General features: G+C 34.0%; 61 protein-coding genes and 1 tRNA gene (1 of these 62 running past the window's edge). 28 read left to right on the top strand and 34 right to left on the bottom strand.

Annotated elements, in window-relative coordinates; translation table 11 throughout:
• The 3 genes from AC000W_RS10280 to AC000W_RS10270 form a co-directional block, all read left to right on the top strand.
• Positions 1-596, top strand: the end of a protein-coding gene (locus tag AC000W_RS10280) for a SusD/RagB family nutrient-binding outer membrane lipoprotein (RefSeq protein WP_474748059.1). Its footprint begins 1,126 nt before the window's first position; only the last 596 of its 1,722 coding nucleotides appear in the window; its start codon lies beyond the left edge, outside the window; its stop codon occupies positions 594-596.
• A 23-nt stretch (positions 597-619) separates the two neighbouring features.
• A complete protein-coding gene (locus AC000W_RS10275; RefSeq protein WP_474748057.1) occupies positions 620-1,423 on the top strand; it encodes a hypothetical protein in 804 nt (267 codons plus the stop codon).
• Between the two features lie 233 nt (positions 1,424-1,656).
• Complete coding sequence (locus tag AC000W_RS10270; RefSeq protein ID WP_474748055.1) at positions 1,657-1,851, top strand: hypothetical protein; 195 nt, start codon at positions 1,657-1,659, stop codon at positions 1,849-1,851.
• Positions 1,852-1,854: 3 nt separating this feature from the next.
• Here AC000W_RS10270 and pyrF read toward each other — a convergent pair whose 3' ends face one another.
• Positions 1,855-2,676 (bottom strand): orotidine-5'-phosphate decarboxylase, encoded by an 822-nt coding sequence (pyrF, locus tag AC000W_RS10265; RefSeq protein WP_474748054.1) that lies wholly within the window; start codon positions 2,674-2,676, stop codon positions 1,855-1,857.
• A gap of 7 nt (positions 2,677-2,683) precedes the next feature.
• On the bottom strand, positions 2,684-3,760 hold the full coding sequence (prfA, locus tag AC000W_RS10260; protein ID WP_474748052.1) for a peptide chain release factor 1: 1,077 nt from the start codon (positions 3,758-3,760) through the stop codon (positions 2,684-2,686).
• 52 nt (positions 3,761-3,812) lie between these two features.
• Between prfA and AC000W_RS10255 the strand changes: the two genes are divergently transcribed.
• Positions 3,813-4,886 carry a glycoside hydrolase family 16 protein gene (locus AC000W_RS10255; RefSeq protein ID WP_474748051.1) on the top strand — a complete coding sequence of 358 codons (1,074 nt, stop codon included), beginning with the start codon at positions 3,813-3,815 and terminating at the stop codon, positions 4,884-4,886.
• Here the strand turns inward: AC000W_RS10255 and AC000W_RS10250 are convergent.
• The 8 genes from AC000W_RS10250 to AC000W_RS10215 all read right to left on the bottom strand — a co-directional run bounded on the left by AC000W_RS10250 (position 4,883) and on the right by AC000W_RS10215 (position 12,281).
• Positions 4,883-6,163 (bottom strand): DUF3570 domain-containing protein, encoded by a 1,281-nt coding sequence (locus AC000W_RS10250; RefSeq protein ID WP_474748049.1) that lies wholly within the window; start codon positions 6,161-6,163, stop codon positions 4,883-4,885. The two genes, AC000W_RS10255 and AC000W_RS10250, sit on opposite strands and share 4 nt — an antisense overlap.
• A 17-nt stretch (positions 6,164-6,180) precedes the next feature.
• A complete protein-coding gene (locus tag AC000W_RS10245; RefSeq protein WP_474748048.1) occupies positions 6,181-6,390 on the bottom strand; it encodes a DUF4266 domain-containing protein in 210 nt (69 codons plus the stop codon).
• A gap of 9 nt (positions 6,391-6,399) precedes the next feature.
• Positions 6,400-7,395, bottom strand: a complete 996-nt coding sequence (locus AC000W_RS10240) for an FAD:protein FMN transferase (protein WP_474748046.1) — start codon at positions 7,393-7,395, stop codon at positions 6,400-6,402.
• Positions 7,392-7,826, bottom strand: a complete 435-nt coding sequence (locus tag AC000W_RS10235; protein WP_474748044.1) for a thioredoxin family protein — start codon at positions 7,824-7,826, stop codon at positions 7,392-7,394. Before AC000W_RS10235 ends, AC000W_RS10240 begins: the two co-directional genes overlap by 4 nt.
• Before the next feature lie 25 nt (positions 7,827-7,851).
• The gene (locus AC000W_RS10230; protein WP_474748043.1) at positions 7,852-8,307 is read right to left on the bottom strand and encodes a QcrA and Rieske domain-containing protein; all 456 of its coding nucleotides are present in this window, start codon (positions 8,305-8,307) and stop codon (positions 7,852-7,854) included.
• Positions 8,308-8,359: 52 nt separating this feature from the next.
• The gene (locus AC000W_RS10225; protein ID WP_474748041.1) at positions 8,360-9,538 is read right to left on the bottom strand and encodes an AIR synthase related protein; all 1,179 of its coding nucleotides are present in this window, start codon (positions 9,536-9,538) and stop codon (positions 8,360-8,362) included.
• Between the two features lie 69 nt (positions 9,539-9,607).
• Positions 9,608-10,078 (bottom strand): GlcG/HbpS family heme-binding protein, encoded by a 471-nt coding sequence (locus AC000W_RS10220; RefSeq protein WP_474748040.1) that lies wholly within the window; start codon positions 10,076-10,078, stop codon positions 9,608-9,610.
• A gap of 16 nt (positions 10,079-10,094) precedes the next feature.
• Entirely contained in the window at positions 10,095-12,281 is a 2,187-nt protein-coding gene (locus tag AC000W_RS10215; protein WP_474748038.1) for a glutamine synthetase III family protein, read from the bottom strand.
• 225 nt (positions 12,282-12,506) lie between these two features.
• Here AC000W_RS10215 and AC000W_RS10210 point away from each other — a divergent pair, with 225 nt between their 5' ends.
• Positions 12,507-13,529 carry a glutamine synthetase beta-grasp domain-containing protein gene (locus tag AC000W_RS10210; RefSeq protein WP_474748036.1) on the top strand — a complete coding sequence of 341 codons (1,023 nt, stop codon included), beginning with the start codon at positions 12,507-12,509 and terminating at the stop codon, positions 13,527-13,529.
• Positions 13,530-13,593: 64 nt separating this feature from the next.
• Here AC000W_RS10210 and AC000W_RS10205 read toward each other — a convergent pair whose 3' ends face one another.
• Positions 13,594-14,532 (bottom strand): calcium/sodium antiporter, encoded by a 939-nt coding sequence (locus AC000W_RS10205; RefSeq protein ID WP_474748034.1) that lies wholly within the window; start codon positions 14,530-14,532, stop codon positions 13,594-13,596.
• Positions 14,533-14,683: 151 nt separating this feature from the next.
• On the opposite strand from AC000W_RS10205, the gene AC000W_RS10200 reads away from it, so the two are divergent.
• Entirely contained in the window at positions 14,684-15,043 is a 360-nt protein-coding gene (locus AC000W_RS10200; protein ID WP_474748033.1) for a BlaI/MecI/CopY family transcriptional regulator, read from the top strand.
• A gap of 12 nt (positions 15,044-15,055) precedes the next feature.
• Complete coding sequence (locus tag AC000W_RS10195; RefSeq protein WP_474748031.1) at positions 15,056-16,765, top strand: M56 family metallopeptidase; 1,710 nt, start codon at positions 15,056-15,058, stop codon at positions 16,763-16,765.
• A gap of 679 nt (positions 16,766-17,444) precedes the next feature.
• Here the strand turns inward: AC000W_RS10195 and AC000W_RS10190 are convergent.
• Complete coding sequence (locus AC000W_RS10190; RefSeq protein WP_474748027.1) at positions 17,445-17,957, bottom strand: adenine phosphoribosyltransferase; 513 nt, start codon at positions 17,955-17,957, stop codon at positions 17,445-17,447.
• Between the two features lie 73 nt (positions 17,958-18,030).
• Between AC000W_RS10190 and AC000W_RS10185 the strand changes: the two genes are divergently transcribed.
• Positions 18,031-18,104: transfer RNA gene (locus AC000W_RS10185), tRNA-Arg, on the top strand.
• A 420-nt stretch (positions 18,105-18,524) separates the two neighbouring features.
• Here AC000W_RS10185 and AC000W_RS10180 read toward each other — a convergent pair.
• Both AC000W_RS10180 and AC000W_RS10175 read right to left on the bottom strand, forming a co-directional pair.
• Positions 18,525-18,683 carry a hypothetical protein gene (locus AC000W_RS10180; protein ID WP_474748178.1) on the bottom strand — a complete coding sequence of 53 codons (159 nt, stop codon included), beginning with the start codon at positions 18,681-18,683 and terminating at the stop codon, positions 18,525-18,527.
• A gap of 68 nt (positions 18,684-18,751) precedes the next feature.
• Positions 18,752-19,861 (bottom strand): adenylate/guanylate cyclase domain-containing protein, encoded by a 1,110-nt coding sequence (locus AC000W_RS10175; RefSeq protein WP_474748026.1) that lies wholly within the window; start codon positions 19,859-19,861, stop codon positions 18,752-18,754.
• 528 nt (positions 19,862-20,389) lie between these two features.
• Between AC000W_RS10175 and AC000W_RS10170 the strand changes: the two genes are divergently transcribed.
• The 8 genes from AC000W_RS10170 to AC000W_RS10135 all read left to right on the top strand — a co-directional run bounded on the left by AC000W_RS10170 (position 20,390) and on the right by AC000W_RS10135 (position 27,409).
• Positions 20,390-21,103, top strand: coding sequence for a hypothetical protein (locus AC000W_RS10170; protein WP_474748024.1), 714 nt, complete (start codon positions 20,390-20,392; stop codon positions 21,101-21,103).
• A gap of 242 nt (positions 21,104-21,345) precedes the next feature.
• Positions 21,346-22,431, top strand: coding sequence for a helix-turn-helix domain-containing protein (locus AC000W_RS10165; RefSeq protein WP_476658677.1), 1,086 nt, complete (start codon positions 21,346-21,348; stop codon positions 22,429-22,431).
• Between the two features lie 107 nt (positions 22,432-22,538).
• Positions 22,539-23,219: an outer membrane beta-barrel protein gene (locus AC000W_RS10160; RefSeq protein ID WP_474748021.1), complete on the top strand. Its 681-nt coding sequence runs from the start codon at positions 22,539-22,541 to the stop codon at positions 23,217-23,219.
• 20 nt (positions 23,220-23,239) lie between these two features.
• The gene (locus tag AC000W_RS10155; RefSeq protein WP_474748019.1) at positions 23,240-24,190 is read left to right on the top strand and encodes a gliding motility protein GldB-related protein; all 951 of its coding nucleotides are present in this window, start codon (positions 23,240-23,242) and stop codon (positions 24,188-24,190) included.
• A gap of 90 nt (positions 24,191-24,280) precedes the next feature.
• Positions 24,281-25,531 (top strand): glycosyltransferase, encoded by a 1,251-nt coding sequence (locus AC000W_RS10150; RefSeq protein ID WP_474748018.1) that lies wholly within the window; start codon positions 24,281-24,283, stop codon positions 25,529-25,531.
• Positions 25,532-25,563: 32 nt separating this feature from the next.
• Positions 25,564-25,899, top strand: coding sequence for a DUF3291 domain-containing protein (locus AC000W_RS10145; protein WP_474748016.1), 336 nt, complete (start codon positions 25,564-25,566; stop codon positions 25,897-25,899).
• Positions 25,900-26,184: 285 nt separating this feature from the next.
• Positions 26,185-27,213 (top strand): alpha/beta hydrolase family protein, encoded by a 1,029-nt coding sequence (locus AC000W_RS10140; protein ID WP_474748015.1) that lies wholly within the window; start codon positions 26,185-26,187, stop codon positions 27,211-27,213.
• Positions 27,173-27,409 carry a hypothetical protein gene (locus AC000W_RS10135; protein ID WP_474748013.1) on the top strand — a complete coding sequence of 79 codons (237 nt, stop codon included), beginning with the start codon at positions 27,173-27,175 and terminating at the stop codon, positions 27,407-27,409. Before AC000W_RS10140 ends, AC000W_RS10135 begins: the two co-directional genes overlap by 41 nt.
• A 265-nt stretch (positions 27,410-27,674) precedes the next feature.
• On the opposite strand, the gene AC000W_RS10130 is transcribed toward AC000W_RS10135, so the two are convergent.
• The 12 genes from AC000W_RS10130 to AC000W_RS10075 form a co-directional block, all read right to left on the bottom strand.
• The gene (locus AC000W_RS10130) at positions 27,675-27,860 is read right to left on the bottom strand and encodes a YgaP family membrane protein (RefSeq protein ID WP_474748012.1); all 186 of its coding nucleotides are present in this window, start codon (positions 27,858-27,860) and stop codon (positions 27,675-27,677) included.
• 10 nt (positions 27,861-27,870) lie between these two features.
• The gene (locus AC000W_RS10125; protein ID WP_474748010.1) at positions 27,871-28,176 is read right to left on the bottom strand and encodes a hypothetical protein; all 306 of its coding nucleotides are present in this window, start codon (positions 28,174-28,176) and stop codon (positions 27,871-27,873) included.
• A 94-nt stretch (positions 28,177-28,270) separates the two neighbouring features.
• Positions 28,271-31,486, bottom strand: coding sequence for an efflux RND transporter permease subunit (locus AC000W_RS10120; protein WP_474748009.1), 3,216 nt, complete (start codon positions 31,484-31,486; stop codon positions 28,271-28,273).
• Positions 31,487-31,504: 18 nt separating this feature from the next.
• Positions 31,505-32,587 carry an efflux RND transporter periplasmic adaptor subunit gene (locus tag AC000W_RS10115; RefSeq protein WP_474748007.1) on the bottom strand — a complete coding sequence of 361 codons (1,083 nt, stop codon included), beginning with the start codon at positions 32,585-32,587 and terminating at the stop codon, positions 31,505-31,507.
• A gap of 124 nt (positions 32,588-32,711) precedes the next feature.
• On the bottom strand, positions 32,712-34,025 hold the full coding sequence (locus AC000W_RS10110) for a TolC family protein (RefSeq protein WP_474748005.1): 1,314 nt from the start codon (positions 34,023-34,025) through the stop codon (positions 32,712-32,714).
• Positions 34,026-34,206: 181 nt separating this feature from the next.
• Positions 34,207-34,932 carry a peroxiredoxin gene (locus AC000W_RS10105; RefSeq protein ID WP_474748003.1) on the bottom strand — a complete coding sequence of 242 codons (726 nt, stop codon included), beginning with the start codon at positions 34,930-34,932 and terminating at the stop codon, positions 34,207-34,209.
• Between the two features lie 123 nt (positions 34,933-35,055).
• Positions 35,056-35,193 carry a hypothetical protein gene (locus AC000W_RS10100; RefSeq protein ID WP_474748002.1) on the bottom strand — a complete coding sequence of 46 codons (138 nt, stop codon included), beginning with the start codon at positions 35,191-35,193 and terminating at the stop codon, positions 35,056-35,058.
• Between the two features lie 21 nt (positions 35,194-35,214).
• Entirely contained in the window at positions 35,215-36,675 is a 1,461-nt protein-coding gene (locus tag AC000W_RS10095; protein ID WP_474748000.1) for an NAD(P)/FAD-dependent oxidoreductase, read from the bottom strand.
• A gap of 167 nt (positions 36,676-36,842) precedes the next feature.
• Complete coding sequence (gene cydB / locus AC000W_RS10090) at positions 36,843-37,919, bottom strand: cytochrome d ubiquinol oxidase subunit II (RefSeq protein WP_474747999.1); 1,077 nt, start codon at positions 37,917-37,919, stop codon at positions 36,843-36,845.
• Positions 37,920-37,921: 2 nt separating this feature from the next.
• Positions 37,922-39,253 (bottom strand): cytochrome ubiquinol oxidase subunit I, encoded by a 1,332-nt coding sequence (locus tag AC000W_RS10085; protein WP_474747997.1) that lies wholly within the window; start codon positions 39,251-39,253, stop codon positions 37,922-37,924.
• A gap of 333 nt (positions 39,254-39,586) precedes the next feature.
• Entirely contained in the window at positions 39,587-40,570 is a 984-nt protein-coding gene (locus AC000W_RS10080; RefSeq protein WP_474747996.1) for a c-type heme family protein, read from the bottom strand.
• A 32-nt stretch (positions 40,571-40,602) separates the two neighbouring features.
• Positions 40,603-40,947 carry a rhodanese-like domain-containing protein gene (locus AC000W_RS10075; RefSeq protein ID WP_474747994.1) on the bottom strand — a complete coding sequence of 115 codons (345 nt, stop codon included), beginning with the start codon at positions 40,945-40,947 and terminating at the stop codon, positions 40,603-40,605.
• 206 nt (positions 40,948-41,153) lie between these two features.
• On the opposite strand from AC000W_RS10075, the gene AC000W_RS10070 reads away from it, so the two are divergent.
• The 4 genes from AC000W_RS10070 (at position 41,154) to AC000W_RS10055 (ending at position 43,214) form a co-directional block, all read left to right on the top strand.
• Positions 41,154-41,627, top strand: a complete 474-nt coding sequence (locus tag AC000W_RS10070) for a hypothetical protein (RefSeq protein ID WP_474747993.1) — start codon at positions 41,154-41,156, stop codon at positions 41,625-41,627.
• A 151-nt stretch (positions 41,628-41,778) separates the two neighbouring features.
• Positions 41,779-42,168, top strand: coding sequence for a hypothetical protein (locus AC000W_RS10065; RefSeq protein WP_474747992.1), 390 nt, complete (start codon positions 41,779-41,781; stop codon positions 42,166-42,168).
• A 72-nt stretch (positions 42,169-42,240) separates the two neighbouring features.
• Positions 42,241-42,804 (top strand): YeeE/YedE family protein, encoded by a 564-nt coding sequence (locus AC000W_RS10060; protein ID WP_474747990.1) that lies wholly within the window; start codon positions 42,241-42,243, stop codon positions 42,802-42,804.
• Complete coding sequence (locus AC000W_RS10055; RefSeq protein ID WP_474747989.1) at positions 42,801-43,214, top strand: DUF6691 family protein; 414 nt, start codon at positions 42,801-42,803, stop codon at positions 43,212-43,214. Before AC000W_RS10060 ends, AC000W_RS10055 begins: the two co-directional genes overlap by 4 nt.
• Before the next feature lie 40 nt (positions 43,215-43,254).
• Here AC000W_RS10055 and AC000W_RS10050 read toward each other — a convergent pair whose 3' ends face one another.
• From AC000W_RS10050 to AC000W_RS10030, 5 genes are read right to left on the bottom strand one after another with little or no spacing between them, the layout of a single operon-like run.
• Complete coding sequence (locus tag AC000W_RS10050) at positions 43,255-43,530, bottom strand: ATP-dependent Clp protease adaptor ClpS (RefSeq protein ID WP_474747987.1); 276 nt, start codon at positions 43,528-43,530, stop codon at positions 43,255-43,257.
• A gap of 21 nt (positions 43,531-43,551) precedes the next feature.
• Entirely contained in the window at positions 43,552-44,385 is an 834-nt protein-coding gene (gene prmA, locus AC000W_RS10045; protein ID WP_474747986.1) for a 50S ribosomal protein L11 methyltransferase, read from the bottom strand.
• An 8-nt stretch (positions 44,386-44,393) separates the two neighbouring features.
• Positions 44,394-45,143 (bottom strand): triose-phosphate isomerase, encoded by a 750-nt coding sequence (gene tpiA, locus AC000W_RS10040; RefSeq protein WP_474747984.1) that lies wholly within the window; start codon positions 45,141-45,143, stop codon positions 44,394-44,396.
• 8 nt (positions 45,144-45,151) lie between these two features.
• A complete protein-coding gene (locus AC000W_RS10035; RefSeq protein ID WP_474747983.1) occupies positions 45,152-46,816 on the bottom strand; it encodes a BT_3928 family protein in 1,665 nt (554 codons plus the stop codon).
• A gap of 15 nt (positions 46,817-46,831) precedes the next feature.
• Positions 46,832-47,377: a DUF1599 domain-containing protein gene (locus AC000W_RS10030; protein WP_474747982.1), complete on the bottom strand. Its 546-nt coding sequence runs from the start codon at positions 47,375-47,377 to the stop codon at positions 46,832-46,834.
• A 103-nt stretch (positions 47,378-47,480) separates the two neighbouring features.
• Between AC000W_RS10030 and folP the strand changes: the two genes are divergently transcribed.
• The 3 genes from folP to AC000W_RS10015 are packed head-to-tail and all read left to right on the top strand — an operon-like array spanning position 47,481 to position 49,938.
• Positions 47,481-48,311: a dihydropteroate synthase gene (gene folP / locus AC000W_RS10025; protein ID WP_474747981.1), complete on the top strand. Its 831-nt coding sequence runs from the start codon at positions 47,481-47,483 to the stop codon at positions 48,309-48,311.
• A gap of 50 nt (positions 48,312-48,361) precedes the next feature.
• Positions 48,362-49,147 carry a diadenylate cyclase gene (locus tag AC000W_RS10020; RefSeq protein ID WP_474747979.1) on the top strand — a complete coding sequence of 262 codons (786 nt, stop codon included), beginning with the start codon at positions 48,362-48,364 and terminating at the stop codon, positions 49,145-49,147.
• Between the two features lie 11 nt (positions 49,148-49,158).
• A complete protein-coding gene (locus tag AC000W_RS10015; protein ID WP_474747978.1) occupies positions 49,159-49,938 on the top strand; it encodes a DUF3667 domain-containing protein in 780 nt (259 codons plus the stop codon).
• Here the strand turns inward: AC000W_RS10015 and AC000W_RS10010 are convergent, their stop codons facing one another.
• Both AC000W_RS10010 and truA read right to left on the bottom strand, forming a co-directional pair.
• Entirely contained in the window at positions 49,939-51,705 is a 1,767-nt protein-coding gene (locus AC000W_RS10010; protein WP_474747977.1) for an ABC transporter ATP-binding protein, read from the bottom strand. It abuts the gene before it with no gap.
• Positions 51,698-52,450, bottom strand: coding sequence for a tRNA pseudouridine(38-40) synthase TruA (gene truA / locus AC000W_RS10005; RefSeq protein WP_474747975.1), 753 nt, complete (start codon positions 52,448-52,450; stop codon positions 51,698-51,700). Before truA ends, AC000W_RS10010 begins: the two co-directional genes overlap by 8 nt.
• Positions 52,451-52,541: 91 nt before the next feature.
• Between truA and AC000W_RS10000 the strand changes: the two genes are divergently transcribed.
• The 4 genes from AC000W_RS10000 to AC000W_RS09985 are packed head-to-tail and all read left to right on the top strand — an operon-like array spanning position 52,542 to position 55,343.
• Positions 52,542-53,036 (top strand): metallophosphoesterase family protein, encoded by a 495-nt coding sequence (locus AC000W_RS10000; protein WP_474747974.1) that lies wholly within the window; start codon positions 52,542-52,544, stop codon positions 53,034-53,036.
• Positions 53,036-53,809, top strand: a complete 774-nt coding sequence (gene modA, locus AC000W_RS09995; protein ID WP_474747973.1) for a molybdate ABC transporter substrate-binding protein — start codon at positions 53,036-53,038, stop codon at positions 53,807-53,809. The genes AC000W_RS10000 and modA overlap by 1 nt, the downstream gene beginning before the upstream one ends.
• The gene (gene modB / locus AC000W_RS09990) at positions 53,806-54,480 is read left to right on the top strand and encodes a molybdate ABC transporter permease subunit (protein ID WP_474747971.1); all 675 of its coding nucleotides are present in this window, start codon (positions 53,806-53,808) and stop codon (positions 54,478-54,480) included. The genes modA and modB overlap by 4 nt, the downstream gene beginning before the upstream one ends.
• Entirely contained in the window at positions 54,477-55,343 is an 867-nt protein-coding gene (locus AC000W_RS09985; protein ID WP_474747970.1) for an ABC transporter ATP-binding protein, read from the top strand. The genes modB and AC000W_RS09985 overlap by 4 nt, the downstream gene beginning before the upstream one ends.
• 60 nt (positions 55,344-55,403) lie before the next feature.
• On the opposite strand, the gene AC000W_RS09980 is transcribed toward AC000W_RS09985, so the two are convergent.
• Positions 55,404-55,814 carry a DUF4293 domain-containing protein gene (locus AC000W_RS09980; RefSeq protein WP_474747969.1) on the bottom strand — a complete coding sequence of 137 codons (411 nt, stop codon included), beginning with the start codon at positions 55,812-55,814 and terminating at the stop codon, positions 55,404-55,406.
• A 192-nt stretch (positions 55,815-56,006) separates the two neighbouring features.
• Between AC000W_RS09980 and rho the strand changes: the two genes are divergently transcribed.
• A complete protein-coding gene (rho, locus tag AC000W_RS09975; RefSeq protein ID WP_474747967.1) occupies positions 56,007-57,632 on the top strand; it encodes a transcription termination factor Rho in 1,626 nt (541 codons plus the stop codon).
• Positions 57,633-57,671 lie beyond the last annotated feature (39 nt).

Raw genomic sequence — 57,671 nt, 5'->3', positions numbered from 1 at the left:
GAACTGTTTTTGGTGTATATCCTGTAGGTGGACCTTTTGATGATGATTCTTTTAGAAATGTTGCTGGTTCAGCAGCTGTAAATGAAGGATTGGCTGGCGCAGGAATATCTCCAATAATGCTTTCTTCATATACTAATTTTATGCTTGCAGAAGCTACACTAACTTTAGGTACAACAGGGAACTCTAGGACCTATCTAGAGAATGGTATTAGGGAATCTGTTAATAAGGTTATTGGATTTGGTTCTTCCCTTGCTGCAGGCACAGGTTTTGTACCAGCTTCTACACAAATTGACAATCATATAGCCAATATATTAAGCGCTTATGATGCGGGGTCCGATACTGATAAACTACGTATAATTGTTGAACAGTACTTTATAGCATCATGGGGCAACGGTATAGAAGCCTATAATACATACAGAAGAACTGGACAGCCAGATAATCTTACTCCTGGTTTCTTTTTAGAAGATTCTGGAAGTTTCCTAAGGTCCAATTGGTATCCCCAAACGGCTGCAGACAACAATACTAATATTACCCAAAAATCTGCACCAAACACACCTGTATTTTGGGATACAAACCCAGAAGGCTTTGTAGATTGATATAATAATTTAAATCCAAAAAAATGAAAAACACAATTAAATCAATTATAGGTCTACTTTTAATTATCGCTTTTGTAGGCTGTGAAGAAGAAGATAAAAATCCTCTTAACCTGCTTGGTGGGGACGAAATAAAATCGCCTTATGTAAGGATTATAGTGGAAGAAACTGTAGTAGCTGCTGGTGATATTGGCTCGAGCACTTTCAACGCAGAGGTAGACGCCTTAGATGGTAATGTAGCCTCTTGGGATTTAAGTGTAAGTAGAGAATCTGGTGGTGTTGCAAGTGATACGATTCCATTGACCACAGTAAGCAGTTTTCCAAGTAATATCTCAATTCCCTATACAGATATTGCATCTGCGCTAGGAATCACAACAGATGAAATAGGAGGTGGTGATTTTATTAGATTCTTAGGTACTGCAACTGGAACAGACGGTTCGGTTTTCACATTTGAAAATTTTACTGGAAGCATTACTGGTCAACAAGAACAACGACAAGCTTTCAACTTTATAGTATTGGTAAAGTGTTCTCCAATAACAGATGCAACTGTATCTGGTACTTGGACAGTAGAGATGCAAGACCTTTATGGGGATGGCTGGGATGGAGCTTTTCTTACTTTTGAAGTAGATGGTGTTGCCACTAATTATACTATTACAGCTGGGCAAGCTAGTGCTGCCACTCATATAATTGATGTCCCAGCAGGAACATCCAACCTTATCATTTCTTATACAAGTGGAGCTTTTGAAGAAGAACATGTATATACAGTACAAACTCCAGATGGAGATATTAGAGGTCCGTTTGGCCCCGGTCCTGCTCCTTGTATAAATTAAATATTTTGTATAATATATAAAGAAAACTATGGTACAATTACTTAGGTAATTGTACCATAGTTTTTTTGTTTGTATTACTTAAAACTATATCGCAAATAATCTTAATCAATGCATTAATCATAGCCTTTATGTTAAAAATTAGATAAAATACCTGTTTTTTAGTTATGCATCCTATAATACCTACATCTAAAACTCTATTTGGAGCGTATATTTGTTAGAACAAAGATTTGACTATGGAAAAGCAATATTGTAAAGTAGGGGCAGTCACGCCCATAGCAAGTGGTGCACAAGCAATTTCTGTGCTAGAATACAGGTACAGAAACTTTATGGACAAGGCATTATCAACAAAATCTGTTGATCAAAAACTTGCAGAGTTTTTTGAATTAAAAGCTGTTAAAATTAAAAAAGTGTTGGAAAATTTGATGTAGTCATCAAAATAACAATTCCATCTCTATAGCCATTTTAGCTTGAAGCTCTTCTGCCTTTATAGCAGAGGCTTTGGCAAAATTTTCTGCGTTTGATGCATATAATATACCACGCGAAGAATTAATAAGTAACCCTACATCCTTGTTCATGCCGTAACGGCAAACCTCTTCCAGACTTCCTCCCTGAGCTCCCACTCCAGGAACCAATAAAAAACTATCGGGAATTATTTCTCTGATTTGCTTTAAATAAGTAGCCTTTGTTGCTCCCACAACATACATCAGATTCTCAGAATTATTATATTTTGAAGATGTTTCTAGTACTACTTTATATAACTCTTTCTCTCCAACTAATTTAGTCTGGTAGTCAAATGCTCCTTCATTGGAAGTTAACGCCAATAGGATGGTATGCTTGTCCTTAAAGGTTAAAAAGGGTTCTACTGAATCTTTGCCCATGTATGGCGCAATTGTAATGGAGTCAAACTCCAAGTCTTCAAAAAAAGCTTTTGCATACCGAGTAGATGTATTTCCAATATCACCCCTTTTGGCATCTGCAATGGTAAACAGTTCAGGATAGTTTTCATTCAAATATTGGATGGTCTTTTCCAATGCTTGCCACCCTTTTATTCCATAGGCCTCATAAAAAGCAATATTTGGTTTATAGGCCACGCAAAGATGATGGGTAGCATCTATTATTGCCTTGTTAAAAGCAAAAATAGGGTCATTCTCCTTTAATAAATGCGGAGGTATTTTGTCCAAATCTGTATCTAGCCCTATACAGAGAAATGACTTCTTTTTGTGAATTTGCTCTATAAGAAATTTGGTAGTCATCTAAGCTTTAGAATATTTCGGAAGCCTCCTTCAACTTCTCCGTATTTTCAACTAAACTCAACTCGTCTATAATCTTTTGAATATCTCCATTTACAATATTCTGTAAATCATAAAGTGTTAATCCAATTCTATGGTCCGTTACCCTTCCTTGTGGATAATTATAAGTTCTAATTTTTGCAGAACGGTCACCACTACTCACCTGTGAGTTTCTTTTGGCAGCATCTTCTTCTTGCTTTTTAGCCAGTTCTAAATCATATAATCTAGAGCGTAATACTTTAAATGCTTTGTCCTTGTTCTTATGCTGAGATTTTTGATCTTGGCATTGAGCAACCAAACCGGTAGGAATATGTGTTAAACGCACAGCCGAATAGGTTGTGTTTACCGATTGTCCACCTGGACCAGATGAGCAGAAAAAATCAATACGAACATCCTTAGGGTCTATTTGCACATCAAAATCCTCAGCTTCTGGCAATACCATTACAGTAGCAGCACTTGTATGTACCCTTCCTTGTGTTTCTGTCTGCGGTACTCGTTGCACTCGGTGAACACCAGCTTCAAATTTTAAAGTACCGTATACATCTTCACCTGTAACTTCAAACTGTATTTCTTTAAAACCACCACTGGTTCCGTCACTTAAATCTATCACATTGGTTTTCCAACCTTTGGATTCACAGTATTTAGTATACATTCTAAAAAGGTCACCAGCAAAAATGCTGGCTTCATCTCCTCCAGTTCCTGCTCTAATTTCTACCACTACATCTTTGGCATCTTCAGGATCTCTTGGAATCAATAAAAACTTAATTTCTTCTTCCAATTTTGGCATAGCCTCTTTTGCTTCATCTAACTGCATTTTCGCCATTTCTACCATTTCCGCATCACTTCCATCAGAAATTATCTCTTCCGCCTCAGAAATATTATTGGTAAGCTCAAGATAAAGGTCCCGCTTATCACATAAAACTTTTAAATCCTTGTACTCCTTGTTTAATTGAACATAACGCTTTTGATCCGATATAATATCAGGCTGAATTATTAGATCAGAAACCTCATCAAAGCGTTGTTTTATTATATTTAATTTGTCAATCATATACTATCTTCACTAGGATGCGAATTTACAATTTTTTGAAGCACCTATCAGTATGATTATTAAAGAAAGCCTTATATTGGAATACCATATAATAATATTTTTAACGATTATGCCAAAAAGCACAAGAACAATTTCAACTTCCAATCAGTTTAAATTAATTTTTATTTTAATCGTTTTTGCTTTGGGCTCTTGTTCCAATAGTGAATGTCAAAAAACGGAATGGTATCAAGATACGGATGGGGATGGATTGGGAAATCCACAAGTTTCGTTAATGGAATGTGATCAGCCATTTGGGTATGTTTCCAATAGTAATGATACAGATGACACTACCAATGCCAACCTTCCAACGGAAAATACATTGAGCATTCCTACCACTGGATATACCACTCCTGAAACTTATGATAACATGAATACTATATGGGCGGATGAGTTTAGTGGAACTAGCTTGGATGAAACATATTGGAATTTTCTAATTGGTGATGGATGTCCAGATATATGTGGTTGGGGTAATAATGAATTGGAATATTACACCAAAGAAAACACTACTGTAAAAGATGGATATCTTGTAATTGAGGCAAAAAAAGAAAATCTAAATTCAAAAAATTATACGTCCTCCAGAATTAGCACGCAAGGTAAATTTACATTACAATATGGACGTGTGGATGTTAGGGCTGCTCTCCCAGAAGGGCAAGGAATATGGCCTGCTATTTGGATGTTGGGAGAAAATATAAGCACAGTTGGTTGGCCAGCTTGTGGAGAAATTGATATCATGGAAATGATTGGTGGCCAAGGAAGGGAAAAAACTGTGCATGGTACTGTTCATTGGGATCATGTTGGCAGCTATGCAAGTTATGGTCAGGATTACTCGCTTACCAATACAACTTTTAAAGATGAATTCCATGTATTTTCCATTGTTTGGACACCAGAAACGATTACTTGGTATGTGAATGATATTGAATTTAATGTAATTGATATTTCTCCCGTTGAGTTAAATGAGTTCCAAAATGAATTTCATTTTCTCATAAACCTAGCAGTTGGTGGAAACTGGCCAGGAGACCCGACCAATGCAACCGTATTTCCTCAATTTTTAATTGTGGATTATATAAGGGTATTTCAAAACAATTAATTCCCGACAAAAGTGGTTCCTAAAGTGATGATACTTGCATTAAGCCCATCACTTCTATCATAAAGACTGAATCGTAAATCTATGGTTTTAAGCCCAAAAGTGAATACTTTGGTTTTTGTAAAAATGTCTTTGTACTGTACTCCTATGCCATATTGGTGTGCATTGTATTTTGACAAGTCGTAATCCGACGTATAAAAAGGTAAAGTTGATACCGCATCTTCTTTGGCGTAAAAGTAATCAGCAGCATTTTGTGTGTAGTACCTATAAGAAGGGTAGACAGTAAAAGAATCATTTAATTTTACAGGCACTTCTAAACTGGCCGTATGTGATGTTATGCCCCAATCATCATAGTAATATCTATAGTAACTACGAAGAACAAACATATCATTAAGATAATAGTTAAGCCTACCCCCTACCGGAATTTTAAATCTGCTATCAGGTAACCGTTCCACATCATCCGCCAATTGAAAATCTTCAATAAAAAAATCATTTGCATCACCAAAATATATACGTTGATGTGGTGTGCTCAGCAACCCATTTTGTGATATCAAATCCACAAACAAAGCTCCTTGCATTTTTTTGCTCAAAATCTGAGAAAAACTAAGGGAAACCGAATAAGAATTTCTGGTTTCTTCAGCAAAAGTTAAAAACACTGGATCATAAGTTCCTGTTCCAGATACTCGGTCATCAAAAAAACCATCTCTGAGTTCTATTGGATATTGAGGATTCCATTTGTCCAAATACACTTGTCCAGCTATAGAAACCTCTGTGTTCCGTTCATTAAACAAACGAGTAAAACTCCCTCCAAAACCAAAGGAAAAATAATCGTATTCAGTTGACACGTACAAATTGGCGCTTGTAATTGAATTTCGGTCATTTGAAGCATGCTGGTATGTAGGCTTAAAATGCGTTAAAACATCGCTACGCGAAGCTCCAGAAGATTCAATAAATGGACTCACAGTTTTATTAGCATTCCCATCCAAAGGGTTTACATTACTGGATGATGCCGATGTATAGGCGGAAATACCAACATCAACAGTCAATACATCATCAGCATTCATAGGCAGGTTAACAACAACGCTAGAAGTAGCATCTGTAAGCCTCTCCGTGCCTTCCCCACCTGTGACAGCTGCATTTTGTCCATCCTGACCGTAATAACTAAAAAGTAAATCTACCTCGGCAGTTTCTAAAACCCTCTTTTGGTATGAAGTATCACCTGCTTGCGAAAAGCCACATGCCCAAACCAAAATAAGTAATAGAAAAAGGAAGTTTTTCAATATAAAAATTGATTAAATTAATTACAACCGCAACCACCGCCGGTCTTTCCACCGTTAGCACCAGCGGAAGCCTCGCGATATATCTGGAAATTTGTCTCAAAACGTTCAACTCCCTTTCCAGCCAGCTGCATTTCCTCATCATTAAGGTATACTTTTTCATACTCCTTTACAGCAACGCAAGAAGTACAGAAAAGAGCTAAAATTAAAAGTGGCGCAAAACGCTTCATAGTATAAAATTACTGATTATTATTAAACAAGATACCGTTGCTTTTATGTATTTTATTATAACTATCTACAAGAATGACTTCAGTGCCATTCAACTGATTTATCATGGCAAGACCCGCATCTATTCCCATAATAAAAACAGCAGTGGCCATAGCATCACATAATTCAGCACTCTTAGAAAAAATAGAAACACTATTAATTCCAGATGAAGGATACCCTGTTCTGGGATCCAAAATATGTGAATATTTCTTTCCATTAAAGGTTACAAACTTCTCATAGTTTCCAGATGTTGCCACGGATGATTCCACAATGGGCAGCCAAGAAAAAATCTTATCCTTACTTAACGGGTTGGCAATCCCAATCAACCATTTTTCGCCTGTAGCTTTTGTCCCCCATGTTGTTAAGTCACCAGAAGCATTTATAATACCGGCCTTTACTTGCTTTGATATTAAAAATTCTTTGGCCTTATCTGCTGCATAACCCTTCCCAATGGCACCAAAGCCTATTTTCATGCCCTTTTCTTTTAAAAAAACGGTTGTATTCTCATCATTTAATATAATATTCTGATGTCCAACTCTATCAATAGATTTAGCAACTTCTTCAGCTGTTGGAAAATAAGTCATGGAACCATCAAACTTCCATATTTGGTCCATGGATGCATAAGAAATATCAAAAGCACCATCTGTAATTTTTGATATCTGTTTTGCACGTTCAATTAATTTGAACAATTCCAGGCTTACTTTAACAGGCTTAATGCCGGCATTTTTATTTATAAGGGATGTTTCAGATTCCTCATCCCAAGAGGATATCATTTTTTCAATTCTGGTAATTTCTGCTACCGCTTCATTTATATTAATATATCCAATCTCCTCATCCAATACCACCACGGTAATATCAAACCGACTCCCCATTAATTTCATGGTTTTATGAACGGTTACATATTCCCTTTCTTGGGCGTTGCCATTAACTAGAATAAAAAAAAAGATTAGGGGAATTAGGGTTTTCACTTTAGAAACGAGTTTATAAGTGAAATATATTCCTCAGGAGGTTTATTTTCGTATCCTGCTGTCCCTAGAATGACCTCATTCTTATCCAAAACAATCACAAGTGGAAAGTAGCCTTTTGGATTGTATTTCTCTGCCAATTTACTATTTAGGAGCTCTTTTTCCTTTGAAAGTCTATTTGTTTTCTTTCTTGGAAAATCTGCTTTATACAGTACATAATGCTCTGAAGCATAACTTGAAAACTCCGTGGATTGCCATATGTTTTTATCTAACTTTATACATGGTCCACACCAATCTGAACCTGCAAACACGAGAACTATAGGCTTGTTCTCTTCTACTGATTGCAAAACAGCGGCATCATAACTTTCTTTCCATTCCTGTCCAAAAAGGCAAAATGAAAAAAATAAAAACAAAACCAAGGCATAGTGTTTCACAATTTAGGATTTGGGAATTATTTTTTTACTCAAAAACCCTGAGCGTGTCCCCTGTCAACTCAGTATTAAATATTTTAAGAGGGTTGCTTGTGGTATTCAAATTCAAAGAAGTACCGTCCTGAGCAAATCTAGATTGATGGGTAGTACAATGATACACCCCCCCATCTTCACTAATAAATCTAATTTCCTCGGTTCCTTGATGGCTACATATTTTACTTGCAGCGATTAAAGTCCCTTCTAAATTTCTTGCTATTACAATATCAAGATACGTAAAATCTGGATTTGATTTTACCGATATAAACCCACCATTGTTTGCTAAGGGGGCTGCTTCACTGGATGTTAAATCAATTGTAAAATTAACGCCATCCGATACTGGGAAGGTTTCTAGACCATCGTCTTTTGTACATCCATTTACACAAGGGAAGGTCAGTGCAAACGCAGCACCAGCACCTAAACTTCTCAAAAATTCCTTTCTTTCCATAACATAAGATTTGTTACTAAAAACAACGTATTATTTGGGGTAATCGTATGCCTTAATAAACAAAGGTTCCATATTCACTTTCTATAGTGAGTTTTTTTGTAGAATTTGACTCTACCCTACCCACTATTCTGGCTTGCACATTAAAGCTTTGCGCTATAGAAATCAAATCTTGTGCCACATGTTCATTTACATACATTTCCATGCGGTGTCCGCAGTTAAAAACTTGGTACATTTCTTTCCAATCCGTACCAGATTGTTCTTGTATTAACTTAAACAAAGGTGGTATTGGAAATAGGTTATCTTTTATAATGTGCAGATTATCAACAAAATGAAGAATTTTGGTTTGTGCACCCCCACTACAATGAATCATTCCATGAATATCTTCAGCAGTATATTTTTCTAATATCTTCTTGATAATCGGTGCGTAGGTTCTTGTTGGTGAAAGCACCAATTTACCCGCATCCAATGGAGCATTGGGAACCGCATCCGTTAATTTTGCATTTCCAGAGTATATCAATTCATCTGGGACAGAGGCATCAAAACTTTCTGGATATTTTTCCGCCAAATATTTTGAAAAAACATCGTGCCGAGCAGAGGTAAGCCCGTTACTACCCATTCCTCCATTGTATTCATTTTCATAAGTAGCCTGTCCAAAAGACTCCAAACCAACAATTACATCACCTTTTTTAATATTGGCATTATCTATTACAGCATCCCGCTTCATTCTTGCCGTAACGGTAGAATCCACAATAATGGTCCTCACTAAATCTCCCACATCTGCAGTTTCTCCACCAGTGGAATGTATGGTAACACCATGTGATTTTAAATCAGATATCAATTCCTCTGTTCCATTAATAATTGCAGAAATAACCTCGCCTGGGATTAGATTCTTGTTACGACCAATGGTAGAAGAAAGCATAATATTATCAGTAGCACCCACACACAATAAATCGTCCACATTCATGATAAGAGCATCTTGTGCTATGCCTTTCCAAACTGATATATCACCTGTTTCTTTCCAATACATATATGCCAAGGAAGATTTGGTGCCAGCACCATCTGCATGCATTATAAGGCAATAATCATCATCATTTGTAAGATAATCGGGTACAATTTTGCAGAAGGCTTTAGGAAAAAGACCTTTATCTATATTCTTTATGGCATTGTGTACATCTTCCTTAGAGGCAGAAACTCCTCTTTGGCTATATCTTTCACTATTGGATGAACTCATTCTAAAATTTATTTGTGGCAAAAATAATGAAAGTAGAGAGTTATAGACTATTTTAAAATCACTTTGATTTTAGTCTTCTGTTACTTCTTTATAAAGACCTACTGCATTTAATCCAGCTTCAGCACATTTTACATCTATAGCTGAAAGTGCTCCAGAAACTCCAATTCCTCCCAGCGGTTCTCCTTCCTTAGAAAAAATAGGGATTCCGCCTTCAGCTGTAGAAATATTAGGTGCTGTTTCTATGTTCCATTTTGAAGTTGCAGAAGTAGGATATAAATATGATGCGGCAGACAACCCTTTCCATCTGGCAATTTTGGAAACCCCAACTGAGGCTCCATCCATTCTTATAAAACTAATTAAATTTGCGTGTACATCATAAATTGCTATTGCTAGTTTTAAATTATTCTCGCGAGCATACTCAAGACTTCCCTCTTGTATTTTTAAAGCAGTTTCATAATTTAATGTAATCTGTGATTCTTGTCCTCTTAATTGAGCAGATAGCACTATAATAAGTAAAAAAAGGAATGCAGATTTTTTCATAATCATTAAGTTATTTCTATTTAATATATAAAAGTTCTCGATACTTGGTCAATGGCCATAATTGATTGTCCACCAATTTTTCCAATCTATCTGAGTGATTTCTAATCTCAGAGAAATAAGGACGAACATCATTACAATAAGCCAATGCTTTTTTATTGATATCCTTTAATACATTTGCTCTTTTTCTTGCCTCAGTCATATCATCCGTCTTCATTTTAATGGCTGCTATATGCTCACCTATACTTTCAATAATATTAAGTTGACCCTCTGCCAGTTTCTTGTATGCAGCACCGTATATTTCCTTTAATCCCTTTATATTTTCCATCAAGTTATTTTGGTATGCAATGGCCGCAGGGATTATATGATTGTACACCAATTCATTAAAGACCCTTCCCTCAATTTGAATATAAAAACTATATGCTTCCAATTCCACTTCTTGTCTTGCTTTGACCTCAACTTCACTCATCACTTTCATCGTACGGAACAAATCTAAACTTTCTGGTGAAGTAAGTACTTTTAAGGCCTCTGGTGTAGTCTTGTTATTGCTTAACTTTCTCCTTTTAGCTTCTTTTTCCCAATCATCACTATATCCATCACCATCAAAACGAATTCTTTTAGAAGTCTTAATGTATTCTCTTAATACATTAAAAATAGCTTCATCCTTTTTAAGGCTTTTCTTTTCTATCAATGCATCTGCCTCCTTTTTAAAAGCAATTAATTGCTTGGCAACTATGGTGTTTAACACCGTCATGGGTTTAGCGCAATTTGTTTTTGAGCCCACTCCGCGCATTTCAAATTTATTTCCTGTAAATGCAAATGGCGATGTTCTATTCCTATCCGTATTGTCCAACAAGATTTCAGGAATTTTGCCAACAACATTTAATTTAAGTTCGGTTTTCTCTTCTGGGGATAATTTTCCCTGAGAAACCCCTTCCAGCTCATCTAGCACCTGACTCAATTGAGTTCCTATAAATACTGATAAAATTGCTGGAGGTGCCTCATTGGCTCCTAATCTGTGATCATTACTGGCAGATGCTATGGAAGAACGCAATAATTCTTCATATGTATCTACGGCTTTAATTGTATTAATAAAAAAGGTGAGAAAACGTAAATTTTTCATGGGTGTGGAACCAGGGCTTAATAAGTTTACACCGGTATCTGTAGCCAACGACCAATTGTTATGCTTGCCAGAACCATTGACCCCTTCAAAAGGTTTTTCATGAAAAAGAACTTTAAAACTATGTTTATCGGCAACCTTGTCCATAACATCCATGAGCAATAAATTATGGTCCACTGCAAGGTTAGCCTCTTCAAAAACCGGAGCCAATTCAAACTGATTAGGAGCTACCTCATTATGTCTTGTTTTTACGGGAATGCCCAATTTGGTACATTCCTTTTCCAAATCGCTCATAAAACTTAAAACCCTGCTTGGAATAACGCCAAAATAGTGATCATCTAATTGCTGTCCTTTTGCTGCAGAATGACCAACTAGTGTTCTTCCTGTCAACATAATATCTGGGCGAGAATATGCAAAAGCCTTATCAATTAAAAAATATTCCTGTTCCCAACCAAGTGTTGCTGTAACTTTGGAAACATTTTTATCAAAGTACTTAGCGACAGCGGTAGCAGCTTCATCAACCGCGTTAAGAGCTCTTAATAATGGTGCTTTATTATCCAAAGCCTCACCTGTATAGGCCACAAAAACAGTAGGTATGCACAATGTTGTTCCATAAATAAATGCTGGCGAAGTAGGGTCCCATGCCGTATATCCCCTAGCCTCAAAAGTATTACGTATACCACCACTTGGAAAACTGGAAGCATCAGGTTCTTGCTGTACCAATTGTCCTCCTCCAAACATTTCCAACGCTTTACCATCTGGCAAAAGATCAAAGAAAGCATCATGCTTTTCCGCAGTTGAACCAGTTAAAGGTTGAAACCAATGTGTATAATGCGTGGCACCCATAGATATTGCCCAACCTTTCATTGCTTCAGCAATTTGATTTGCAATTTTTCTATCTATTTTAGATCCAGAAAAAATGGCATCTTTTACCTTATCATATGCTTCTTTGGTAAGACATTGAAGCATTTTATCTTCATTAAAAACATTCTTTCCAAAAAGTTCGGAACGTCTTCCTATTTCTTCTATTTCTATTCTTTTTCTATTATGGCTCTCACCTATAGCATCAAATCTTAGTTTGGGCATACGCTTATCTCATTTGAGTTCGGTCAAAATTAACAAATTAATAATATATCTCTTTAAAAATACTTTTTTGATAAAATACCCTAAAGTATTTAGGGGTGTATCAAAATAATTTAAAATGTTATGTATTTAACCCCCTATAAACTAGATTAGTAATGAAAAAAAATTATTTTTGTGTTTCACAGATTTAGAATAATATTTGAAAGATTAAATTAACTACCAAGAATTATGGCAAAAATTAAGTTAGAATACTTGTGGTTGGATGGATATTTCCCAACCCAAAATTTAAGAAGTAAAACAAAAGTTGAGGAGCATGAAAATTTCAAAGGAACACTTGAGGAACTTGGAAATTGGTCTTTTGACGGTTCTTCCACTAGACAAGCTGAAGGAGGTTCTTCCGATTGCCTGCTAGTTCCTGTAGCAATTTATCCTGATCCTGCACGTATAAATGGTTATTTAGTAATGACTGAAGTTATGAATGCAGATGGAACTCCACATGTTTCTAACGGAAGAGCTACTATTGATGATGATGATAATGATTTCTGGTTTGGTTTTGAGCAAGAGTATTTTATTATGGATACTAAAACACAATTGCCATTAGGATTCCCTATTGGAGGATATCCTGCACCTCAAGGAATGTACTATTGTTCTGTTGGTGGAAAAAATACTCATGGTAGAGATTTAGTTGAGGAGCATGCAAATTTATGTATTGATGCTGGGTTAAACTTTGAGGGCATCAACCAAGAAGTTGCTTCTGGACAATGGGAATTCCAATTGTTCGCTAAAGGTGCTAAAAAAGCTGGAGATGAAATATGGATAGCAAGATATTTATTAGACCGTTTAACAGAAAAATATGGTTACTATATTGATTATCATCCAAAACCATTAGGAAAAGACATGGATTGGAATGGTTCTGGTATGCATGCCAATTTCTCTAATACAACTTTAAGAACGTGCGGAGATAAAGAGGTTTATGCCAAAATTTGTGAAGCTTTCCGTCCTGTAGTAAAAGAACATATTGAAGTATATGGTGAGTTTAATGATCAACGTTTAACTGGACTACATGAAACTGCTGCTATTACAGATTTCTCTTGGGGAATTTCTGATAGAGGAGCATCTATTCGTATTCCAATTATCGCAGTAGAAAAAGGATGGAAAGGTTGGTTAGAAGATAGAAGACCTGCTTCTAATGGTGATCCTTACAAAATTGCAGGTAGAATTATTAAAACTGTTAAATCTGCAAAGATTTAAATTGATATAGTACAATTAATTGTTGAAACTAAACCGTTCTTGGAAATCTCCAAGAACGGTTTTTTTATTTAATGGTCATATATACAAAAGCTAGGTAAACCCCAAGCAATACCATACCATCTCTCCATCCCAATCTAAGTCCTTTAGGAACAAATACCAGTGGGAGAATTAGGAAAGAAACACCCAACATCCAAAAAATATCATTTGTCAACAATCCTTGGTCCATTACTTTTATAGGAGTAATGATAGAAGTGATTCCAAGCACAGCCAGGATATTAAAAATATTGGAACCTAATAAATTTCCAAGAGAAATAGCCTTTTCCTTTTTTATAACGGCAATTATAGAGGCTGCAAGTTCTGGAATGCTTGTGCCCACAGATACTATAGTTACTGCAATAATACGTTCACTTACCCCAAATGCCTCAGCCATACCCACAGCTCCGTTTATCAATAATTCCGAGCCTCCCCAAAGAGCCACACCGCCAAGACCCAAATACATCATAGTTTTCCATAAGGGCAATGGTACATCATCTTCTGGAAGTTCGTCCACAACGGCTGCTTTTTGAAAACGTAGTAGATACACCAAAAATGCGAAAAGAGACACAACCATAATTATACCTTCGTACTGTTGTATTTCTCCATCAAAATATATAAAACCAAAAAATAGTAGAGAAGCCACCATCATTACTGGCCAATCTGTGGTGTAAAAACTTTTGTTTACATCTATACTGCCCAAAATAACTGTAATTCCAAGTACTAATCCTAAATTGGCAATATTGGAACCCACTACATTTCCCAAAGCTAAATCTGGAAAACCATCCAATGCAGATTTAATGCTAACAATTAATTCTGGCGCAGAAGTGGCAAAGGATACCACTGTCATACCAATTACAATTTTAGGGATATTAAGCTTTAAAGACAGAGCAACAGCTGCTTTTAAAAGCCAATTACCCCCAGCAATTAATAAAACAAGCCCTAAAACTATAAACAAGACATCCTGCATAAAACAAAGTTTGGACAAATATAAATGAAGATTTGCTTAGAAAGTAAATTGAAGCAATCATTATAATCACTAACAAAATAGTTAAATAACTATTAAAATAGTTGTTCTACTATAAAAATAGTTATATGTTTGACCCAAAGTAAAAATTGGCATGCAAAAGCTCACAAACAAAGAGGAAGAGGTAATGAAAATTTTATGGAGGCTTAAAAAAGCTTTTGTAAAAGAAATTTTATCTGAAATAAAAGAGGAAAAACCTCACTACAATACCCTATCTACTATTGTAAGAAATCTTGAGGACAAAAAATATGTGAGCCACGAGGCATTTGGAAATACACACAGGTATTTTCCCGTTGTCTCCAAGGAGGCTTATAGAAAAAAATACATTAATTCCACCATTTCTGATTATTATGATGATTCATATAAAAGTTTAGTATCCTTTTTTGCCAATGAGGAAAAAATTTCTGTAAAAGAATTAAAAGAGATAATTGACTTAATTGAGAAAAAGAAATAAATAGAAACTGTTATGGAATACCTATTAAAAGCATCTGGAGTATTATTGATTTTCTATATCCTTTATCAATTACTATTAAAAAAAGAAACATTTTTTTCCGCCAACAGACATTTTTTGTTAGCTGGGATTTTATCCTCTTTAATTTTTCCATTTGTATATGTAACCAAATATATAGATGCTACAGAAACGGCTACATTATCCAATATGGATTTAGTGCCTTTAAATAATCTTGTAATTGGCTCAATTCCTGTTGAAAGGGGAATTGATTGGTCCCAAATACTACTTGTAATCTATATTACAGGAATTGGATTATTAACACTTAGGTTCGTTATTCAATTATTGTCATTAAGAAAATTAATAACTCAAAATAAACTGAGAAGAGAAGGTGGTTATATTTATGTAGAAACTACAAGAAAAATCACTCCTTTTTCATTCTTTAGTTATATAGTATATAACCCAGACTTGTATAGCGCATCTGAACTAGATGCTATTATTCAGCATGAGAAAGTACATAGTTCCCAGTGGCATTCTATAGATATTCTAGTGGCACATATTACCACTATCCTATTTTGGGTAAACCCCATAGTATGGTTCTACAAAAAGAGCATTCAACAAAACTTGGAGTTCTTGGCAGATGCCCATGCAACCCAAAATATGCCTTCTACAAAAACATATCAATACGCCCTTGTAAAAGTATCTGGGAATCAATTTTGCACATCAATCACAAACAATTTTTATAATTCATTAATTAAAAAACGAATAGTCATGTTACACAAATCAAAATCAAACAACAAAAATTTATGGAAATACACTTTAATAGTACCAATGCTGGTAGCTTTTGTATTTGCATTTAACACTAAGGTAGTAGCACAAAGTGAGGATAAAATTGTAGAGTATGTTGAAAAAACGGAGCTTATAATTACAAAAGATACTTCTGACGAAAAATTAGAAGGAATGAAAAAGGACTTGGCAGAAAATGGCATTGACTTCTCCTATACAGTTGTCCATAATGATTCAAAAGAAATAATTGGAATTTCTATCCAAATAAGTTCTAAAAGCAACAATGGTTCTTTTAATACAGATGGGGAGGCACCTATTAAACCTATAAAAATTATTGTTGATAACGATCAGATATCCATTGGCAATGCCGATTCTACATTTGGCGGCAAGAATTTCCACTTCAACATTCATGAAGATGTAGATGTACATGAAGATGGAGAACATGAAATCATCGTAAAAAGACATGGAAACAAAAAAGATGATAATATGGTTTGGGTACATTCATCGGACAGCGAACATAAAACTATAGAAATAGAAGAAATTAATGGAAAAGAAGTCATAAAAGTCAACGGAAAAGTAGTGAGCAAGGAAGACTATGAAAAAATGAAGGACAATGACAAGATGCATTCCAAGCACGTAAAAGTTAAAAAGATGAAAGGCAAAAAAGGTAAAAATGTTTTTATCATAAAGGATTCAGATGATGACAGAGACATAGAAATCATAAGTAATGATGGTAATGGTCTATTCTTTATAGATCATGATGGGGACGGTGACCCACTTTATATTATTGATGGAAAAGAAGCAAGTAAAAAAGAATTTAAAAAGCTTTCAAAAAAAGATATAGCGACCATAGATGTTAGTAAAGGAGATGCTGCACACAAAAAATACGGAAAAAAAGCAAAAAATGGCGTAGTAGAAATTAAAACTAAAAAGAATAAATAACTACAAACTAACTTAATTTGAATTAGCAACCGACCCAAAAATTGGGTCGGTTTTTTTGTGTCATAATTAATGAAAATGTCAAAAAAGCATATTTTGACAATGAAATCTCCCTAGATTTTTAAAAAGGAGTCAAAAAACCCTCTACATTAGTTACAATATACATCATTTAAGTAATAATATAATTAAATTTGAAACTTTATTGCAGGAACACTATTTCATATTGAAATGTAAATCATTTATTTTATTTCAAATTTATATTCAAATACAATAAATCGCATGCAAATATTTGCAAGTGTGCTGGTTAACTATATATATTGAATGGATAATTCATTATTTAATATTAATTATTAACCTAAAAACAAACCTGATATGATTACACTTGCCAAATTTTTGTTGTTCATACTGTTCTCCCTTATTACAATTTTTCTTTAAGCCGGTATATATATAGGCCTATATAAAATTAAGAAGGCAATTCATAACAAGCCTTCTTTTTCCACTTAAGTACTTATCTTTACAACAAACAAATCTCGTTGAAAAAAGTATTCTTTAAATTTTTAGCAAAAGTTAATAAAACTCTTCTTCCCCGTTTATCTAAAAAAAGAGTTGATCTAGCCAAAGCATCTAAATTGCAAATGGCCCTAATTGGTTGGCGTTATTATGTTACCACCAATGCATTGGACTAGTAATGCAGTAGAGAGTTTACACTATACTCTTTTAGTTTTTCTTTTCCGTTAAGAAAGTCCAATTCTATTAAAAAATTACATTGTACAATTTCCCCTCCTAATTTTTCTACAAGCTTACATACAGCTTCTGCAGTGCCACCTGTCGCCAAAACATCATCATGTATCACCACCTTCTCCCCTTTTAAAATACCATCGGCATGCATTTCTAACATATCTTCACCATATTCCAAAGAATAGGTCTCAGCTATTTTATTAAAAGGTAGTTTACCAGCTTTACGTACAGGCACAAAACCCGCATTTAACTTGGTTGCCAACCATGGGGCAAAGAAAAAACCTCTACTTTCCATTCCCACTACTTTATTTACCTCTTGATCACCAATTAATTTTAAAAGTTCCTCAGCCGCAGAAATTAAAGCAAAATTACTTTGCAGTAAAGGGGTTATATCCTTAAAAACAATTCCTTTCTTTGGAAAATCTTCAACATCTCGTATGTACTTCTTAAAATCCATTTCTTTTAAGGGTAAGGGTTTTGCAGTAAATTTAAAAAGAAATATATTTGCAGCCCTATTAAAGGGAAATAAAGGCCTCGTGGCGCAACTGAATAGCGCATCTGATTACGGCTCAGAAGGTTACAGGTTTGAATCCTGTCGAGGTCACTTTTTAAATAATTGATTATCAAAGAGTTAGTGGTTTTAAAATTACTAACTCTTTTTTTTTACTGGTGATTTTCAATCAAATTCTTGTTGTGCCATAATACTGAAATTGTAATTTTTCATCTTTAACCTATACTGCTCTAAATACGAACTCTTAAATTACCTGCCAAGATTTTATTCATTTGATATAATGTAAAAAAAGAGTAAGCGAACTTGCTTGAGCAAAGCGGAAAGGAGCCTGGTTTTATGCCGTTTTTCAAATCTGAATGTTGTTGTTTTGCTGTCAAAAAAATAGTGACGGCGATGGCTCTGAAAATGAATTAAAAAACTATGTGAAATTTAAAATAGAAGGAAATGGGACTAATGCATAATGTAAGATTGCATTTCAACTAAAATAGGCTTAAAAGAACTTGAAATACAGTTTTATGGTTTTGGTGTATACCTCAAATAATCTGTAAATTTTTTATACCCTTTTGGAAATGCCTCGTCTAATTTTTTTCCTTGAAGATCTGGTGAAATAATTACATCATCATTTTGTTTCCAATTAGCTGGAGTCACAATAGAATGTTTTCCTCTTTTAATATGAGAATATCAAGAATCTTATGGATTTATCTCTTTTACAAAAAATAAATTAAGTTATAACAATACCATCAATTTTCCATTTTACTTTCAAACACGCAATTATATAGATTTGTTTCCTCTGACTTACCTCTTAGTGTTAACTTGCCAATATTAGAATATTTGAATTTACTTATGGGAGATAATTCTTGTACCAGATCTTCTGAAAGAAGTATTTTAGATTTATAGGAATTACAAAGGCTTTGGATTCTTGCTGCTGTATTGAGTACATCTCCGGAATATACAATATCGCGTTTAATTACCCCTATTTCCCCACTAGTTACTTCACCCAAATGATAACCTGCTTTGAATTCAGGTATAACACCAAATCTATTTAAATAGTATTTTTTTCTTTCATCAATTATATTACTAATTTTTTGAAAACATTCAATACAATTGTCATTTTCTATTCCTTTTTTAAAAGGCCATGTAATTACTATTTCATCACCAACATATTGATAAACCTCGCCTGATGTTTCAAGAATTGCATTAGTCATTCCAGCATAATAAGACTTAATAAAACTGAAGTATTTTTCATGTCCTATCTGTTCAGCGATAGTTGTAGAAGACTTTATGTCAAGAAACATAAAAATTCTTTTTTCCAAATTTGGTTTATTATACTTGCCAATAAAAAAATTATACAACAAATCAATTCCTAAATATTCTCCTAATTCAGAAATTATGAGGGCCAATAGTAATACCAAACCCGAGTAAACTACAACACTCCAAAATGCAAAAGAATTCATAAATCTAATCAAGTCATTTAATACATCCTTACTCAGAGTACTATCATAAAAACCAACTGTTCTATTAATTATGGTAACCGTTATAAGAAAAAGGATGATTAGTAGAATGTAGATAATACCTTTGCCAAGAATCTTAAACCAAAGTGCTTTTTTTTCGAACACATTTTTAAGAAACATTATCTCTATTGCTCCCTGAACAGTACCCATTATTAATGATCCAAATGATATATACACTAAGGAATTTTTAAAACTATATTGATTCCCAGTAGATATATAAACAGTTGAACGACCTAGTAAACCAGCTTCCAACAAAACATAGGCAAACCCAAATAACAGCCAAATAACCGCAAATGGAATTACCTGTTTACAATATCTTATATATTTAGCTGAAATCAATTGTCCAAAAAGGTTTGAAATTAATCAAATATACTATTTATGCATATTGTAAAAGCCTTAAGTAGAGGGTAAAAGTATATCAATGAAGATACTATTCAGCATGCATAACGTTAAAAATATTGAAAGTCCTTATATCCAACCTCTTTGGACTGGAAGTTATGGCTTCAAGCCCTTAATCTAAAAATAATTTTTGGGAAACATTTCAATTAAAAAACATTAAAATATTTACATTTGTACTAGATGAAAGACTGGATTATAGTATTGAGTATTAATACTAGTTCACAAATGGTCAACACGAAACATAGTATTTAGCATAACTCCAGTAAATAAAGGGATTAAAACGCAAGGTTTGAATCCTGTCGAGGTCACAAATAAGCAAAAAAGCCCACACATTTTGTGTGGGCTTTTTTGTTTTACCTAACCGATAAGGCCATCTCACTCATTTAAACAACACACACACCTTTTCTATGTTTTAATTATCATTTGTTATAAATAGTTTTAAAAGAGACAACCTAAAGATTTGAAAAAATGAAAAAAACAGTAATGATTATCGTCATATTGATTGGCTTCATTTCTTGCAAATCAACTACACAAATGCATTACAACGTATCTAGCAGGAATTTTGAATATATCCCAATAGATCCTATTGAATATGGTTATGACATTCCTGTTATAGAAAATGGTGCTAAAAAGTATAAGGATATGTTTTTAGCAACCAAAGAGGAAAAATTAAATTTTTTAGTGAACGAGAATGTTCTTGTAAGCATACTAGAACTTACAAAAAATGGCGAAATAAATTTGGGGCCATCGGCAGTTTCAATAAAGAACGGTCAATATAGAATTGTAATGGATTATTCTAAACACAAAACAGTAAATAATGATAACTTAGGTTCTGCAAGAATTGGTGTTGGACTTAGATTAATAGCTAAAATAAAGTCTAACAAAAGTAATGTTGCTTTTGGAGACTTATTTGCCCTTGGTATTGCTGCTGACTCCAACCATGTTCAAGGGACTCTGGCTATTGAGGTCATTGGAATAAAATCTAAAGATGTAACTAATATAATTCCATTTCCAAGTGAAATAAACCCAACAACTATACAACATGCCATGCAAGCCATGGCGACCATTAAATCCAAAATTTATGATGATACCACTCAAATATTTCCACAGATAATAGCTATAAAACAAAACAATAGCGCAACAAATTCATATAGAGAGTTGGTTAGTGGGTTAAATCACTAAAAAAATAACCTATATATAAATTCAAATGATGCTTTATAGTACTTTAAGGTGAATAGGTTTTTTAATATCTTTAATAGATGAAAATCTTCATCAATGGTGTTGTCTAAGAATTTAAACTTGATTAAAAACAAGAAGCTGGCAATACCAAATATAGACAATAACAATTTATGTTAATAGTAAACATAGCAGGCCTAAGTATTCTCACTATATTTCTTCTGTTCATTTTTCAAAAGCAGAATAAAATGACCAGTGATTATATGCTTATTATTACGATTGTACTTATAGCAGGTATTTTTGTAGGCGACCTTTGGATAAGACAAGGACTTAATAGTTTTAATTTTGTTTTAGAAAAGATAACCAGTTTTTATGTTCTCCCTTCCTTTCTAACATATTCAATGTTACTCATTAGTGATGACAATAAACTAAAAAAGAAATGGTGGTGGTTTGTTTCTTTCGCAGTAGCTTTTTCAATTTTTATTTTTATTGATTTTATGTTTTTAATCGACTACGATGTAGAGCTGTTAACAATTCAACATAGAACACCTTCTGCTGCATATCAGTTTTTTTATAGAGGAGGGAATGTTTTTGTTTTTATTTCTCTTCTTTGGTTTTTAAAGCAATTAAAACAGTATCAACAAAAAATTAAAAATGATTATTCTTTTATTGAGACTATTCGGTTAACATGGCTTGAAAATTTTACATGGACCTATTTTATAAATAACTTGCTTATTCTGTTAATATCGTTGGCATTTAGTTTTTTGCATTGGGGAAGTTTGGAAACACTCTATTTCGTCGTTTTTGTTTCAATTGTATTATCACTGTTTTATTTATGTTATAATGGTATTAGACAATATTCCTTGGTAGAATTTAATAATTCCTTAGGCTTAAATAGCAAAGTTGAAATTAAAGTAAAAAAAACAACCTCAACTATACAAGACAAAAGTTCCAGTAAGTACAAATCTTCATCATTGTCAAATGAGGAAATGGAGTCTATTTTCAAACAGATTAAACAGCTTTTTGAAAAGGAGAAAGTTTACTTAGAGCCACAACTTAAGGTTCAAGATTTATCTAAAACTATTAATGTGACTACACATAACATTTCCCAAACAATTAATTCTAAAGCGCAACAATCATTTTATGATTATGTAAATGAATACAGGACGGAACATTTTAAAGTTCTTTTAGCAAAACCTGAAAATAGAAAGTTTACCATTCTTGCTCTAGGAATAGAAAGTGGTTTTAACTCCAAAGCAACCTTAAATCGTATATTCAAAAAGCAAGTTGGAGTTTCTCCTAAAGAATATCAAAAGGCTCACTTTATAGTCTGAGCTAATTCGTTTCCTTCAAAGTAGTCTCAAATCAGCGTTTGAAGCATTTCATTTTTTATTAGCACTCATTTTTGCATCAAAATTATTAATCAATAAACGATGTAATCATGAAACAAAATTCAATCAATCACGGACAGTCATTTTTCAACTTAATTTTTTTAGCATTACTCTTCTTTAGTATCTTTTTAACAAATGCTCAGGATAAAGAGAATAGTACAATTTCAAACACTTATTTTGATGGCCCATATGTAGGTCTCAATATAGGTTCGCAAAACATTTTTGGTGGAGCTCTTATTAATGATTTGGATGTTTTGGGTCAAAAATCAGGTTTAATTGTTGAATTCGCACTAGGATATCGAAAGCAAATAGCAAATGATAGATTGGTTCTTGGTGCGGAAATCCAATTCGGAATTACGGACGGCGACTTAGAACAGATAGATACCAGAAACCAAATGAAAATCGATTATGAAAATAATTCTCAATTCGGATATGGGTTTAATGTCGGAGCAGCATTGGGAAAAAATAAAAATATTCTATTAAGCTCGTACGCCTTCGTAACAAAGAGAGATTTTGATATCAAAATTGCAGAGACCAATGGGTCAACTTTCACCCAAAAAGATGGGCAACGATTTTTGAGATATGGGCTTAGGTTGGAATCTCCTATTTATAAGCGATTTTATATAAAAGCTTCTATTGGCCGTGTATATGTCAATTATGAAGATTTGGCCACGAATATAGATGTTGATGACAAATGGGATTTTGCGATAGGGGCTAACTATCAATTTTAATTAAAAATGAATTATTAACCATGAAAAATACTTTCATTATTCTCATTACGTTAGTTTGCTTTATTAGCTCCTCCTGTATAGATAAAGTGTCAAAATTGGAGTATCAAATAGTAACTGAAGATATTGATAATTTTTGGAAAGCTTATGATGCTTTGGCTACATCAAAAGATAGTATTGCTACATTCCAAGTACTGTTTTTAGATAAAGCAACTCCCGAATTCAAAAAATTCATAGAATTAAGAGGTTTTTTTTCTGAACAATATGTGTCAATGGCAAAAAATAATCCAAAATTTCTAAAATCAATAAGACCTAAACTCGAATCTATAAAAAACAGGAGAAAGGAAATTGATAAGGTTTATGAAGATATGACAGAACTATATGAACCTTTTAAGTCACCAGATATTTGCTTTGCTGTTAGCCCACTTATGACAGGAGGAACTACAGATAAAGGGTTAATGCTATTAGGGTCTGAAATTGCGATTGCAAGCCCTGTTACAATTGACTTGTCAGAAATACCCAATTTTTTAAAAAAAATATTAGAAACCAAAAAAGGCAACATCTTGCATTTGGTAGCTCATGAGATGGTGCACACGCAACAACCTTTAGGCGATAACACCAATGAATCCTTATTATCTCAAGCAATTATTGAAGGAGCTGCGTCTTTTATTTCTACAATTATTATGGGGGAACAGACCATGAGTTTGTCAATATTTAATTATGGAGAATCACATGAAAAAGAATTGTGGAAAGAGTTTTATCAAGATGTACAACAAAACAAAGGTTATAAAGATACGGATTGGTTTTACAATTACTTTTCTAATAGACCCCCAGACTTGGGATACTATATAGGATATAAGATTTGTGAATCATATTACAAAGAAAGCTCAGATAAAAAGTTGGCAATTAAAGAAATAATAGAAATGAAAGACGCCGAAGCTTTTCTAGAGAAAAGTAAATATCACTTGAACTAAAGAGGTGAAAATAATAAAAATCTAATAACAAACTATAAGATTGGGTAAAACGCAGCGACAAATTTATCCATTTGTTTAAAAAATAGTAGCATGAAAATACTTCTCATTTCGATTGGAACTCGCGGAGATATAGAACCATTTTTGGCAATTGCAGAAATGCTTCAAAAAAAAGGGCATGAAACCTTTTGTTGTTTTCCCGAACAGTTCCGAGCGCTTACTATCGAAGCCAAACAAGACTTCATCGGCTTAAGCGCTAAGTTTCTTGAATTATTGGATAGTAAAGAGGGTAAAATAGTAATGGGAGGTAAAGCGTCCTTTTTTGAAAAAGTAAATGCCTACTACCGACTGTACAAAGAATCATCAGTGATTAACAAACTACTTGTAAAGCAGCAAGCAGCTATCATCAAAAAAGTTCAACCAGATAGAGTCGTTTTCCACATTAAAGCTATTCTTCCCTTATTCTGGGGTGTTGAAAATCCAGAAAAGGCAATCTTGGTAAGCCCGATTCCTTATTTAATCCATGACACGAAGAATCATGGTCATATTGGTTTTAACAAGAACTATGGGGCACTAATAAATAAACTAACCTATACTCTTACAAATTTTGGACTTCTCAAGAATGTACGAGCGGCAATAAAAGAACTTAGTGCCTTTAAAAAAATTACTTCAAAACAATTGAAGGAAACACTGTTAACATCTAAAATAGTGTTTACGGTTTCCCCATCACTCTTTTCCAGACCCGTACATTGGCCACAAAACGTACAGGTTTTAGGGTATCATGAAAGAAATAAGATAAATTCATGGAATGCCGATGAAATGTTAAAAGCATTTATTGCGCAACATGACAAAATCCTATTCGTAACCTTTGGTAGCATGACAAATGAAAACCCAGAGGAAAAGACAGCAATTATTTTGGATATAGTGCAAGACTATAACATTCCTACCATAATAAACACGTCCTCTGGTGGCCTATTAAACCCTAAAATATATAATCGAGACCTAGTCCATTTTGTGCATGATATACCTTATGATTGGATATTTCAAAAAATTCATGCCACGATACACCATGGTGGTTCTGGGACTACACATACAGCTTTGAAGTATGCTTGTTCGACCTTAATTATCCCGCATATTATGGATCAGTTTATGTGGAATAAATTGATTCATAATCTCGGTGTTGGGCCTAAAGGAATAGCAGTGAAAAAAATGAGCAGAAAGAATTTAGAACCTAAGCTATTGGATTTGTTCCAAAATAATGTTTATAAGGAGAGGGCCAAACAGGTTTCCGAGCAAATTAAAAATGAAAAATTTGATGAAAAGTTGTGCCAATTTATTCTATAGAAACTAAATATAATTAATAAACTCAATAAGATATGTTCGTTACCATAACCTGTATAGAACTCAAAACTCCGTTAAAATTTTTCAAATTGTCCCTTTTTGCACTGCAGGTGTCTAACCAAATGAAGGCGTCAAACTCCATAGAATTCAAGAAAAAAGGTTTTTGGACAAAGCATTACACCATGACCCTTTGGAGAAATAAAGAAGATATGAGGGCATTTGCCCATAACGGAGCCCATCTTGATGCGATAAAGAACTCTAAATCAATAGCAAAAGAAATCATAACGTTGACGATTGAAGCGGAACAACTTCCGAATTGGAAAGAAGCTCAAGTTTTGTTAAATAGTAAAGGTAAGAAGCACATCTATTAAATATTTATCAATTTAAAAAAATAAATAATGAAGTATTTTAAAATTTTAATAATGTTATTATTTACTATAACATTAAGTGCTCAATCATTTTCAGGCACCATTGATTATGGAGTATCATCTTTTAGTTTCAAGATTAAACTGACTAAAACAGATAATCATAGTAATGCCTTTTTTTCTAGCATCGAGATGAACGCTTATGAAATCCCATGTCAAAATACAATCTTCAAAAAAGACTCTCTTGCGTTCTATGTGGTTAGTGATTATTATACTTACGAATACATATATATGAAGCGTAATAAAAAATTTAAAGGCCACCTAAAGGTTTACGCCAATAAAAATGAGCAATTATTGAACACATTTGAATCAGATTTGGTTGAGGAAAAGACAACTGATATAAAAATGATTGAAAAACAAGAGGTTAGTTTTATTTCCAATGGGTTACAGTTTTACGGAACATTATGGAATCCCTTAAGTTCAATTCAAAAGGGTTTGTTTTTCGTTACATCCTCTCAAGGAAATGACCGAAGTGGTTCCAATGCCGAAGCTTCATATTTTGCAAATATTGGGTATACCATTTTTAATTATGATAAACGAGGAACTGGAAAATCTGAAGGCAATTGGCAATCAGCAACCATAGAAGAACTATGTTCAGATGATATTAATGCCATTCATTTTTTTGTGAAAACCACTGGTCTTTCACTATCTAAAATTGGAATAAAAGGCAGTAGTCAAGGAGGCATCAAAATACCCTATATTTTGGCAAAAATACCTGAGCTCAAATTTGGAATTTCAGTCAGTTGCCCTAGCGGAACACTCTTGGAGAGTGATTTAAATAGTTGGAGAAATTTAAACATAGGGCATATTGGTCAAGAAAATATAACTATTGCTACAAAAGTTCAAAAAGCGGGATATAACTATTTGGCAAATAATTTGAGCTATAAAAAATTAAACTCTATTACAAATAAACATAACAATCAAGATTGGCTTAAATACATCTGGATTCCAAATGAACATATTCAAAAAGATGATAAGCTAAACTTTAGTGGACTCCCTTATTTTAAAAAAAATAACCAGCCAATATTGATAATTCAAGGGCTATCAGATAATGTAATTCCCAAAAACAGCTACCATATTATTGAAAAAGCTATTAAAAAATCGAAGACCAAAAAGTATGAAATTTTGACTTTGGAAAATACGACGCATTCAATGACTAATTTGGATAAAGAGTTCCCCTATTTTCAAATGCTATCACCAAAATATTTAGTCTCAATAGTTGAATGGATTAATAACCAAAATAAAGTCAAACAAAAGTAATGTTGCTTTTGGAGACTTATTTGCCCTTGGTATTGCTGCTGACTCCAACCATGTTCAAGGGACTCTGGCTATTGAGGTCATTGGAATAAAATCTAAAGATGTAACTAATATAATTCCATTTCCAAGTGAAATAAACCCAACAACTATACAACATGCCATGCAAGCCATGGCGACCATTAAATCCAAAAATTTATGATGATACCACTCAAATATTTCCACAGATAATAGCTATAAAACCTAATAAAACCAACCATTATACACAAGTTGACTTAATTGAAAGCTTAAGTGTGAAAAAATAATTGTAATACCCGGTACCAAGCTGAAATATTTTATATAGAAAAGCCCAACCCATAAAAGAGTCAGGCTTTTTCATCAACCAACATAACCAACCACTTTTCTCATCATAAGGTTCTATAACAACCAAAAAATCACAAAACCAAGATTTCCCTATGACAAAAAAATTAATCTTTCACCCCAAATTTTTTGAGTATATCTTCCATTAGACACCATTTTGTGAAAGAGGATTGCAATAAATTTGCGCCAACAAAAGCAGTAAACCACAACCAGTTCATATTTACTTTTATAGCAAGTACTACACTTATCAATATAAATGTTCCTGCGACTGCTCTTACGATTCTATTTTTCATATTATTAGTTTTAAATGTGTTTTTCAATGGGAACAACAACCGCCTTTATAGGATTGTTCGTTTCCATGTTACTGTTAAACTTTTCTATTAAGCCAAATAAGGCATCTATTTTTTCTTCTGATGTAAAAGAAAAATACATGTTAGATTCAGTACCGTTTTGCTCACTAGGAAACCAACTTGATTTTCTTAATAAAGACGGAGCGTTTTTATAGCCGTCTATATCTGAGCCACTAAAGTTTTCAATACCTGCCTTTTTAAATAATTGTAGAATTTCTTTATGAAATTGTTCTACAACAGTTACAATTAATAGTTTCATTTGAATTTAATTTTAACGTCAATTCGAGCGTAATCAAGAATATATTGTAATTATACCACACCTAATAGGTCTCGACTGCGCTCGACCAGACAAATTATTCATAATTTTTGCGTTCAATCATATAATAAACCAATGGCACAACCAATAATGTCAGTACTGTAGAAACAATGGTCCCTCCCATTAATGAAATGGCTAAACCTTGAAAAATAGGGTCAAACAGAATTACAAATGCTCCTATAACAACGGTTCCTGCAGTAAGTAAAATTGGAGTTGTACGTACTGCGCCGGCCTCAATAGCCGCTTGTTTTAACGGAATACCTTCTGCCAACCGTAGGTTGATAAAATCAATCAGCAGTACAGAGTTCCGAACCATAATTCCCGCTAAGGCAATCATACCAATAAAGGAGGTTGCAGTAAAAAAGGCTCCCATAATCCAATGACCAAGCACAATACCTATTAATGATAAAGGTATAGCGACCATCATTACAATTGGTGCTTTAAAGTTTTGAAACCACCCCACAATTAAAAGATAAATAATGATGATGGCTCCCATAAAGGCAATACCCAAATCTCTAAATACCTCTAAGGTTATTTGCCATTCACCATCCCATTTTACGGTATAATCATCTTCGTATTTGGGTTGCTCTAAGTAGAGTTCGTCTAGTTTGTATCCTTCAGGCAATTTTACATTTTTCAATTTGTCTTCCATCCCCAAAATAGCGTATACAGGACTTTCTAATTCGCCTGCCATATCTGCCATTACATAAACCACTCGTTTTTGGTTCTTTCTATAAATACTCTTGGCTTTTGTTGTAGGGTTTATTGCTACTAAATCACCAACGGTAATCATTTGACCTTGTTCCGACTTTACTTTCAATTGTGAAATATCACTTAGGGTCGATTTCTCTTTTTCATCCAAAGCCAATAGTAATCCCACTTGATTAGAAGCATGTTCATCATACAAAGTTGTAATGGCCCTGTTAGATAATGCCATATTCATGGTATATGCAATTTGTTGTGGCGCAACACCATACAACATCGCTTTTTCCTTGTCGATAATGAATTCATATTCCACTTGGTCTGCTTCTACCATCCAATCTATATCTACAACATCATCGGTGTTTTTAAGAATGTTTTGTACTTGATTGGCAACATCAATCTGAGTATCATAATCGGGTCCATAAATTTCTGCTACAATAGTTGATAGAACTGGAGGGCCTGGCGGTACTTCAACCATTTTTACGTTGGCATTGTATTTACCTGCTATTTTCTGAATTTCTGGGCGTAGCAATCTGGCAATATCATGACTTTGCGCCGTACGCTCTTCTTTGTCAATTAAATTCACTTGAATATCAGCCATATTACTCCCACCACGTAAATCGTAATGACGTACTAGGCCATTAAATGTAATTGGTGCAGAAGTACCAACATAGCTTTGATAGGTTACTACTTCTGGCCGCGTAGATAAATACTGTGCAATTTCTTGTGAAACAACTGCTGTACGCTCTAAGGTTGTGCCTTCAGGCATATCAATGACTACCTGAAATTCATTTTTATTATCAAAAGGAAGCATTTTTACAGCAACTGATTTTGTGAAAAACATTGCTACGGAGCCCATTAGCAATAAAAAAGTGATTCCTAAAAACAGCCATCTTTTGGTTTTATTTTCAATTAAAGGACGTTCAAACTTATTGTACATTTTGTAGATGAACGTTTCTTCCATAGGTTTTTCAACCTTTTCTACAGCTCCTTTCCCGTCTACGTAACGGGCAGGTTTATCCTTCTCACGAAGAAAAATATACCCTAAATATGGTGTAATTGTTAATGCTACAAACAAGGATAAAATCATGGCAATAGAAGCACCTATTGGCATCGGACTCATATAAGGGCCCATTAACCCAGAAACAAATGCCATGGGTAATACAGATGCAATTACGGTAAAGGTTGCTAAAATTGTAGGATTCCCCACTTCATTTATAGCATACAAAGCTGCTTGTTTAAAGGGCAACCGTTTCATCTTAAAATGCCGGTGCATATTTTCGGCAATAATAATGGAGTCATCTACCACAATACCCGTTACAAATACCAATGCAAAAAGTGTGATTCTGTTTAGCGTATAATCGAGCATATAATAACTCAAAAGCGTTAATGCAAAGGTGATGGGAACGGATAAAAATACAACCAATCCACCACGCCAACCCATGGCCAACATTACTACGAAAGTTACGGCAATAATAGAACCGATAAGGTGCAATAGTAGTTCTGATACTTTATTAGATGCTGTTTCACCATAATTTCTGGTGACTTCTACATGTACATCATCTGGTATCAAATCACGGCGTAAATGATTTACCTTATCTAAAACTACATCTGCGATTTTCATGGCATCTGCCCCTTTTCGCTTGGCGATGGAAATAGTTACCGCAGGATATTCTGATTTATAATCCGATGCTTTTACACTCGCTTGTCCAAATCCTAAACTCACATAATTCGTTGGCACTTCTGGGCCATCAATAATTTGAGCTATTTGCTTTAAATAAATAGGTTGATTTTGTTGAACACCAACAACTAGGTTTTCTACATCTTCGGTAGATTCTAAAAACTTACCCGTTGTTACCAAAAACTCGGTATCAGATTTATTAAAGCTGCCAGCACTTAGTTGTGTGTTATTGGCTTTAATCATTTTAGAAACCGATAAAAAATCTAACCCACTTGCGGCAAGTTTATCTTTGTCTAGAACTACTCGTAATTGTCGGTTTCTACCTCCAATTTTATGCGTAGAAGCAACATCATTAACCTTTTCAATTTCATTGGTAAGCTCTTGCGCAATCTGTTTTAATTGATAATCATCATAATTTTCACTCCATAACGTTACCCCCAACATAGGTACATCATCAATGGCGCGTGTTTTTACCAGAGGAAACGTAACACCTTCTGGCATTTGGTCCATATGCTTGTTAATCTCATTATAAAGTTTTACAAACGAACGTTCAATATCTTCGCCTACATAAAACTGAACAATAACCATTCCCTGTTCTTTCATTGATGTTGAATACACATACTCAACACCTTTGATATTAGAGATTAATTTCTCCAATGGTTTTATAACTCTGGATTCTACTTCGGTAGGGCTTGCCCCTGGATATCCCACAAAAATATCTGCCATAGGAACATCTATCTGTGGTTCTTCCTCACGTGGAATTAAAAACGAACTATACACTCCAATAACCATAAAAACGACCATTAAAAGCACAGTAAGCTTGGAACCAATAAAAACTTTGGCAATTTTTCCTGCTAAACCTTCTTTCATCTTTCTAAAAATTTATAGTTATTGAACTGAAATTTTCGCTCCATTAAAAAGTTTTCCGTTTGATGAAACTATGTAAGATTCATCAGCAGATAATCCTGATAAAACTTCCACATGCTCGCCATAAGTTCGTCCCAAACGCAACCATCGCAGTACTGCGGTATTACTTTGACTTATCGAATAAACCCCAGATAATTGACCTCTTTCAACAAGTGCTTCTTTTGGAATCAACACCAAATTTGACGATGCCGTTGTTTTTTCTACAGGAAATTGAACCGTTGAAAACATACCTGACAAAACATTTTTAACGGTGTCAATTAATGCAACCTTCACTAAAAATTGCCCACCTGTATTTTTAGCAGATGTACTTACCTCGGTTACTTTTCCTTTTATCGTTTTGTTTATAGATTTCACCAATACATTGACTGAAGTTCCCATCTTTATTTGATGAATTTCATTTTCAGGAACCATAGCCATAACTTCAAATTTATCAGGGGATTCTACAGATATTAAAGGCACTCCTGGATTTGCCATATCGCCAACTTCAATGAATTTATTGGTTACAACACCATTAAAAGGTGCTTTAATATTTGCATATGCGAATTGAGAATTAATTTCATTCTTCATATGGTTTGCAGCCTCTAGCCGTGCTTTTGCCATTTCAAAATGAGCAGTCATATCATCCAATTCTTTTTGTGAAGCACTATTGTCGCTAAACAAATTTTTAAATCGGTTATAATCTTTTTCAGCATTCTTATAAGCAGCCGTTGCTTCAGTAATACCAGCATTAACCTGTGCCGCTTTTGCTTGTAAATCAGCATTGTTTATAGAGAGTAGTAACTGCCCTTTTTTAACCTTATCGCCAACTTTTACATGGGTTTTAGTTACAAAGCCCATCATGCGTGTGCTTAGATTAGCGCTATTTACTGCCTGAATTTTTCCACTTGCCGTTAAAAACGGATTGTTTGTATTCGCTTCAACTTTATTGACTTGCACTTTAATTGCTGGTGAATTATCCACGGCAATTTTATGCTCATCGCTACCACAACTTGTGATAAAAATTGAGATGATACTTACTGCGATTATGTAGGTGTATTTTTTCATGTTATAAAATTTATTTACTTTTTATTTTGATATGCATCTCGATACAAATTTCTCGTTCCTCAAAATTCACTCGATGTGACAGCGTCAGTTCGAGTATTCCGACAAAGAAGGAATGTATCGAGAACTATTCTTTAGTTAAAAATTGCAAATAAGCTTGCGCATAATTGTATTCAAAAATGGTTTGATAATACGCTAACTGTTTTTGTGAATATTGTGTTTCGGCCATTAGTAGGTCCGATGTTTTTTCAAGACCTTCTTTAAACCTGTTGGTTCTGATTCTTAAAGATTCTGCAGACTGTTCTAAGCTCAATTCTGTTAGTTTTAGTCTATTTTCAGCATCTATAAACATTCTATTGGCTTTGTTTAGTTCCAATTGACTTTGAGACACATATTGCTCATATTGCAATTTAGATTTCTCGTATTCCGCTTTACTTTTCTGTGCTTTTCCAAAACGCTTTGAACCTTGAAAAATATCCCAACTTAACTGCGCGCCAAAAGTGTATCCGTTTGCATCAGCTTGAAAAATTTCATCATCGTATAATTCATAACTACCAAAGGCATTTAAGCGTGGTAAAAATGCCATTTTATCAGCCTTGTGCATAGAACCATACGCGTTGGACGCCAATTGCATGGCTTTGACATCGGAACGATTTTCTGAAATGCTTTCGACCTCAACTCTATTAAAAGATGAAACCGATAAACTGTCTACGGGGCTAAAAATGACATCGTCCTTATTGTTCATCAAAAAGGACAGATAGTTGGAAGCATTTTCTACATTGCTTTTTGCCGTCTGTAACTGATTTTTAACTTCGGTCACTCTAATATCAACCAACAAAACATCTGCACGTTGAATGTATCCTTGTTTAAAACTATCATCCGCCAGTTTTTTGTTTGCATTTGCCGCCGTCAATGCTTTTTCCAAAACAGCAACACCTTTATAGGCTAATTGAAGCTGCATGTACGCCTTTTTCACTTCCAACAATAAATAGTCAGCAGTTCTTTGTGTTTGCATTTCCATGGCATCCATTTTTGTCTTGGCTGCTTTTCGTTGATAGATTCCGTCTACATTTATCAAAGGCTGTAAAATTTCAACCTTGGTAGCATAGTTTTCAATCTGTGAAGGGTCATTCAACAAACTGGGATTAAAATCAGACTGAGTTAATACCTCCTGATTCAATATAGAACCAAATGCCATTAAAGGATTTGTAGTGGCCATACCGGTGTGGGAAGCCGTTATATTCGGTAAGAAAATAGCGTTAGTAGTTCTATAATCTGCCTTTGCTTCATTATACTCCTGTTCGGATATTTTAAGGGATGTGTTTTTCTCTGAAACGGTAAGTAGTACTTCATCTTTAGAAATTGGTATGATTTCTTGTGATTGAAGTTTTACATGAAGAAACAATACAAAAAACATTAAAACGTATATATTTTTATTCATTCTTTTTAATTTGATGGAACAAAAGTAGGTTAGCAAATACAGCCTGGAAGTAACTTAGGTTACCCAGCTTTGTATCTATTGTTACATTAAAATCTTATTTGAGAGTTCAGTTGTGGTTAAACAGAAATAAAAAAGGGAAACGCGTAAGCGTTTCCCTTTCTATGCATGAGTAGTATTAAACCTATTTTTTTAGAATACTGTCCAAAACTTCTTTTTTGTCCAATTTTTTTGTACAAAAAAACCAATCTTCACATTCCAATTCTTCATTGGCGGTCATTCTTTCTTCTGCAACACCACAAGAACCAGCTGGTGAAATAATAACATCATCTCCAGGGTTCCAATCCGCAGGAGTAGCTACTGAGAATTTATCTGAAGTCTGCATTGCAATTAGAGCTCGGTATATTTCATCAAAATTTCTTCCTAAACTTAATGGATAATATATGATTGCTCTGATAATACCTTTGGGGTCAATAAAAAAAACAGCTCTTACAGCTTGCGTTTTACTTTCACCAGGCTGAATCATCCCATATTTATTCGCCACATTCATTGAAATATCTTCTATTAAAGGGAACTTAACTTCAATGTTTTTCATTCCATTAAAAGTAATTTTATCTTTAATAGTTCGTAGCCAAGCAATATGGCTATATAAGCCATCAATGGACAACCCTACTAGTTTACAGTTTGCTTTGTTGAATTTTTCTTCAAGGTGTGCAAACGTCATAAATTCTGATGTGCATACTGGTGTAAAATCTGCGGGATGACTAAAAAGAATAGCCCATTCTCCAGCATAATCTGAAGGAAAATTAATTTCTCCTTGCGTAGTAGTTGCTATAAATTCTGGGGCTTTATCACCTATTCTTGGCATTGACACCACTTCCTTTTCTTGATATTCATTTGTAGTTTCCATATTATTTTATTTATATATTATATGGTAAAATTAGAGGGACAAGATTAAGATTTGTGTGACATTTATTACACTCGCGATATGATTGTTCTATGCGACAATTGATTTTTCTAATACATTCTATAATTATGATTCTTGTCTGGTTCCTCCATGCCCTCCTGCTACAACCAGCATTATTTTTATGCTCAAATAAATGAACTTAAAAAGTTGAATGATGGGGTTCATCATTTTAAACCGTTGGTATTTTGATATTCTTTGTGTCATAATTGAAATTTTTTTAGATTCTTATTCCGGAATCAACCACCAAAATGGTTTCATTTTGGCTTTGTATATAAATGCGTAGTGCAGGGCTAGTTTTAACCAATGACCTGCCAATCCTATTTCTCCAAAGGTTTTACCTAGTTTCCTTCCTTTTGTGTTTGGGTATTTATTATAATCTGGTACAATGGGATACGTAGTAATACTAATTCCACTTCCTTTTGTCATGCCATAACCTGCAGAAGCTATACAAGCTGCACCCATATTCCCCATAGAACCTTTATGATGTAAAGATGATGTACCGCCTTTTTTTATCGTATCTATAATATTATCAGCAACAATTTTCGCAGTAATACCAGATGGCATTCCTGTTCGTGGTGGCGAAGGTGATATTGGTGTTCCATTTTTACTTACCCGAGGTTTAGATATAGCATGTGGTGGTGCAAATGCAATACCTGGAGCAAATATATTTGGGTATGAAGGGTTTTGATATGTCTCCGGCCAATCTTGAACAGACCATTCTTCATAAGGTTTGGGTGTATAATCAGCATCCACTATCATAAACCCTTTAAAGAGCTTTTCTGTGATTTCCGTGCCTGTTTTATCGTATGCCGTAAATCCATGTCCAGAAAACGCAGGAATCAGCATTGCAAAATCATAAGTTTCTGATTTGTATTGGCCTTCTAAAGTTTCATAATGAGCTATACCATCTTCAATTTTGTTTACTCCAGCACCAATAATCCATTTTATATCTCTATCCTCAAAAACCATCTCTACTAGCTCATTGGATTTCATGATATTACTGCCATAACTAAGTAGCATACCGTCCATACCAAAATCTCCTAACTCATGCTCATTAGCTATCCAAGTGATTTCTGCTTTATCTCTTACTTTGTGCCGTCTAAGTTCCTGTTCCACATTCAAAATATATTCAAATGCGGCTCCTTGGCAAGTAGATTTGGCATGTCCCGTACCAATAAGAATCTTGGCGATCTTACCTTGTTTCATTTGTTGAATTAACTCATTTAAAGCACCCCAAGCTTCTGTTGCATGACCATAAGTACATACGGAATACGTATTATTATTTCCTGGCTTTAATCCTTCTGTAGCTTCAAAATTTAATCTTGGACCCGTACCATTGATAAGATAATCATAGGTGACTTTTTCTTTTTCTCCTTTTTGTTCTCCAACAACATATTCAACCATAACATATGGTTTGTCAACATCTTGGTCTCCTTCAGGATGAAAAGTAACAGCCTTTGCTTGTTTATAATCAATGTTTTTCTTCTTATATAAAGGAGCTAATGGAAATAGAATGTCTTTAGGTTTCATTCTACCAATACCTACCCAAATATTGGAAGGAATCCATTGATAATTACTATTAGGAGAAACCACCACCACCTCATGCTCTTTGGATAGTTTTCTCCTTAAATGGGTTGCTGCAACATGACCAGAAATTCCGGCTCCTAAAACTACGATTCTTGACATATCCTTATTTTTAATAAAGTTAGCTTTCAAGTCACTTTCTCAAAATGATATATATCATACTGATACTGAAGTGATAAAAAGTAATATGTACTAAAGGTTATACTTTAAAGTAGTTTTTGAAGTAACTTATGTTACATACATAAAGTAGTTAAATACCGCTTTATTATTTAATGCTCTCCGTAACCCACGTTATCCATTTTTCCTTTGAAAACCCTATACTGTATTATCATATAGAGGATTACAAGAATAACTGCCACAATAAACCAGTTTAAACCAACGGATAGCCCGTAATTATCTGCTGCCACATTATACAAAGTCAAAGAAGGGTTGACGTCGTTGGTTGAAGGCAACACTTTAGGAAAAATTGATGCTGCTGTGGAAGCAAATGCTCCAAATAAAAATAAAGATGAAAATAGAAAAGGCTGACCATCTTTTTTAAAAGATTTCACCTTAAACAAACCAAGTAAACCTATGAAGGTGATTAATGGAAAAATCCATAACCAAGGCATTTCTATAAAATTATGAAAAGGTTTAGGTTCTATAATGTGCCAAACTAATAGTGAAGCTATTACCAAAGCCAACAATATAAAATTGAGTGTAAAAACTAATTCTTTAAGCTTCTCATTCAATCCAGAATTGGTTTTAAATAGTATCCAATTTGCACCATGAATTGTGAGCGTCACTACAGCTACTAATCCTAATAAAACTGTAAACCAATCTATAATCCCCAAATGTTCCGCTTGTGGACTAAAAGTAGGGTTCCATAAGGGTAAAAAGAAATAATGCGCTTCCTGAGTAGAAACCCCATTTTCTACCATACCCAAATTAACACCTCTAACAATATTCCCTAAAGCAATGCCAAAAAATAATGCCAATAAAAGGCTGGCTATACCAAAGGCTTTATCCCAGATACTTTCCCAGAGGGGATTATGAACTAGCCCTCTTAATTCTAAGCCAATTGCTCTAAAAATAAGCAACCACAAAATCATAATCAATGGTAAATAAAAACCGCTAAAAGAGGAAGCGTACAAGGTAGGAAAGGCAAAAAACAAAACACCACCCGAAGCAATAAGCCAAACTTCATTGGCATCCCAAAATGGACCAATGGCATTGGTAATTACCTTTTTATCTTTTTCATTTTTGGCAAAAAACAAATGAATGATACCTGCACCAAAATCATAGCCATCTAAAATTACATAAACAGCCAACATGGTCATTAAAACTATGTACCAAAATAATTCCATAGTTAGTGTTTTATAATTTCGGGTCCCTTGTTAATTATTTTACCTGCCAACATTACAAACAGTAATCCTAACAATAAATATAACCCGATAAACCCTAATAAGGTAAATAAGGTGTTTCCAGCAGATACTGTTGGTGAGGCTCCCTCTGAAGTCCGTAACAAATTATACACCAACCACGGTTGCCTGCCAAGTTCTGCAGTATACCAACCCGTCGTATTGGCAATATATGGAAAGGGAAGCATAAACAAGAGCGACCATAAAATCCATTTTGTTTTATACAGTCTTTTTCGTAAAAGTTGAACGAGCGCTATAAACATTAAACCAATAAAAATGGTACCCAAACCAACCATTATGTGGTATGCGTAATAGAGTCCTGGAATATTCGTCGGATATTTTTCTTCTTCAAATTCATTCAACCCTTTAATCTCTGCTTCCCATTTTTGATAGGTTAAAAAACTTAATATGTTTGGAACTGCAATTTTGTTATCCAATTTCTTTTCTAGCATATTTGGTTGCCCAATTAATACAATTTCGGAACCTCCATCTTCGGTTTCAAAAATCCCTTCCATTGCAGCAAAGGTTACTGGTTGGTACTTCACTACATTTTTAGCAACCATATCTCCAGTCGGAAAAGCGACAATTATACTTGAAATAAGACCAAAAACGACTCCCGTTTTAACAAACAACTTACCAAATTCAGAGTACTTTTTATTTAGTAAATAAAAAGAACCTATACCTGCTACTACGAAAGACGCTGTAATTAATGATGCTGCCTGATTATGCAAATAAGATGGCCAAAGCCACAAATTAGTAAACAGGGCAGAGAAATTATTGAGAACAAATTTTCCATTTTCTAATATTTCATAACCTACAGGATGTTGCATCCACGAGTGCGTTGCAATAATTAGAAACCCACTAGCCCATGAACCCAAGAACACTAAAAACCCAGTTACAAAATGAAGTTTATGTCCAAGCAACTTCTCCCCAAACAAAAACAGTCCCAAAAAGGACGACTCTAAAAAGAAAGAAAACATACCTTCCATGGCCAAGGTTTGCCCAATAATTCCGCCTGTAAGCTCAGAAAACTTGGCCCAATTAGTGCCAAATTGAAATTCCATGGGAATACCCGTAACAACACCCATAGCAAAATTGAGGGCAAATATCCTCATCCAAAACTTTGCTGCTTCGTTGTATTTTTTACTATGTGTTATTAAAAATTTCCCTTTAAAATAGACTATAATTAACGATAGTCCCATGGTTAATTGAGGAAATAAATAATGAAATGTTATGGTAAAGGCAAACTGTATTCTATCATAAAAAAACATGTCTTCCATAACCACTAAGTTTAGATTTAAAACTACATAAAAGTACTAACCATAGTGTAATTTAAATGTAATAAGTGTTACTTTTTTCAAGACATTTGAAAAAAGTATTAAAAAAAGTTATTCCTTTTTCTTTCCGCTATTCATCAAACTTAAAACAGCAATTACTAGTACTATACATACAAGTGCAAAGATACCTATCATCCAAATTCCATTACCCCAAGAAACCAACGGTATTACATTTTTCATAATTTTATTTTTAAGTTTCTATTATGTATAAAATTAATTTAATTAAGAGGCTCAAAACATGACGTTTGTCAACTTTTAAATATTTTTATATCCTTATTATTGCTTGTATTGAATACTCCACATTCCTCTGACCTCATTAACCTTATACCCTTTTGCCTTATCTTCTGGGTATAGTTGAAACAAAGCTGTTAGTACTTCTGGCTTAATATTATTTTTAGGACTACCATGACATTGCAAGCACATATTATTGGTTATAATAGGATAGTAAAATTGAATTATTTTATCTTCTTCGTTAACAAAGGGTTTTACCTCTAAACCATTGGCCACTACTTCCTTATATTTTGTTATGTACCCTAGCTCCTCTTTATTAGCTTGGTTCACTGTATTTCTAGGTTTATCAGTGACCCTTTTTATTATGGCATTATGAGCCGTTGCTATACTATCTGTTAATGAAAGAGCTCTTATATTACAAAATTCCAAGGCCGCCAGTGTTCCTTCTTTCTGAATTTTACTCATTAAGTTCTTTCCAAGTACTTTTTTGGTACTCAATGCATATTCTAAACCAATCTCTTCCTTAGTTTTTAATGCATTTGAAATAATGCTTCCTTTTATTCCTTTTTGCTTATAGCTTGTATTACCATGGTTTTCTTCCCAATGCTTTTTAAACCATACCGGTTCTTCAATTTGATACTTAAATAGATATTCAGCAATACTTTTTATATTCTCTTCTGTATAGGACTGATAAGGCATTACTCCAAACCTTTTAACGGCCCCTTTTAACTTTGCTTTCTCTTTTGAAGGAGCGTTTACAAATGTCCAAATATTACTAGCGAATTCTTTTTCTGTAGTTGTTGAATCCATATACATTGCTTTTATTGCAGCCATGGGAGGTGCTATTCTTTCATCTTTAGTGGCTAAGGGTCCATGACATACATAACAATGCGTTTCCATTAATTTTTTTCCAGGGTGTTCAATAGAATCCTGTAAACCTATTTCCCTAATGGGTTCAGTAATTGAAGCTTTCTTTTCCTCTTTACAACCCAATAGCACAACCGCAATTAAAACAAGTAAAATTCTCATTAATTTATTATTCTATTTAAAAACAGTATCCTCTATCTCCAAGCCATGTATCCGCCCTTTAAATCTACAATCTTCACAAAACCCATTCCTACAAGTCTTGCCGCAGCTTTTTGGCTTCGATTTCCAGATTGGCAATAGATATACACCGGTTTTTCTCTATTAAGTTTTTCAAAGGAGCTTTTAAAGGCATTTGTTTGAAAATAGTCAACATTAATAGCTTTTGTAATATGTCCGCTATTATATTCCCTAGCAGTACGCACATCAACCAATTGAACATTAGGTTCCTTTATGGCCTTTGCAAAAGCCTCCTTATTTATAATTTCTATAAATTCCGAAGAACGCGCAGGTGAACCAAAAAGTGTAGTTAGAAAAGACATCGTATAAAATTTAATAATTGTATTTAACAAAAATACTTGGTAATATAGAGTTGTGGAGTAACATTGGTTACAGAACGGCCAATGATTAAAAATATCCTTCTTCTAGATTCTTTTTGGTAACAGATTATATAATGTTTTGATTTTAAGCAATACATCTTTAATAACAACAAGTTTGTTTAAAATCTTTACTTTTATAAAAAATTAGTATGAAAAATATTATCTCCCTATTTACTTGTCTATTTATTACTTTCCTATTTACTTCCTGCTCATCTGATTCTTCAGAAGAATCCAATGCAAATCCTTCAGCTCAACTTATTGGAGCATGGAATTTAACAGAAATAAATATAAACCCTCCCCAAGATGTAAATGAAGATGGAACCGCATCTGCCAATGTTCTGGATGAGTTAAACTGTTTAAGTTCCACGCTCGTATTAAATGATAATTTTTCTTGGACTTTGAGCGGGACGGACTTAAATGTGCAATTTATTACTGGCGGGCTTTATCAGCTCACATGCAAACCTACCAGTAGTGCCATAGGAACATGGTCTTTTTCCAATAATATAGTGACACTTTCTGGAGTTATAGATGCAACTCTTCAACTAAATGGTGAAACCACTTTAATCAACAATCAAGATATGGATTTACCAGGGTTTAAAACTGTTGTTTATAAGAAACAATAATTAAGTTAACGTAAAAACCTACAAAAAAATATCAATTTTATTATACCTCTTCGCCTTAAAATTTACAAACTAAAAAAAATGTTAAAAAAGCTTCATTCATGTTGATAGTATTAATCATATTTTGTTAAATTTAATTACCAAACCAATCAATTTGAAAGCTGTAGAATTAAACCCCCCAGGCAGTTTTGGCAATTGGAAACAAAGTACATTAGAAGAATTAAAAAATAATTCTATTAATGACTCCTTTGCAGGTGCCAATCTTTTATATGAAAACGAATATGTAAAATTATGGGACATTACATTGGCCCCTGGAGAACGTATGCCGTTTTCTAAAAAAAACAGTAATTATAGCTGGACATGTTTATCTGGTGGAAAAACTGTCTCCCACTATACAGATGGAACCATAAAAATGTTTCAAATTGAAAAAGGGGAAACCCGATTTTTTCAATTTAAGAACAAGAACCACATAAGTGATTTAGAAAATGTGGGGAAAAATATTATGGTTATACACATTCTTGAGTATAAGCATGAGGATTTTTAACATTATTTATCTTCTTCTCTAACCTACACTACAAAACCATTTCATTCCTATCTTTACAAAAATTTAATTAGAATGGATTTTATCTTACAACCATGGCCTTGGTATGTTTCAGGCCCATTAATAGCTCTAATAATGTTAATACTAGTTTATTTTGGTAAAACGTTTGGTATGTCTTCTAATCTAAAAACTTTATGTAGTATAGGTGGCGCAGGCAAATATGTAGACTTTTTTAAGTTCGATTGGAAATCCCAGAAATGGAATTTAACTGTGGTTCTTGGCGCCATAATTGGCGGCTATATTGCGGTTACATTATTGTCTGATAATTCCATAATTCAATTAAGCCCAGAAACCGTGCAAGATTTAAACGCATTGGGGTTTGCCAATGCTGGGGAAAGTTTACTGCCGCCTGAAATCTATGACTGGGAAAATATTATGTCCCTTAAAGGATTATCCATACTAATTATTGGAGGTTTTTTAGTTGGTTTTGGCACCAGATATGCCGGTGGATGCACTTCGGGCCATGCCATTACTGGTTTAAGTAATTTACAACTGCCATCCTTAATTGCTGTTATCGGTTTTTTTGCTGGTGGATTATTAATGACACACTTTATTTTACCACTAATTTTTGGAGCATGAAATATTTAAAATTCTTATTTGTTGGTATTTTCTTTGGTATTGTTTTGGTTAAATCCGAAGCAGTTTCATGGTATAGAATTTTTGAAATGTTCAAATTTCAATCATTCCACATGTATGGTATTATTGGTTCAGCAGTAGGTCTTGGAGCTTTATTTTTATGGCTTTTAAAAAAGAGCAGCGCAAAAAATATTGAAGGTTCTCCAATTCATTTACCCTCAAAAGAAAAAAGCCTTACGCGTTATATTTTAGGTGGTTCAATTTTTGGTTTAGGATGGGCTTTAGCTGGTGCATGCCCAGGTCCTATGTATATTTTATTGGGAACTGGTATTTTTAGTATGCTAATAGTAATTATCGCCGCTATTTTGGGAACTTTTATGTATGGTCTATTGAAAGCTAAGTTGCCTCATTAAGTTGATGGCCGTAGAAATTTTTTTTAAACTATAGAAAATATTATACAATTTCTGCACTCAATCCAGCTTCAAGAAGTTTACTGCAGCGAGGTTTCAAATCTTTATACTCCCCAGTTTTAACAGTACATTTTCCATTATGATGAACAATTAAAGAACATTGCTCTGCTTGTTCTGGTGTATGTTCACAAACATCCATCAATGTCTCAATTACATAATCAAAAGTATTTACATCATCATTAAAAAGTACAATTTCATTGACTTCTGATGTTTCTTCTTCCAAAAGTAATTCCTCGGATACTTTTTCCTTAATACTCATAGGATTAGTATTTTATGCTCTCTAAAATACATATTTTATGGCAACCCAATTATTTTTTTCAAAATTTTTACAAAATTTTAAATTGGACCCATCACATTTTGCAGAAATATCAATAATATCCTCTTTGTAGAACCCGCTTAAAAATAAGACACCATCACTGTTTAAACACTTTGCATATATAGGAATATCTGAAAGCAAAATATTTTTGTTGATGTTAGCCATGATAACATCATACTTTTGGGAAGCAAGCAAGCTAGCATCTCCCTCATAAACCTTTATATATTCCTGGTTGTTTCTTTGTACATTTTCCAAGGAGTTTAAATAACACCAATTATCTATGTCTATTGCATCCAAAGAAGTGGCTCCTTTCATTGCTGCTAGAATAGCCAAAACCCCAGTTCCGCAACCCATATCTAAAACAGATTTTCCTTTAAAGTCGGTTTCTAAAATATGTTGCATCATCATATGGGTTGTTTCATGATGCCCAGTACCAAAGCTCATTTTGGGTTCAATAACAATATCAAACTCCACATTGGGTTTTTCATGGAAAGGTGCCCTTACAACACATTGGTTGCCTACTTGTATAGATTCAAAATTACTTTCCCAAACAGCATTCCAATTTTCCTGTTCAATCTCTGTATAATTATGGGTAATCTTAAAATTTGGATGTGATAAAATTTGAACAGGTTTAAGTATAGTCTCTGACCACTCTTCTTTCTTTATATAGGCCAAAACACCTGTTTCCGTTTCTAAAAAGCTATCAAAACCCACCTCCCCCAATTCGGCCATCAATATATCCGAAGCTGGTTGTAAGGGTTCTACAGTAAAATCATATTCTAGGTAAATATTTTGCATACCAAGGCTTAAATGGCCTTAATAATGGCCACAAAATCATCAGCGACCAAAGAAGCTCCACCTATTAGACCGCCATCAACATCTGGCTTGGAAAAGATTTCCACAGCATTTCCCGGTTTTACACTACCACCATATAAAATGGATACATTTTCGGCAATAGTGGCATCAAAAGCTTCTGTTATGGTCTTACGAATAAAGGCATGCATTTCTTGCGCCTGCTCTGGTGAAGCAGTTTCTCCTGTTCCAATGGCCCATACTGGTTCGTACGCTAAAATAATATTCTCCCATGCACTTTTGTCCAAGTTAAAAAGAGCATTTTGCAACTGACTTTTTACTACATTAAAATGATTATCAGATTTGCGGTCCTCTAATTCTTCACCAAAACAAAACATTACTTTTAAATTATTTTCCAGAGCTGCGGCAACCTTTTTGGCTAAAATCTCATCTGTTTCCCCAAAATAGGCCCTTCTTTCTGAGTGTCCAATAATCACTGTATCTACCCCTATGCCAATCAACATATCTGCAGATATTTCTCCTGTATATGCTCCACTTTTTGCAAAGTGCATATTTTGTGCTATTACTTGTATTGCGGATCCTTCTAAATTAGAAATGGCTCCTGTTAAATTAACAAAGGTAGGAGCTACCATAACCTCAGCATCCGTATCTGGTAATTTAGCAGCCAATTCGCTTAATAAAACTTCTGTTTCTGCTAAATTTTTATTCATTTTCCAGTTTCCTGCAACTATCTTACTTCTCATTATATTTCCTAATTATTATTTATAATTTGATTTGCCTCTTCTATTGTTAAACTCTTAAACTCAAAGTCTTCTCCAAATAACCTTTTGGCAGAATCCTCTACAGAATCTGAAAAACCAGCTTCTTTCCTTTTTTGATTAACCGAATCCATGTTTTTTATAGGCCAAATGAAACTAATCTCATCTGGTGTATTCATATAATAAGAACTTCCTTGGGTACCATATATTTGTGGTTTGTTCATTCCCATAAGATGCCTATCCAGCATCATTGCATATAATCTATATGGCAATTCCTTCTCCACAGCTGCATTCTTTATTACATCTATATATTTTGAAATTTTATTTGAGTGTTGAATTACGTACCAAGCCGATGTATTTGTTTTTGTCCCCACTAAACTAGAACCAGGATAGCCTTTTTCGGCTATTACTCTTTCAATAAAATTAATATTGGAGCTATCTATTGCCTCTTGTAATTTCCATGTTTCAATAGAAAAATCTGCTCTATATTTTTGGTCTAGCTCCATGATGCTATCTAAACTTTTTTTAAGTGCAATATCAATTTTCTTATCGGAAGGCAATGATTTAAACTTCAAATCAGCCAAATCATTGTAATGTACCTTTTGCAGAATGGTTCCTTTCTCCAAAACCAAAACACCTGGATTGGACCGCACTATAGTTTTTAAGGTTGTTTCATCAGTAAAATAAAAAGAAAATCCTAATTTATACTTTTCAGCAACTGCATCTGTTTGTTTATTGTTAGAAGCAGACATTCCAATAACTTTATAACCATTCTCCAAAGCCTTATCTGTAACTTCTTTTACCTCTTCAAAAGCATCATAATTAGTTTTTGCCAAATCATACCCAATTACCATCACCAAATTATCTTCTTCTAATAATGATGCGGCATAATCTTCCCCATTTTGTTCAATAGTAAAATCATGAACAGGAGGTTCATATCCTTTTTGGATTTCTTTAGTTTCAACATCAATAAACTCACCATCTACGGAAGGATAAGAACCATTGGTCACAAACACTTTCTCCTCGCCATTCACATTGAATTTCCATGAATACTCAAAAATTGCTTTAGGTGCATCCTCTGGAATCACCATACTATCCATAATATTGGCTCCAATTTTATAGGGTCTAAAATCCTTGGATGGTAAATGATTCAAAACATGGTTGGCAAACCAAGCACATGCCACCAAAGAACACACAACCAATACCCAATTAATTCTTTTGTCAAAAAGAGGTTTAATATGTTTTAGGCCTAAAAGTAGAATTAGTATAAAAAACAGTAAAATAATATCCTTGGTAAAGGATTCCCATGGGGTTAATTTTACAGCATCACCAAAACAACCACAATCCGTAACCTTATTAAAATAGGCAGAATAAAAAGTAAGAAAGGTAAAAAAGACAATCATTACCAATAGGCTCCAAACTGTAAGTTTTGGTTTAAATCCAATAAGCAATAAGACGCCAAGTAAAACTTCTACAATGACAACAAAAATGGAAATAGCCAATGCATAAGGCATTAACGCCGGTAAATCTAAGACGCCCTGACTGAAATATTCTTCTAGCTTAAAAGAAAAACCGACAGGGTCATTCAATTTTATGAGTCCGCTAATAATGAACAACACACCAACAAATATTCTTGACAAGCCTACTAAATATTTCATTTTATCTGGAATTTCTTATTTGGTATTTTCTGCAAGATGAATCATGGCAAAAACGGAGTAATTTATCATATCTTGATAATTAGCATCAATTCCTTCACTAACCAAGGTTTTCCCTTCATTATCTTCAATACTTTTTACCCTCAACAGTTTTTGTAAGATAAGGTCCGTCAATGAACTTACACGCATTTCTCTCCAAGCCTCTCCATAATCGTGGTTTTTATTTTCCATCAACGCCTTAGTAATGGCAACATGTTTATCATACAATTCAATTGCTTTATTAGCTTCTATATCGGGTTGGTCAACAATTCCCATTTCAATTTGTACCAAGGCCATAATTGAATAATTGATAATCCCAATAAACTCGGATTTTTCATCCTCCTCCACTTTTTGCACCTCATTCTCCTGTAGAAAACGAATGCGTTGCGCTTTAATAAATATTTGATCAGTTAAAGAAGGAAGTCTAAGAATACGCCATGCAGTACCATAATCGGTCATTTTTTTTACAAATAAATCCCTGCATGTTTTTATGACTGCATCGTATTGTTCAGAGGTTTGCTGCATGTATTCTGTGTAATTTGCGTAAATTTCGCTTAAAATTTTCTAACCGTCAAGGTTAGTACTTTAAAATAGCATCTATAACTTAAATGTCCTTAGATTTTATCCAATGACCATCAATTGCAAAGGAAAACTTATCGATTTAAAAAGACCTAAAATAATGGGTGTTTTAAACTTGACTCCAGATTCCTTTTATGATGGGGGCAAATATAAGGAGAAGAATGATATTCTAAATCAAGTAGAGAAAATGCTTAAAGAAGGTGCCACATTTATTGATGTAGGTGCCTATAGTTCCAGACCAGGTGCAACACATGTTTCTGAAGAAGAAGAGTTAAACCGAATTGTCCCTATCCTAGATTTATTATTAAATGAGTTTTCAAATATTCTTTTGTCCATCGATACATTTAGGAGTAACGTTGCGGATATTTGTCTTAATAAAGGCGCAGCCCTCATCAACGATATATCTGCTGGAAATATGGATGATATAATGTTTCAAGTAATAGCAGAACACCAAGTGCCTTATGTTATGATGCACATGAAAGGGACACCACAGACCATGCAACAAGAAATTAAGTACACTAATTTATTAGAAGATATATTATTCTACTTCTCTCAAAAAATTGCTCATGCCAGAGCATTGGGTATTAACGATATAATTATAGATCCTGGATTTGGATTTGCAAAAACAATTGAACAAAATTATGAGTTGCTAAAAAATTTGAATTTGTTTAAAAATATGGAACTCCCCATTTTAGCTGGATTGAGTAGAAAGTCCATGATATATAAAATTTTAGGTGGAACAGGGAAAGATGCGCTTAATGGAACAACTGCCTTAAATATGATTGCCTTGAGCAAGGGAGCAAATATTTTAAGAGTGCATGATGTTAAAGAAGCTAAAGAGTGTGTGGATTTACTTAATGAATTGCACCCCGAAGAATGATTGAATTTTTGTTCATCTATTTTTCATAATTTTACAAAAAGCGATACCTATTGGATTTTTTTAATTTTTTGGATTTCAAGATTACAGATATCATTGATATCATCTTGGTTGCAGTACTACTGTATTACATCTATAAATTGGTCCGAGGCACTGTAGCCATCAATATTTTTATTGGAATTGTTATTGTTTGGGCACTATGGAAACTTACCCAACTACTGGACATGAAAATGATTAGCAGTATGGTTGGAGGCTTTATGAACATAGGATTAATTGCACTCATCATTGTTTTTCAGCAAGAAATACGAAAGTTTCTTTTAATGATTGGCTCCACCAATTTTGCATCTAAGCGCAATTTTGTAAAGCATTTTAAATTCTTAAAACAAGAAGTACGCATTACTGATACGGATGTTGACACCTTGCTTACCGCTTGTGAAAAAATGGCTGCTTCCAAAACAGGCGCTATTATTGTAATTGAAAAAAACAATTCTCTAGATTTTGTAAAATCCACAGGTGATAAAATGAATATAGAAATCACCCTGCCTATTATAGAAAGTATATTTTATAAAAACAGTCCGCTACATGATGGTGCAGCTATTATAAAAGACAATTATATTATTGCCACAAGGGTTATTCTTCCTGTCTCCAATGAAAGAAATATTCCACTCCGTTTTGGTCTTCGCCATAGGGCAGCAGTAGGAATCACAGAAAAAACCGATGCACTAGCATTGGTAGTAAGTGAAGAAACTGGACTTATCTCTTATATTAAAAATGGTGAATTTGTATTGTTTAAGGATTTAAACGAATTAGGTACAATTATTAAAGAAGATCTTATATAAAGTTGTTTCTAATGGAATGTAAAAACTGTAAAAACAATTTAAGAACCGACTATAGTTTCTGTCCATCATGTGGAGCTAAGGTAATTCACAATAGACTTACAATTAAAAACTTATGGTATGATGCTTTTGAAAGATATTTTAATATAGACAATACCTTTCTTAAAACTTTTTTACACCTATTTACTAAGCCACAGGTGGTTATAGATGGTTATATTTCTGGGATAAGGAGAAAGTACTTAAACCCTATAAGTTATCTGGCAATTTCAATTACATTATCTGGATTTATTGTTTTTTTAATGGCCAAACACATTGAGCAAATTGATTTTGATTTTTTTAATACAGGCGTAGATGCCCCGCCAGCAAGTAAAAAGGTCATGGCCTTTACAATGGACTATCAAGCTTTGTTGTTCCTATTATACATTCCCATGATGGCAATTTCCAGTTGGTTGGCTTTTGAAAACAAGAAATATAATTTTGCCGAGCGTTCCGTTGTCTTTATGTACACATTGGCACATTATAGTGTTTTTACTTTTATACCTTCTTTCTTAATTCTTTTGATTGCCCCTAAATCGTATGGTATATATAGCCTACTTAACCTTGCATCAATGTACATCTACAGTGCCTATGTCATAAAAAAGGTGACAAAACTTAAAGGATTGGATTTTATAGCTAGAATTATCCTGTTTTTTATGCTGTTTACTGTTCAATACTTTGTTATGACATTAATAATCCCAATTATCCTTTTAATAACGGGGAATTTAACTCTTGAGGATTTTGCTCCTGTTAAGTAACTAAGCTACCTCCTCTGCTAAAAACTGAGCTTCATAAAGGTTTCTGTAGTAACCTCCCTTTTTAAGTAGTTCTTTATGAGTTCCCATTTCAACAATATTCCCAGAATCCATCACTAAGATTTTATCTGCCTTTTTAATAGTGGCCAAACGGTGGGCAATGATAATGGATGTTCTATTCTCTGTAATCTTGTCTGTTGCCTTTTGTATCAATTGTTCCGAATAAGTATCAATAGAAGAAGTGGCCTCATCCAAAACAAGAACACTAGGGTTGCTCACATAGGCACGTAAGAATGAAATCAACTGGCGTTGACCGCTGGATAGCATAGTTCCTCTTTCTTTTACATTATATTGATACCCTTCAGGCAAACTACTTATAAACTCGTGCACACCAATCTGTTTTGCAGCATTTTCAATAGTTTCTAGTGAGATGGATTCATCTTTTAAAGAAATATTGTTGGCAATAGTATCGGCAAATAGAAAAACATCCTGCAATACTACTGCAATTTTAGAACGTAAAGATGAAAGTTTGTATTCCTTGATATCAACCCCATCCACAGAAATGGTTCCAGAATTAATCTCATAAAACCTGTTTAAAAGATTAATAATAGTTGATTTTCCTGCTCCAGTAGCACCAACAATGGCAATGGTTTCTCCTGCTTTAACCTCAAAAGAAACTCCATGCAATACTTCTTCGTTATCCACATACCCAAAATGTACATCAGAAAATTTAATATCTCCCTTTACATCCTCTTTTTCAAAAGTACCTTCATTGGAAATATGACTATCTGTATCTAAAATTTTAAAAACCCTATTAGCAGCAACCATACCCATTTGCAACGTATTAAACTTATCCGCTATTTGGCGCAAGGGTCTAAACAACATTCCTGAAAGCATAATGAAAGAAAAAATAGTCCCATATTCATTGCTACTTATATTGGCAACATTTTGAAGACCTCCGTACCACACAATTAGACCAATGGTAATAGCAGAAACTATTTCCGCAATGGGAAAGAAAATTGAGTTGTACCAAACTGTTTTTAACCAAGCATTCTGGTGCTTTTCATTTATCTCTCTAAATTTTTCCTTTTCAATCTCTTCTCGATTAAAAAGTTGAACAATCTTCATTCCTGTCAATCGCTCTTGTACAAAAGAGTTTAAATTGGAAACCTGTGCTCTTACCTCAATAAAAGCAACTTTCATTGCCTTTTGAAACAATCTTGTAGCATATAGTATAATGGGTAATAATGAAAAAACCAAAAGAGCCAATTTCCAATTAATAACCAACATCACAACAATAACAACCAACATTTTTAATAAATCTGAGACTATCACAAAAAAGCCTTGGCTAAAAATTTCTCCTATCCGCTGCATGTCTGCCACAGCTCTAGTTACCAAGACACCAATAGAAGAATTATCAAAATACTTCATTTTAAAGCCCATCATTTTTTGAAAAAGTGCAACCCTAATATCTTTTATAACAGACTCTCCCAACCAGTTGGCATAATAATTAAATGAAAGTTGACTTATGACCTCTCCCAATAATACACCCAACATGGCCAAGGTATAGAACAACAATTTATCCGCATCTTTATTTTTTATGGCTACATCTACAATATCACCAACTAAAATTGGCGTTAATACCGCAAATCCAGATATTAATATAGCTGCAACTGCCACCCCATAAAAGGTTAATTTATATGGTTTTGTATGCTCTAAAAGTCTTTTGAACAGTCTAAAATCAAAAGCTTTTCCTGTTTCTTTATCCATTCTTTTCCAAAATATGTTTAGGATATTTAACCTTTGTTAAATACAACCCTTTTGCAGGAACTGAAACTCCTGCCTTACGCCTATCCTTACTCTTAATAATTTCTTTTATTGATTCTAATGATAATTTTCCCAAACCAACATCTAACAATGTGCCCACAATGGCACGTACCATATTTCTTAAAAAACGGTCTGCTTTAATAGTAAAAACCAATGTATCTCCTACCATATTCCACTCAGCCATTTTAATATTACATAGATATGTTTTAACATCTGTGTTAGATTTAGAAAAGCATTCAAAATCTGAATACTCCATTAAAATTGATGCAGCCAAATTCATAGCATCAATATCTAAAGAATACTTTATATAATGAGCGCTATCCATATAAAAAGGATTCTTCTCTTTAACAATCCAATATTCGTACGTACGTTCGTCGGCATCAAACCTTGCGTGGGCATCTTTGGACACCTTATATATTTTTTGAACAGCAATATCTTCAGGTAAAAAGGCATTCAATCTATAAACCAAATCTTCAACATCATCAATTTTATCAAAATCAAAATGAGCTATCATTTGTTTTGCATGCACCCCTGCATCTGTTCTCCCAGCTCCTAACAAGCTTATTGGCTGTCTTAAGAGCTTAGAAAAAACCTCCTCCATTATTTGCTGTACAGTAGTAGCATTGGGTTGGTTTTGCCATCCATGATAAAACTTCCCAAAGTATGAAAAAGCAACAAAATATCTCAACTGAATCCCTTATTTTTACGGAGCATAAATATACCCCAATCCGTCCAAAAAGAAAGGACACAACTTCATATTTAAGCATATTTTAAGTTTTATGACCCGTATTCTTTTACTTTCTGACACCCATAACCATATGGATAAGGCCATCCTTAAATATGCAGAACAGGCAGATGAGATTTGGCATGCGGGTGATATTGGAACTTTGACCGTTACAGATGCTTTGAAAAAAATTAAGCCCTTAAAAGGTGTCCATGGCAATATTGATGACCATAAAATACAAATGGAATTCCCATTGGACAATCGTTTTTTTTGTGAAGGTGTTGACGTTTGGATAACTCACATTGGTGGCTACCCACACAAATACAATATTAGGGTGAAGGAAGAAATTGCCAAAAACCCTCCTAAATTGTTCATTTGTGGGCACTCTCATATTTTAAAGGTAATGTGGGACAAAAAATTGGGATTGTTACATATGAATCCTGGAGCTTGTGGAAAATATGGCTTTCACCAGGTACGAACTATGCTCCGTTTTGAAATTGATGGGGAAGAAATAAAAAATCTTGAAATCATAGAACTAGGGAAAAAATAATGAGAATTCCATTAAACATTTTTCCTTTACTACTCATCCTTTTTTTTGGATGTAAAAAACCTAAAGTGGTTTCCCTTAACATTGCCACAGCATCTAACATGCAATATGCCATGAAAGAGATTGCAACTGCTTTTACAAAGGAAACAAATACTGATTGTAATATTATTGTTGGCTCGTCTGGAAAGCTGACCGCTCAAATCATGGAAGGTGCCCCGTATGATGTCTTTTTTTCGGCTGATATGAAGTACCCCGAAATGCTACATAAAAATGGCTTTACAAAATCTGACCCAAAAATTTATGCAACAGGGGGATTAGTTCTTTGGAGTACACTATATAAAAACCCAGGTCTTGATAATTTAACAAATGAGAATATTGAACATATAGCTATAGCTAACCCAAAAACAGCTCCTTATGGAGAGGCTGCCATATCCATTCTTAAAAAATTGAACCTCTACACTAAAATAGAGGATAAACTAGTATATGGGGAAAGCATTTCTCAGACCAATCAATTTATCCTTTCTGGAGCAGCAGAAATTGGTTTCACGGCCAAATCTGTAATCTTATCTCCCCATTTAAAGAAAAAAGGTTATTGGGTTTCTATTGATGAGAGTAGCTACAAACCTATCTCCCAAGGAGTGGTGCTACTTAAAAATAATGGCTCAAAGCAAGAAAGCAAACAGTTTTATGCCTTTTTATTTTCAAGAAAAGCCAAGGATATTTTGGAAAAATACGGATATTCGGTTTCGTTAGATAAAATTGACACATCCAAATGATAGATTGGGAACCTTTACTGTTAACTTTTAAATTAGCCTTGGTCACAACAGCGATTTTATTGGTTATTAGTATTCCGATAGCCTATTGGTTGGCATATTCCAAATCAAAACTAAAACCACTTATTGAGACTTTTGTAAGCATGCCGCTTGTGTTACCACCAACCGTCTTAGGTTTTTACTTGCTAATTGCTTTTAGTCCGTCCAATGCATTTGGAAATTGGTTGGATGATTTTTTGGGAATTAGACTCATTTTTACGTTTGGAGGATTGGTCATAGCATCTATCATATATAGCCTCCCCTTTATGGTACAGCCTATACAGTCTGGATTAGAAAGTCTTCCAATGAACCTAAAAGAAGCTTCTTATGTACTTGGAAAATCCCGATTCCGCACTTTATTTAAAGTTTTGCTCCCAAATATTAAAACATCTATTAGAACAGGAATAGTCTTAGCTTTTGCACATACTATAGGTGAATTTGGGGTCGTCTTAATGATTGGAGGAAACATTCCTGGAAAAACAAAAGTGGCTTCCATTGCCATTTATGATGAAGTTGAAGCTTTAAATTATGATACAGCCAATTGGTATTCTTTGATATTGTTGCTGATTACTTTTGCCATTTTATTAACCGTGTACCTTACCAATAACGGTGCATTTAAAAGGTTTGGCAAATGATTGAGTTAAACCTAATAAAAACATTGAATACACCCAATGGCAAAATGGAATTGAACATTAACTTGTCCATTCCCAAGGGTGGAATCACTACTTTTTATGGTGAATCTGGCGCTGGAAAAACCTCTACTTTTAGAATGATTGCAGGATTACTTTCCCCTAATAATGGAAACATAGTGGTTGATGGTGACATTTGGTTAAATACCTCTAAAAAAATAATTTTAAAGCCACAGGAAAGAAACATTGGTTTTGCATTTCAAGATAACGCACTGTTTCCAAACATGACTGTTAGAGAAAATTTAGAGTTTGCGCTTAAAAAGCATCAAACCAAAAAAGAGGTAGATGATTTACTCCAAGAAATGGGGTTGGGGGAATTGCAGCACAAAAAAACAGAAACACTCTCTGGAGGGCAGAAACAACGCGTAGGCTTAGCGAGAGCTTTGGTGCAAAAGCCTAATATTTTACTGCTAGATGAGCCTTTATCAGCTTTGGACAATGACATGCGGGTAAAACTACAGGATTACATTTTAGCGTTTCATAAAAAAACTAAATGCACCATTCTATTGATTAGTCATGACATTGGTGAAATTCAAAAATTATCCAATACCGTCTGTATTTTAAAAAATGGACATCTAATTAAAACTGGAACTCCTTACGAAGTTTTTCAACAACCGTTAGAAAAGAAAACCCAATTAGAGGGGAAAATTAATCACATTCTAAAGAAAGAGGATATGGGCATCTTATCAATAAATATCGGCAGTAATCTGTTGGCAGTTAGAGTCAAAGAATCAGACCTTAAAAACTACAAAGTGGGAGATAAAATTTTGGTTAATTCTAAAATAATGGATATTCAAAAAAAGTTGTGAAAATAAAAACCCGGGAACAACCCCGGGTTTTTGCGCACTAATACTACTAAGATGTTAGGTTTAACGTAAGCGATCAACAGATTTTACAAGATCTTCATCCTTCTTAATAGCTCTGTTGGCCAGAGTTAAAAAAACGATAGAAAATACAGGAATCAACATCCCAATACCCTTCTCAGAAATGTTACTTTCTCCAGATAAATTTAGTGATCGGTAAACGAAAAATCCTAGTAAAAAAAGATTCAATATCATATTCAATCTGTTTACTACAAATTGATTTTTTCTATTTTTAAATAAAAAAATAGTCACCAATGCCAAGGCAGCCGAAACATAAAACGTAATAGAAACTGGTATAGTATCTTTTGCAAATACCAATACTTTGTTCGCATCTGTCCAAAGATTTACAAAAAAAGGAAGTAAGGAACCCAAAAGAGCTACTACCAATAAATAAACCGTTTGTATTCTTTGAAGCATTCTAAATTACTATTTGAAGTGCAAAAATAAGTGTCTTTTTAAAAAATAACCCTGTAATATTGAAAATAATTTGTAATATTGTTACGTTATTAGTTAACACACTTACCTAGAGGAATAACATTCTCCCGTAAATATCCGTATAACAATACACTTCAAAACTTTTTATACAAGTACTAATTTATTCAACACTTAATGTTTGAAATTTCAGATTTAAAAACAAAGAAGCTTCCAGAGCTTCAAGAAATTGCTAAGGGTTTAAACGTACCTAAATACAAAAACTTAAAAAAATTGGATTTGGTTTACCAAATCTTGGATTTGCAAGCTGCAAATCCTAAGGTTGTAGAAGCCGTTGTTGCTCCAGCTGCAGCTGCGCCTGCGCCAAAAAGAGAAAGACCTGCGCCAAAACCTAGAAAACCAAGAGTAGCGGTAGAAGAAAAGGAAACAGTTATTGCTACTCCAGAAAAAAGTACCACATCTACGGCGGAAGCACCTGCAAAACCTGCTCCTCCAGAGGCTAGAACTCCACGTCATCAACAAAATGGTTCAAATAACGCACCTGCAAAGAATGATAGTCCTAGGAATAATGGTCCACATAAAAATCAAAACCCTAAAAAACCTCAGCATCAAAATAAGCCTAGACAGGAAAAGAACAGCAATTTTGATAGGGATTTAAAAAATAAATACAAACAACCAGAATTTGAGTTTGATAGCATCATCCAAAGTGAAGGTGTTTTGGACATTATGCAAGATGGTTATGGCTTCTTGCGTTCTTCGGATTATAACTATTTATCTTCTCCTGATGATATATATGTATCCCAGTCACAAATTAGGTTATTTGGTTTAAAAACCGGAGATACAGTATTAGGTAATGTTAGACCGCCTAAAGAAGGGGAAAAATATTTTCCTTTAATTAAGGTGAATAAAATTAACGGTCTTGATCCACAAGTGGTTCGCGACAGAGTTTCTTTTGAACACCTAACACCTTTGTTTCCACAAGAAAAATTTAAATTGGCCGAACGTCAAAGTACAATTTCCACAAGGATAATGGATTTGTTTTCGCCTATTGGAAAAGGACAACGTGGTATGATTGTTTCCCAGCCAAAAACTGGTAAAACCATGTTACTAAAGGATATTGCCAATGCAATAGCTGCTAACCACCCAGAAGTTTATCAAATTATATTATTGATTGATGAGCGTCCTGAAGAGGTTACGGATATGCAACGTAACGTTCGTGGTGAGGTTGTTGCTTCCACGTTTGATAAAGAAGCCACAGAGCACGTTCGTGTGGCCAATATAGTATTGGAAAAAGCAAAACGCTTGGTAGAATGCGGGCATGATGTGGTAATCCTTTTGGATTCTATTACACGTTTAGCGCGTGCCTACAACACCGTTCAACCAGCATCTGGAAAAGTATTGAGTGGTGGTGTAGATGCCAATGCACTGCACAAACCAAAACGTTTCTTTGGAGCAGCTCGTAATATTGAAAATGGTGGTTCTCTTTCTATTATTGCTACGGCATTGACAGAAACTGGTTCTAAAATGGACGAGGTAATCTTTGAAGAGTTTAAAGGAACTGGGAACATGGAATTACAATTGGATCGCAAGATATCTAACAGAAGAATTTTCCCTGCAATTGATTTAACATCGTCCAGTACCAGACGTGATGACTTACTATTGGATGAAAATAACATTCAACGTATGTGGATTATGAGAAAATATCTAGCAGATATGAATCCTGTTGAAGCAATGGAATTTATGGAGCAACGTATAAAACAGACCAAAAACAATGAAGAGTTTTTAATGACGATGAACAATTAAAGATTTTTCTTAAAGATATTAAAAGCCCCAATGGATAAC

This window comes from Saonia sp. (genome assembly GCF_056326165.1).
This window is presented reverse-complemented; position numbering and strand designations above follow the sequence as displayed.

Excerpts from the sequence above, each read along its gene's own strand:
- AC000W_RS10275 (WP_474748057.1), top strand. The coding sequence starts at position 620 with ATGAAAAACACAATTAAATCAATTATAGGTCTACTTTTAATTATCGCT.
- AC000W_RS10270 (WP_474748055.1), top strand. The coding sequence starts at position 1,657 with ATGGAAAAGCAATATTGTAAAGTAGGGGCAGTCACGCCCATAGCAAGT.
- pyrF (WP_474748054.1), bottom strand. The coding sequence starts at position 2,676 with ATGACTACCAAATTTCTTATAGAGCAAATTCACAAAAAGAAGTCATTT.
- prfA (WP_474748052.1), bottom strand. The coding sequence starts at position 3,760 with ATGATTGACAAATTAAATATAATAAAACAACGCTTTGATGAGGTTTCT.
- AC000W_RS10255 (WP_474748051.1), top strand. The coding sequence starts at position 3,813 with ATGATTATTAAAGAAAGCCTTATATTGGAATACCATATAATAATATTT.
- AC000W_RS10245 (WP_474748048.1), bottom strand. The coding sequence starts at position 6,390 with ATGAAGCGTTTTGCGCCACTTTTAATTTTAGCTCTTTTCTGTACTTCT.
- AC000W_RS10230 (WP_474748043.1), bottom strand. The coding sequence starts at position 8,307 with ATGGAAAGAAAGGAATTTTTGAGAAGTTTAGGTGCTGGTGCTGCGTTT.
- AC000W_RS10225 (WP_474748041.1), bottom strand. The coding sequence starts at position 9,538 with ATGAGTTCATCCAATAGTGAAAGATATAGCCAAAGAGGAGTTTCTGCC.
- AC000W_RS10220 (WP_474748040.1), bottom strand. The coding sequence starts at position 10,078 with ATGAAAAAATCTGCATTCCTTTTTTTACTTATTATAGTGCTATCTGCT.
- AC000W_RS10215 (WP_474748038.1), bottom strand. The coding sequence starts at position 12,281 with ATGCCCAAACTAAGATTTGATGCTATAGGTGAGAGCCATAATAGAAAA.
- AC000W_RS10210 (WP_474748036.1), top strand. The coding sequence starts at position 12,507 with ATGGCAAAAATTAAGTTAGAATACTTGTGGTTGGATGGATATTTCCCA.
- AC000W_RS10205 (WP_474748034.1), bottom strand. The coding sequence starts at position 14,532 with ATGCAGGATGTCTTGTTTATAGTTTTAGGGCTTGTTTTATTAATTGCT.
- AC000W_RS10200 (WP_474748033.1), top strand. The coding sequence starts at position 14,684 with ATGCAAAAGCTCACAAACAAAGAGGAAGAGGTAATGAAAATTTTATGG.
- AC000W_RS10195 (WP_474748031.1), top strand. The coding sequence starts at position 15,056 with ATGGAATACCTATTAAAAGCATCTGGAGTATTATTGATTTTCTATATC.
- AC000W_RS10190 (WP_474748027.1), bottom strand. The coding sequence starts at position 17,957 with ATGGATTTTAAGAAGTACATACGAGATGTTGAAGATTTTCCAAAGAAA.
- AC000W_RS10170 (WP_474748024.1), top strand. The coding sequence starts at position 20,390 with ATGAAAAAAACAGTAATGATTATCGTCATATTGATTGGCTTCATTTCT.
- AC000W_RS10165 (WP_476658677.1), top strand. The coding sequence starts at position 21,346 with ATGACCAGTGATTATATGCTTATTATTACGATTGTACTTATAGCAGGT.
- AC000W_RS10160 (WP_474748021.1), top strand. The coding sequence starts at position 22,539 with ATGAAACAAAATTCAATCAATCACGGACAGTCATTTTTCAACTTAATT.
- AC000W_RS10155 (WP_474748019.1), top strand. The coding sequence starts at position 23,240 with ATGAAAAATACTTTCATTATTCTCATTACGTTAGTTTGCTTTATTAGC.
- AC000W_RS10150 (WP_474748018.1), top strand. The coding sequence starts at position 24,281 with ATGAAAATACTTCTCATTTCGATTGGAACTCGCGGAGATATAGAACCA.
- AC000W_RS10145 (WP_474748016.1), top strand. The coding sequence starts at position 25,564 with ATGTTCGTTACCATAACCTGTATAGAACTCAAAACTCCGTTAAAATTT.
- AC000W_RS10140 (WP_474748015.1), top strand. The coding sequence starts at position 26,185 with ATGAAGCGTAATAAAAAATTTAAAGGCCACCTAAAGGTTTACGCCAAT.
- AC000W_RS10130 (WP_474748012.1), bottom strand. The coding sequence starts at position 27,860 with ATGAAAAATAGAATCGTAAGAGCAGTCGCAGGAACATTTATATTGATA.
- AC000W_RS10125 (WP_474748010.1), bottom strand. The coding sequence starts at position 28,176 with ATGAAACTATTAATTGTAACTGTTGTAGAACAATTTCATAAAGAAATT.
- AC000W_RS10120 (WP_474748009.1), bottom strand. The coding sequence starts at position 31,486 with ATGAAAGAAGGTTTAGCAGGAAAAATTGCCAAAGTTTTTATTGGTTCC.
- AC000W_RS10115 (WP_474748007.1), bottom strand. The coding sequence starts at position 32,587 with ATGAAAAAATACACCTACATAATCGCAGTAAGTATCATCTCAATTTTT.
- AC000W_RS10110 (WP_474748005.1), bottom strand. The coding sequence starts at position 34,025 with ATGAATAAAAATATATACGTTTTAATGTTTTTTGTATTGTTTCTTCAT.
- AC000W_RS10105 (WP_474748003.1), bottom strand. The coding sequence starts at position 34,932 with ATGGAAACTACAAATGAATATCAAGAAAAGGAAGTGGTGTCAATGCCA.
- AC000W_RS10100 (WP_474748002.1), bottom strand. The coding sequence starts at position 35,193 with ATGACACAAAGAATATCAAAATACCAACGGTTTAAAATGATGAACCCC.
- AC000W_RS10095 (WP_474748000.1), bottom strand. The coding sequence starts at position 36,675 with ATGTCAAGAATCGTAGTTTTAGGAGCCGGAATTTCTGGTCATGTTGCA.
- cydB (WP_474747999.1), bottom strand. The coding sequence starts at position 37,919 with ATGGAATTATTTTGGTACATAGTTTTAATGACCATGTTGGCTGTTTAT.
- AC000W_RS10085 (WP_474747997.1), bottom strand. The coding sequence starts at position 39,253 with ATGGAAGACATGTTTTTTTATGATAGAATACAGTTTGCCTTTACCATA.
- AC000W_RS10080 (WP_474747996.1), bottom strand. The coding sequence starts at position 40,570 with ATGAGAATTTTACTTGTTTTAATTGCGGTTGTGCTATTGGGTTGTAAA.
- AC000W_RS10075 (WP_474747994.1), bottom strand. The coding sequence starts at position 40,947 with ATGTCTTTTCTAACTACACTTTTTGGTTCACCTGCGCGTTCTTCGGAA.
- AC000W_RS10070 (WP_474747993.1), top strand. The coding sequence starts at position 41,154 with ATGAAAAATATTATCTCCCTATTTACTTGTCTATTTATTACTTTCCTA.
- AC000W_RS10060 (WP_474747990.1), top strand. The coding sequence starts at position 42,241 with ATGGATTTTATCTTACAACCATGGCCTTGGTATGTTTCAGGCCCATTA.
- AC000W_RS10055 (WP_474747989.1), top strand. The coding sequence starts at position 42,801 with ATGAAATATTTAAAATTCTTATTTGTTGGTATTTTCTTTGGTATTGTT.
- AC000W_RS10050 (WP_474747987.1), bottom strand. The coding sequence starts at position 43,530 with ATGAGTATTAAGGAAAAAGTATCCGAGGAATTACTTTTGGAAGAAGAA.
- prmA (WP_474747986.1), bottom strand. The coding sequence starts at position 44,385 with ATGCAAAATATTTACCTAGAATATGATTTTACTGTAGAACCCTTACAA.
- tpiA (WP_474747984.1), bottom strand. The coding sequence starts at position 45,143 with ATGAGAAGTAAGATAGTTGCAGGAAACTGGAAAATGAATAAAAATTTA.
- AC000W_RS10035 (WP_474747983.1), bottom strand. The coding sequence starts at position 46,816 with ATGAAATATTTAGTAGGCTTGTCAAGAATATTTGTTGGTGTGTTGTTC.
- AC000W_RS10030 (WP_474747982.1), bottom strand. The coding sequence starts at position 47,377 with ATGCAGCAAACCTCTGAACAATACGATGCAGTCATAAAAACATGCAGG.
- folP (WP_474747981.1), top strand. The coding sequence starts at position 47,481 with ATGACCATCAATTGCAAAGGAAAACTTATCGATTTAAAAAGACCTAAA.
- AC000W_RS10015 (WP_474747978.1), top strand. The coding sequence starts at position 49,159 with ATGGAATGTAAAAACTGTAAAAACAATTTAAGAACCGACTATAGTTTC.
- AC000W_RS10010 (WP_474747977.1), bottom strand. The coding sequence starts at position 51,705 with ATGGATAAAGAAACAGGAAAAGCTTTTGATTTTAGACTGTTCAAAAGA.
- AC000W_RS10000 (WP_474747974.1), top strand. The coding sequence starts at position 52,542 with ATGACCCGTATTCTTTTACTTTCTGACACCCATAACCATATGGATAAG.
- modA (WP_474747973.1), top strand. The coding sequence starts at position 53,036 with ATGAGAATTCCATTAAACATTTTTCCTTTACTACTCATCCTTTTTTTT.
- modB (WP_474747971.1), top strand. The coding sequence starts at position 53,806 with ATGATAGATTGGGAACCTTTACTGTTAACTTTTAAATTAGCCTTGGTC.
- AC000W_RS09985 (WP_474747970.1), top strand. The coding sequence starts at position 54,477 with ATGATTGAGTTAAACCTAATAAAAACATTGAATACACCCAATGGCAAA.
- AC000W_RS09980 (WP_474747969.1), bottom strand. The coding sequence starts at position 55,814 with ATGCTTCAAAGAATACAAACGGTTTATTTATTGGTAGTAGCTCTTTTG.
- rho (WP_474747967.1), top strand. The coding sequence starts at position 56,007 with ATGTTTGAAATTTCAGATTTAAAAACAAAGAAGCTTCCAGAGCTTCAA.